At 49.9% G+C, this 57,671-nt stretch carries 54 protein-coding genes and 1 tRNA gene (1 of these 55 running past the window's edge); 23 read left to right on the top strand and 32 right to left on the bottom strand.

The features are described 5' to 3' along the window. The 9 genes from ACYZZ0_RS08090 to ACYZZ0_RS08050 form a co-directional block, all read left to right on the top strand. A tRNA-Met gene (locus ACYZZ0_RS08090) sits at positions 1–61 on the top strand (it extends 16 nt beyond the left edge of the window). 649 nt (positions 62–710) lie between these two features. Next, entirely contained in the window at positions 711–1,166 is a 456-nt protein-coding gene (gene rimP, locus ACYZZ0_RS08085) for a ribosome maturation factor RimP (RefSeq protein ID WP_461536096.1), read from the top strand. 75 nt (positions 1,167–1,241) lie between these two features. Then, a complete protein-coding gene (nusA, locus tag ACYZZ0_RS08080) occupies positions 1,242–2,753 on the top strand; it encodes a transcription termination factor NusA (RefSeq protein WP_461536095.1) in 1,512 nt (503 codons plus the stop codon). Positions 2,754–2,780: 27 nt separating this feature from the next. Beyond that, entirely contained in the window at positions 2,781–5,303 is a 2,523-nt protein-coding gene (gene infB, locus ACYZZ0_RS08075) for a translation initiation factor IF-2 (protein ID WP_461536094.1), read from the top strand. 182 nt (positions 5,304–5,485) lie between these two features. Next, a complete protein-coding gene (gene rbfA / locus ACYZZ0_RS08070) occupies positions 5,486–5,875 on the top strand; it encodes a 30S ribosome-binding factor RbfA (protein ID WP_461536093.1) in 390 nt (129 codons plus the stop codon). Positions 5,876–5,878: 3 nt separating this feature from the next. After that, the gene (truB, locus tag ACYZZ0_RS08065) at positions 5,879–6,820 is read left to right on the top strand and encodes a tRNA pseudouridine(55) synthase TruB (protein ID WP_461536092.1); all 942 of its coding nucleotides are present in this window, start codon (positions 5,879–5,881) and stop codon (positions 6,818–6,820) included. 223 nt (positions 6,821–7,043) lie between these two features. Beyond that, entirely contained in the window at positions 7,044–7,313 is a 270-nt protein-coding gene (rpsO, locus tag ACYZZ0_RS08060; RefSeq protein ID WP_461536091.1) for a 30S ribosomal protein S15, read from the top strand. A 586-nt stretch (positions 7,314–7,899) separates the two neighbouring features. Beyond that, positions 7,900–10,005 (top strand): polyribonucleotide nucleotidyltransferase, encoded by a 2,106-nt coding sequence (gene pnp / locus ACYZZ0_RS08055; protein WP_461536090.1) that lies wholly within the window; start codon positions 7,900–7,902, stop codon positions 10,003–10,005. Positions 10,006–10,193: 188 nt separating this feature from the next. Next, positions 10,194–10,538 (top strand): hypothetical protein, encoded by a 345-nt coding sequence (locus tag ACYZZ0_RS08050; RefSeq protein WP_461536089.1) that lies wholly within the window; start codon positions 10,194–10,196, stop codon positions 10,536–10,538. Between the two features lie 344 nt (positions 10,539–10,882). On the opposite strand, the gene rpoD is transcribed toward ACYZZ0_RS08050, so the two are convergent. From rpoD to rpsU, 3 genes are all read right to left on the bottom strand, one after another. Beyond that, positions 10,883–12,736 carry an RNA polymerase sigma factor RpoD gene (gene rpoD / locus ACYZZ0_RS08045; protein WP_461536088.1) on the bottom strand — a complete coding sequence of 618 codons (1,854 nt, stop codon included), beginning with the start codon at positions 12,734–12,736 and terminating at the stop codon, positions 10,883–10,885. A 376-nt stretch (positions 12,737–13,112) separates the two neighbouring features. After that, positions 13,113–15,020 (bottom strand): DNA primase, encoded by a 1,908-nt coding sequence (gene dnaG / locus ACYZZ0_RS08040; protein WP_461536087.1) that lies wholly within the window; start codon positions 15,018–15,020, stop codon positions 13,113–13,115. Positions 15,021–15,393: 373 nt separating this feature from the next. Continuing rightward, on the bottom strand, positions 15,394–15,609 hold the full coding sequence (gene rpsU / locus ACYZZ0_RS08035; protein ID WP_461536086.1) for a 30S ribosomal protein S21: 216 nt from the start codon (positions 15,607–15,609) through the stop codon (positions 15,394–15,396). Positions 15,610–15,972: 363 nt separating this feature from the next. On the opposite strand from rpsU, the gene tsaD reads away from it, so the two are divergent. From tsaD to ACYZZ0_RS08020, 3 genes are read left to right on the top strand one after another with little or no spacing between them, the layout of a single operon-like run. After that, a complete protein-coding gene (gene tsaD / locus ACYZZ0_RS08030) occupies positions 15,973–17,004 on the top strand; it encodes a tRNA (adenosine(37)-N6)-threonylcarbamoyltransferase complex transferase subunit TsaD (RefSeq protein WP_461536085.1) in 1,032 nt (343 codons plus the stop codon). A 20-nt stretch (positions 17,005–17,024) separates the two neighbouring features. Further along, positions 17,025–17,438 carry a dihydroneopterin aldolase gene (locus ACYZZ0_RS08025; protein ID WP_461536084.1) on the top strand — a complete coding sequence of 138 codons (414 nt, stop codon included), beginning with the start codon at positions 17,025–17,027 and terminating at the stop codon, positions 17,436–17,438. After that, a complete protein-coding gene (locus ACYZZ0_RS08020; protein WP_461536083.1) occupies positions 17,435–17,908 on the top strand; it encodes a 2-amino-4-hydroxy-6-hydroxymethyldihydropteridine diphosphokinase in 474 nt (157 codons plus the stop codon). The genes ACYZZ0_RS08025 and ACYZZ0_RS08020 overlap by 4 nt, the downstream gene beginning before the upstream one ends. A gap of 42 nt (positions 17,909–17,950) precedes the next feature. On the opposite strand, the gene ACYZZ0_RS08015 is transcribed toward ACYZZ0_RS08020, so the two are convergent. The 6 genes from ACYZZ0_RS08015 to ACYZZ0_RS07990 all read right to left on the bottom strand — a co-directional run bounded on the left by ACYZZ0_RS08015 (position 17,951) and on the right by ACYZZ0_RS07990 (position 23,791). Continuing rightward, complete coding sequence (locus ACYZZ0_RS08015) at positions 17,951–19,096, bottom strand: polynucleotide adenylyltransferase (RefSeq protein ID WP_461536082.1); 1,146 nt, start codon at positions 19,094–19,096, stop codon at positions 17,951–17,953. 62 nt (positions 19,097–19,158) lie between these two features. Further along, positions 19,159–20,859, bottom strand: coding sequence for a type IV-A pilus assembly ATPase PilB (gene pilB / locus ACYZZ0_RS08010; RefSeq protein WP_461536081.1), 1,701 nt, complete (start codon positions 20,857–20,859; stop codon positions 19,159–19,161). A gap of 197 nt (positions 20,860–21,056) precedes the next feature. Next, the gene (locus tag ACYZZ0_RS08005; protein ID WP_461536080.1) at positions 21,057–22,103 is read right to left on the bottom strand and encodes a PTS transporter subunit IIC; all 1,047 of its coding nucleotides are present in this window, start codon (positions 22,101–22,103) and stop codon (positions 21,057–21,059) included. A 182-nt stretch (positions 22,104–22,285) separates the two neighbouring features. Beyond that, positions 22,286–22,816 carry a putative ATP-dependent zinc protease gene (locus ACYZZ0_RS08000; protein ID WP_461536079.1) on the bottom strand — a complete coding sequence of 177 codons (531 nt, stop codon included), beginning with the start codon at positions 22,814–22,816 and terminating at the stop codon, positions 22,286–22,288. Between the two features lie 119 nt (positions 22,817–22,935). Further along, entirely contained in the window at positions 22,936–23,325 is a 390-nt protein-coding gene (locus ACYZZ0_RS07995) for a hypothetical protein (protein WP_461536078.1), read from the bottom strand. Then, a complete protein-coding gene (locus ACYZZ0_RS07990; RefSeq protein WP_461536077.1) occupies positions 23,306–23,791 on the bottom strand; it encodes a hypothetical protein in 486 nt (161 codons plus the stop codon). The genes ACYZZ0_RS07995 and ACYZZ0_RS07990 overlap by 20 nt, the downstream gene beginning before the upstream one ends. Before the next feature lie 166 nt (positions 23,792–23,957). Between ACYZZ0_RS07990 and ACYZZ0_RS07985 the strand changes: the two genes are divergently transcribed. Continuing rightward, the gene (locus tag ACYZZ0_RS07985; RefSeq protein WP_461536076.1) at positions 23,958–25,127 is read left to right on the top strand and encodes a cation:proton antiporter domain-containing protein; all 1,170 of its coding nucleotides are present in this window, start codon (positions 23,958–23,960) and stop codon (positions 25,125–25,127) included. 256 nt (positions 25,128–25,383) lie between these two features. Continuing rightward, complete coding sequence (locus ACYZZ0_RS07980; RefSeq protein WP_461536181.1) at positions 25,384–25,863, top strand: pilin; 480 nt, start codon at positions 25,384–25,386, stop codon at positions 25,861–25,863. 63 nt (positions 25,864–25,926) lie between these two features. Here ACYZZ0_RS07980 and ACYZZ0_RS07975 read toward each other — a convergent pair whose 3' ends face one another. The 6 genes from ACYZZ0_RS07975 to ACYZZ0_RS07950 form a co-directional block, all read right to left on the bottom strand. After that, entirely contained in the window at positions 25,927–26,214 is a 288-nt protein-coding gene (locus ACYZZ0_RS07975; RefSeq protein WP_461536075.1) for a ComEA family DNA-binding protein, read from the bottom strand. Positions 26,215–26,388: 174 nt separating this feature from the next. Next, the gene (gene galE / locus ACYZZ0_RS07970) at positions 26,389–27,405 is read right to left on the bottom strand and encodes a UDP-glucose 4-epimerase GalE (protein WP_461536074.1); all 1,017 of its coding nucleotides are present in this window, start codon (positions 27,403–27,405) and stop codon (positions 26,389–26,391) included. Beyond that, positions 27,405–28,280, bottom strand: a complete 876-nt coding sequence (gene nadC, locus ACYZZ0_RS07965) for a carboxylating nicotinate-nucleotide diphosphorylase (protein ID WP_461536073.1) — start codon at positions 28,278–28,280, stop codon at positions 27,405–27,407. Before nadC ends, galE begins: the two co-directional genes overlap by 1 nt. Positions 28,281–28,330: 50 nt before the next feature. Then, entirely contained in the window at positions 28,331–30,235 is a 1,905-nt protein-coding gene (locus ACYZZ0_RS07960) for a sensor histidine kinase (protein WP_461536072.1), read from the bottom strand. A 121-nt stretch (positions 30,236–30,356) separates the two neighbouring features. Then, complete coding sequence (locus tag ACYZZ0_RS07955) at positions 30,357–31,304, bottom strand: ketopantoate reductase family protein (protein ID WP_461536071.1); 948 nt, start codon at positions 31,302–31,304, stop codon at positions 30,357–30,359. Between the two features lie 77 nt (positions 31,305–31,381). Next, positions 31,382–33,178: an SGNH/GDSL hydrolase family protein gene (locus ACYZZ0_RS07950; protein WP_461536070.1), complete on the bottom strand. Its 1,797-nt coding sequence runs from the start codon at positions 33,176–33,178 to the stop codon at positions 31,382–31,384. Positions 33,179–33,369: 191 nt separating this feature from the next. Between ACYZZ0_RS07950 and ACYZZ0_RS07945 the strand changes: the two genes are divergently transcribed. Further along, entirely contained in the window at positions 33,370–33,579 is a 210-nt protein-coding gene (locus ACYZZ0_RS07945) for a dodecin (protein WP_461536069.1), read from the top strand. Positions 33,580–33,606: 27 nt separating this feature from the next. Then, positions 33,607–34,089, top strand: coding sequence for a YajQ family cyclic di-GMP-binding protein (locus ACYZZ0_RS07940; RefSeq protein WP_461536068.1), 483 nt, complete (start codon positions 33,607–33,609; stop codon positions 34,087–34,089). 48 nt (positions 34,090–34,137) lie between these two features. Here the strand turns inward: ACYZZ0_RS07940 and ACYZZ0_RS07935 are convergent, their stop codons facing one another. Together ACYZZ0_RS07935 and ACYZZ0_RS07930 are read right to left on the bottom strand one after the other, a co-directional pair. Then, on the bottom strand, positions 34,138–35,586 hold the full coding sequence (locus tag ACYZZ0_RS07935) for an AmpG family muropeptide MFS transporter (protein ID WP_461536067.1): 1,449 nt from the start codon (positions 35,584–35,586) through the stop codon (positions 34,138–34,140). A gap of 29 nt (positions 35,587–35,615) precedes the next feature. Next, a complete protein-coding gene (locus ACYZZ0_RS07930; protein WP_461536066.1) occupies positions 35,616–35,933 on the bottom strand; it encodes an MGMT family protein in 318 nt (105 codons plus the stop codon). A gap of 138 nt (positions 35,934–36,071) precedes the next feature. On the opposite strand from ACYZZ0_RS07930, the gene ACYZZ0_RS07925 reads away from it, so the two are divergent. After that, on the top strand, positions 36,072–37,067 hold the full coding sequence (locus ACYZZ0_RS07925; protein WP_461536065.1) for a DUF481 domain-containing protein: 996 nt from the start codon (positions 36,072–36,074) through the stop codon (positions 37,065–37,067). Positions 37,068–37,095: 28 nt separating this feature from the next. Here the strand turns inward: ACYZZ0_RS07925 and ACYZZ0_RS07920 are convergent, their stop codons facing one another. The 6 genes from ACYZZ0_RS07920 to lptM form a co-directional block, all read right to left on the bottom strand. Then, positions 37,096–37,809 carry an HAD family hydrolase gene (locus tag ACYZZ0_RS07920; protein ID WP_461536064.1) on the bottom strand — a complete coding sequence of 238 codons (714 nt, stop codon included), beginning with the start codon at positions 37,807–37,809 and terminating at the stop codon, positions 37,096–37,098. 12 nt (positions 37,810–37,821) lie between these two features. Beyond that, on the bottom strand, positions 37,822–38,751 hold the full coding sequence (gene xerC, locus ACYZZ0_RS07915) for a tyrosine recombinase XerC (RefSeq protein ID WP_461536063.1): 930 nt from the start codon (positions 38,749–38,751) through the stop codon (positions 37,822–37,824). Beyond that, positions 38,748–39,431: a DUF484 family protein gene (locus tag ACYZZ0_RS07910; protein WP_461536062.1), complete on the bottom strand. Its 684-nt coding sequence runs from the start codon at positions 39,429–39,431 to the stop codon at positions 38,748–38,750. The genes xerC and ACYZZ0_RS07910 overlap by 4 nt, the downstream gene beginning before the upstream one ends. Then, a complete protein-coding gene (gene dapF, locus ACYZZ0_RS07905) occupies positions 39,428–40,270 on the bottom strand; it encodes a diaminopimelate epimerase (protein WP_461536061.1) in 843 nt (280 codons plus the stop codon). Before dapF ends, ACYZZ0_RS07910 begins: the two co-directional genes overlap by 4 nt. 9 nt (positions 40,271–40,279) lie before the next feature. Continuing rightward, positions 40,280–41,536: a diaminopimelate decarboxylase gene (lysA, locus tag ACYZZ0_RS07900; RefSeq protein WP_461536060.1), complete on the bottom strand. Its 1,257-nt coding sequence runs from the start codon at positions 41,534–41,536 to the stop codon at positions 40,280–40,282. 99 nt (positions 41,537–41,635) lie between these two features. Beyond that, positions 41,636–41,773, bottom strand: coding sequence for an LPS translocon maturation chaperone LptM (lptM, locus tag ACYZZ0_RS07895; RefSeq protein ID WP_461536059.1), 138 nt, complete (start codon positions 41,771–41,773; stop codon positions 41,636–41,638). A 120-nt stretch (positions 41,774–41,893) separates the two neighbouring features. On the opposite strand from lptM, the gene cyaY reads away from it, so the two are divergent. Then, positions 41,894–42,223 (top strand): iron donor protein CyaY, encoded by a 330-nt coding sequence (cyaY, locus tag ACYZZ0_RS07890; RefSeq protein ID WP_461536058.1) that lies wholly within the window; start codon positions 41,894–41,896, stop codon positions 42,221–42,223. A gap of 388 nt (positions 42,224–42,611) precedes the next feature. Beyond that, the gene (locus tag ACYZZ0_RS07885) at positions 42,612–43,541 is read left to right on the top strand and encodes a radical SAM protein (protein ID WP_461536057.1); all 930 of its coding nucleotides are present in this window, start codon (positions 42,612–42,614) and stop codon (positions 43,539–43,541) included. 6 nt (positions 43,542–43,547) lie between these two features. Here the strand turns inward: ACYZZ0_RS07885 and ACYZZ0_RS07880 are convergent, their stop codons facing one another. Then, complete coding sequence (locus tag ACYZZ0_RS07880) at positions 43,548–44,846, bottom strand: MFS transporter (RefSeq protein ID WP_461536056.1); 1,299 nt, start codon at positions 44,844–44,846, stop codon at positions 43,548–43,550. A gap of 130 nt (positions 44,847–44,976) precedes the next feature. Further along, positions 44,977–46,803, bottom strand: a complete 1,827-nt coding sequence (locus tag ACYZZ0_RS07875) for a coiled-coil domain-containing protein (protein ID WP_461536055.1) — start codon at positions 46,801–46,803, stop codon at positions 44,977–44,979. A gap of 266 nt (positions 46,804–47,069) precedes the next feature. Between ACYZZ0_RS07875 and fnr the strand changes: the two genes are divergently transcribed. Both fnr and mltA read left to right on the top strand, forming a co-directional pair. Beyond that, positions 47,070–47,840: a fumarate/nitrate reduction transcriptional regulator Fnr gene (gene fnr / locus ACYZZ0_RS07870; protein ID WP_461536054.1), complete on the top strand. Its 771-nt coding sequence runs from the start codon at positions 47,070–47,072 to the stop codon at positions 47,838–47,840. Positions 47,841–47,932: 92 nt separating this feature from the next. Further along, on the top strand, positions 47,933–49,078 hold the full coding sequence (gene mltA / locus ACYZZ0_RS07865; protein WP_461536053.1) for a murein transglycosylase A: 1,146 nt from the start codon (positions 47,933–47,935) through the stop codon (positions 49,076–49,078). A 2-nt stretch (positions 49,079–49,080) separates the two neighbouring features. On the opposite strand, the gene ACYZZ0_RS07860 is transcribed toward mltA, so the two are convergent. Continuing rightward, positions 49,081–49,332 (bottom strand): hypothetical protein, encoded by a 252-nt coding sequence (locus tag ACYZZ0_RS07860; protein ID WP_461536052.1) that lies wholly within the window; start codon positions 49,330–49,332, stop codon positions 49,081–49,083. 326 nt (positions 49,333–49,658) lie between these two features. Between ACYZZ0_RS07860 and cspE the strand changes: the two genes are divergently transcribed. After that, positions 49,659–49,874: a transcription antiterminator/RNA stability regulator CspE gene (gene cspE, locus ACYZZ0_RS07855; protein WP_461536051.1), complete on the top strand. Its 216-nt coding sequence runs from the start codon at positions 49,659–49,661 to the stop codon at positions 49,872–49,874. Between the two features lie 90 nt (positions 49,875–49,964). On the opposite strand, the gene ACYZZ0_RS07850 is transcribed toward cspE, so the two are convergent. Continuing rightward, positions 49,965–50,750 carry a DeoR/GlpR family DNA-binding transcription regulator gene (locus ACYZZ0_RS07850; RefSeq protein WP_461536050.1) on the bottom strand — a complete coding sequence of 262 codons (786 nt, stop codon included), beginning with the start codon at positions 50,748–50,750 and terminating at the stop codon, positions 49,965–49,967. Between the two features lie 688 nt (positions 50,751–51,438). On the opposite strand from ACYZZ0_RS07850, the gene ACYZZ0_RS07845 reads away from it, so the two are divergent. Beyond that, positions 51,439–51,978, top strand: a complete 540-nt coding sequence (locus ACYZZ0_RS07845) for an adenine phosphoribosyltransferase (RefSeq protein ID WP_461536049.1) — start codon at positions 51,439–51,441, stop codon at positions 51,976–51,978. 43 nt (positions 51,979–52,021) lie between these two features. On the opposite strand, the gene ACYZZ0_RS07840 is transcribed toward ACYZZ0_RS07845, so the two are convergent. The 5 genes from ACYZZ0_RS07840 to ACYZZ0_RS07820 form a co-directional block, all read right to left on the bottom strand. Beyond that, positions 52,022–52,654 (bottom strand): MarC family protein, encoded by a 633-nt coding sequence (locus tag ACYZZ0_RS07840; protein ID WP_461536048.1) that lies wholly within the window; start codon positions 52,652–52,654, stop codon positions 52,022–52,024. 96 nt (positions 52,655–52,750) lie between these two features. Then, positions 52,751–53,404 carry an isoprenoid biosynthesis glyoxalase ElbB gene (elbB, locus tag ACYZZ0_RS07835; RefSeq protein ID WP_461536047.1) on the bottom strand — a complete coding sequence of 218 codons (654 nt, stop codon included), beginning with the start codon at positions 53,402–53,404 and terminating at the stop codon, positions 52,751–52,753. 75 nt (positions 53,405–53,479) lie between these two features. Continuing rightward, positions 53,480–54,187 (bottom strand): hypothetical protein, encoded by a 708-nt coding sequence (locus ACYZZ0_RS07830; RefSeq protein WP_461536046.1) that lies wholly within the window; start codon positions 54,185–54,187, stop codon positions 53,480–53,482. Between the two features lie 108 nt (positions 54,188–54,295). After that, positions 54,296–55,405, bottom strand: coding sequence for a hypothetical protein (locus ACYZZ0_RS07825; RefSeq protein WP_461536045.1), 1,110 nt, complete (start codon positions 55,403–55,405; stop codon positions 54,296–54,298). A gap of 110 nt (positions 55,406–55,515) precedes the next feature. Next, positions 55,516–57,633: an FAD-dependent oxidoreductase gene (locus ACYZZ0_RS07820; protein WP_461536044.1), complete on the bottom strand. Its 2,118-nt coding sequence runs from the start codon at positions 57,631–57,633 to the stop codon at positions 55,516–55,518. Positions 57,634–57,671: the final 38 nt, after the last annotated feature.

The following is a 57,671-nucleotide window of genomic DNA, read 5'->3' as shown; positions in this document are numbered from 1 at the left end:
CTGGTAGCTCGTCGGGCTCATAACCCGAAGGTCGTTGGTTCAAATCCAGCCCCCGCTACCAAAATTTTTTGAAAAGCCCCCCATGTGAGGGGCTTTTTGTTATGTGTTCAAAAAACTTTTCAGGGGGATCTGTTAAGCAGGTGTCCTGAAAAATATGAGAATGTATTCGGATCCGGCTATGGGGATGATGCTTTGGAATAATCAAAGTGTCGTGCATTGGAGTGGATCTGAACGTTGTATCCTTTGAGGAAAACAGCATGTTTCGTAACAACTGCCACAGAGCCAAAGAACTGTGACAGGGTTGGGAAGTGGCTTGAAGATGCAGGTGTATTCATGATGTGACGCATACCTGCATCGCTTGCCAGGCGTAACCTGTCAGCTTTTTACGGTGGATAACGGATGTGTTGCCGTTGAGTCCGAAGCTGGCCCGATCTGTAGCTGCAGATTGGCGGGTGTTCGCTGCTTCAGTCACGGATGTGACTGGAAGAAAAATGGGCTTTGAGCCCTTTTTTTGTTTTCGCCGGGTTAGTCCCGGCAGCTGGTGTTAAGGATATCTGGATGTTTCCGACACCGGTGTGATTTATGTTCGGCAAGTAGTATTCGACATATAGGTGTCGTCAGGTTGCTGGCCGACAGATTCCGGGCAGATAGTGCTTTGAAGGCCATCATGCCTTTGAAGAGTTTTGCATTTATTACGGAGTATCAGTCAGGTGGCGACAAGAGCCGAACAGTTAACCGAATTAGTACGGCCTGTTGTAGAGGGCCTGAGTTTTCAGCTGTGGGGGGTGGAGTACCTCTCACGCGGGCGTGACAGTGTGTTCCGGATCTTTATTGATAAAGAGGCCGGAATTCAGTTGGAGGACTGTGAAGCAGTCAGCCGTCAGGTCAGTGCCCTGCTGGATGTAGAAGATCCGATTGCCGGTGAATATAACCTTGAAGTGTCTTCTCCGGGGCTGGATCGTCCATTGTTTGAGCTGTCTCACTATGAACAATACCAAGGCGGTGTCGTAAGCCTGAAGCTGCGGGTAGCGTTCGAAGGACGGCGTAAATACAAGGGACTGTTAAAGGGTATCGAGGACCAGGACATCGTGCTGGAATGTGACGGGCATGAATACCTGTTTCCTTTCGATAGCATAGAAAAAGCTAATCTGGTTCCGTCCTTCTGAGTCTGACGGAGTTCCGCCAGAAACAGACCTGAAGTAACGGGTTGTGACAGGAATACGAATGACGCGAGGCAGAGAATGAGCAAAGACATATTACTGGTCGTTGACACCGTCTCCAATGAGAAGGGCGTGGCCCCCGAAGTCATTTTTGAGGCTATCGAAAGTGCTCTGGCTACAGCCACCAAGAAGCGCTTCGAGTATGAAGTTGACATTCGGGTCAGCATTGATCGTGAATCCGGTGACTACGACTCCTTCCGTCGCTGGACTGTGGTTGCTGATGAAGATTTTGAAATTCCCGGTGCTCACCTGACCCTGGACGAGGGTAAGGAAAAAGACGAAGCACTGGAGATTGGTGATATCTGGGAAGAGTCGATTGAATCCGTTGCCTTTGGCCGGATTGCAGCCCAGACCGCCAAACAGGTTATCGTGCAGAAGGTCCGTGAAGCGGAACGTCGCCAGATGGTCGACTCTTTCCGTCACAAGGAAGGCAAGCTGGTAACCGGTACCGTCAAGAAGACAACACGTGACGCAATTTTTGTGGATCTCGGTGCTGTTGACGGTATGACCAACAATGCCGAAGCAGTACTGCGTCGTGATCAGATGATCCCGCGTGAAGTGCTGCGTGTAGGTAGTCATTGTCGTGCGCTGCTGCAGGGTGTCAGCGAGGAAAATCGTGGTCCCCAGCTGATGCTGAGCCGTAGTACGCCCGACATGCTGGTCGAGCTGTTTAAAATCGAAGTGCCGGAAATCGCTGAAGAAGTGATTGAAATCCGCGGTGCTGCACGTGATCCGGGCCTGCGTGCCAAGATTGCGGTCAAGACCAATGACGGTCGTATCGACCCGGTTGGTGCTTGTGTTGGTATGCGTGGTGCACGAGTTCAGGCTGTATCCGGCGAACTCGGCGGTGAGCGTATCGATATCGTACTGTGGGATGACAATCCGGTTCAGTTCGTTATCAATGCCATGCAGCCTGCTGAAGTGGCTTCCATTGTTGTGGATGAAGATTCCAACAGCATGGATATCGCTGTTTCCGAGGATAACCTGGCGCAAGCTATCGGTCGTAGTGGACAAAATGTGCGTCTGGCCAGTGAACTGACCGGCTGGACCCTGAACGTCATGACCGAAGAGCAGGCGCGCGAAAAGCATGCCCAGGAAGCGGGCAAGATGGCCAACCTGTTCATCGAACACTTGGGTGTTGACGGCGATCTGGCAGCATTGCTGGTAGAAGAAGGCTTCACTTCGCTGGAAGAAGTAGCCTACGTTCCGCTGGAGGAAATGGCTGCGATCGACGGTCTGGACGAAGACACCGTTGGTGAGCTGCGCACGCGTGCCAAAGACCAGTTGCTGACTCAGGCAATTGCGGCTGAAGAGCGTCGTGAAGGCGAAAAGCCGGCAGACGACCTGCTGGAAATGGATGGCATGGACGAAGAGTTGGCCTGGGTTCTTGCAGGTCGCGGTGTCATCACCATGGAAGATCTGGCCGAGCAGTCTATCGATGAGCTGCTGGAAATTGAAGGTATGGATGCCGAGCGTGCAGGTGCATTGATTATGACCGCACGTGCCCCCTGGTTTGAAGAAAGCCAGCAGTAATCGGGACCACTTTAGAGGAGAGTGTGAATGGCAGAAGTAACGGTTGAACAGCTCGCGAAAGTGGTCGGCGCCCCAGTGGAGCGTTTGCTGCAGCAGATTAATGCAGCCGGTTTGTCCCAGACAAGCGGTAAAGAGTCTATTTCCGATGGTGAAAAGAGACAGCTGCTGGCGTTCCTGAAGAGCAGTCATGGGGTAGACGAACCGGCCGAGAGCGATCAGAGCCGCATCACCCTGAAGCGCAAGTCCGTCAGCACCCTGAAAGTTTCCAGTGCTGCCGGCAAGAGCAAGACAGTTAACGTGGAAGTGCGCAAGAAGCGCTCTATCCCGAAACAGCGTGAACTGGGCCCTGAAGCCGAGCAGGAAAAGCAGAAGATTGCTGAAGACGCTGCTCACATTGCTGAAGGCGATGCCAAGTGTCGTGCCGAGCTGGAAGCGCGTCGCTCAGCTGAAGAGGCTATCCGCGTTCGCGAAGCTGAAGAAGCACGCAAGATCGCAGAGAAAGAAGCTGCCAAGCGCAAGGCTGAAGAAGAAGTCCAGCGTAAGGCGATGGAAGAAGCCCGCCGCAAGCAGGCTGAAGAGCAGGCCAAGCGCAAGGAAAGCGGTGGTGGTGATGACCGCCGTGGCAACAACAAGCGTCGTGGCAAGAAGGCCGGCGGTCGTGATGATGATGATCGTGGTCGTGGCCGTGGTCGTGGTCGAGGTGGTCGTGATGACCGTCGCGGTCGCGGTGCACCGCGTCGTGGTCTGACTTCCGAAGCCCTGAGTCACGGTTTCGCCAAGCCGACTGCGCCAATTGTACGTGAAGTTTCCATTCCGGAAACCATCACTGTGGCTGAACTGGCCAGCAAGATGGCAATCAAGGCAGCTGACGTTATCAAGGTAATGTTCAAGCTGGGCTCCATGGCGACCATCAACCAGGTGATTGACCAGGATACAGCCACTATCGTGGTTGAGGAAATGGGTCACAAGGTCAAGCTGATCAAGGCGGATGCGATCGAGGATACCCTGGATCAAAGCTTTGAAGAGATTGCCGGCGATGAAATCGCACGTGCACCGGTTGTTACCGTTATGGGTCACGTTGACCACGGTAAGACCTCTCTGCTCGACTACATCCGTAAGGCCAAGGTACAGGCTGGCGAAGCTGGTGGTATTACCCAGCACATCGGTGCCTACCATGTAGAAACCGAGCGCGGCATGATTACCTTCCTGGATACTCCGGGACACGCAGCGTTTACCGCAATGCGTGCACGTGGTGCCAAGGCAACCGATATCGTCATCCTGGTTGTTGCAGCAGACGACGGCGTAATGCCGCAGACCGAGGAAGCTGTACAGCACGCTCGTGCTGCCGGTGTACCGCTGGTTATTGCTGTCAACAAGATGGACAAGGAAGATGCTGATCCGGATCGCGTCAAGAATGAACTGGCGGCCCGTGATGTTATTCCTGAAGACTGGGGCGGTGACGTCCAGTTTGTACCGGTATCTGCACACACTGGTATGGGTATCGACGACCTGCTGGAATCCGTACTGCTGCAAGCAGAAGTACTGGAACTGAAAGCGGTTGCAGAAGGTCCGGCACGTGGTGTTGTTATCGAATCCCGCCTGGACAAGGGCCGTGGTCCGGTTGCAACTGTACTGGTACAGAGTGGTCAGCTGAACCAGGGCGACAACGTACTGGTTGGTCAGCAGTATGGCCGTATCCGTGCCATGCTGGACGAGAATGGTCGTCCGGTTAAGGCGGCTGGTCCGTGTATCCCGGTTGAGATTCTGGGTCTGGACGGTACTCCGGATGCTGGTGACGAACTGATCTTCGTTAAGGACGAGCGCAAGGCCCGTGAAATTGCACTGTTCCGTCAGGGCAAGTTCCGTGAAGTCAAGCTGGCCCGTCAGCAGGCAGCCAAGCTGGAGAACCTGTTCAGCAGCATGGGCGAAGAAGAAGCCCGAGTACTCAACATTGTACTCAAGGCCGACGTTCGTGGTTCTCTGGAAGCACTGACCGCGGCTCTGGAAGAGCTGGGTAACGATGAAGTCCGGGTTAAGGTTATCTCCGGTGGCGTAGGTGGTATCACCGAAACCGACGCTAACCTGGCGCTGGCTTCCCAGGCTGTTATGGTCGGCTTTAACGTGCGTGCGGATGCAACTGCCCGTCGTATCGTTGAAAGCGAAGGTCTGGACCTGCGTTACTACAGCGTTATTTACGACATCATTGATGACGTGAAGCAGGCTCTGACCGGTATGCTCAAGGCCGAGTTCCGCGAAGAAATCGTGGGTGTTGCTGAAGTACGTGATGTCTTCCGTGCACCGAAGATTGGCGCGATTGCCGGTTGTATGGTTGTTGAAGGCACTGTATTCCGCAACGAGCGTATCCGCGTACTGCGTGACAACGTTGTTATCTACGAAGGCGAGCTGGAATCCCTGCGTCGCTACAAGGATGACGTTAACGAAGTCCGTAACGGCATGGAATGTGGTATCGGTGTGAAGAACTACAACGATGTACGTGTAGGCGACAAGATCGAAGTCTACAAGTCTGTTGAGGTTCAGCGCAGCCTGTAAGCATGCAAGACACTGGAAGTGCAGATTCAATAACAATCTGCCTTCCTTCTGGTTATAAGCCAGATGTCTGACATGACGAAACACCCTCTTGTGTCGCTATGGATGCAAGAGGGTGTTGTCGTATGTGGATACTCTTTCAGGCAGGCTGCAGGCAGGCTTGAAAGCAAGCTGTAGAGAAAATTATGGCAAAAGAATTTACTAGGTCCCGTCGTGTATCTGATCAGATCCAGCGTGAACTGGCGGGCATTATCCAGCTGGAAATGAAAGATCCCCGTTTGGGGATGGTGACTGTCAGCGGTGTTGATGTAACCCGTGACATGTCTTACGCCAAGGTGTTTGTGACCTTCCTGGGACTGGACACCCAGAAGGAAATTGATCAGGCACTGGAAATCCTGAATGAAGCATCCGGCTTCCTGCGTAGTCTGTTGGCCAAGGGCATTCGCATGCGCGCAACACCGCAGCTGCGCTTCCAGTATGATGCCAGTCTGCGTCGTGGTCGCGAACTTTCCTCCCTGATTGACCGGGCGATGGAAATTGAAGGTGACAAAAAACCGGCTGCTGACGAGGAGTAAGTCGTGGGCAGAAGACGTAACAGAGGCCGTGATGTTAACGGCATCCTGATCGTAGACAAGCTGCAGGGCGCCAGTTCCAATGATGTGCTGCAGCGGGTTAAGCGCCTGTTTGGTGCCGCCAAGGCCGGGCATACCGGTAGTCTGGATCCGCTGGCGACTGGCGTATTGCCGATTTGCTTGGGTGAAGGCACCAAGTTTTCCCAGTATCTGCTGGATTCTGACAAGTCTTACCGCACTACAGCCCGACTGGGCATTCGTACTGAAACCAGCGATGCTGAAGGCGAGATTGTTTCCGAGCGTCCGGTGCATGTTACCCGACAGGATCTGGAGCAGGTGCTGGAACAGTTTCGTGGGCCGATTGATCAGATCCCATCCATGTTCTCAGCCCTGAAATACAAGGGCGAGCCCCTGTATAAGTTGGCTCGTCAGGGTATTGAAGTCGAGCGCCCCGCGCGTCCGATTAATATCTATCGTCTCGACCTGCTGGACTTCATCGTTGACGGTGACTGTGTCGAAGCCATTCTGGAAGTGGACTGCAGTAAGGGCACTTATATCCGTACTTTGGTGGATGATATTGGTGAAGCGCTGGGCTGTGGTGCTCATGTGGCCCAGCTTCGTCGCCTCAAGGCCGGTCCTTATACCGAGCAGCAGCAATATACCCTGGAGCAACTGGAAGGAATCCGTGATAACGGTGGCCATGCGGCGCTGGATGAGCTTCTGCTGGCGGTAGACAGTGCTGTCAGCGACTGGCCATTGGTGCAGCTGGGTGAGTCCAGTACTCACTATATGCTGCATGGTCAGCCGATTCAGGTGCCCCAGATGCCTACCAGCGGTCAGGTGCGGATCTACGGTGAAGTTGATGGCCAGCGCTGTTTCCTGGGCATTGGCGAGATCGATGATGATGGCCGGGTGGCTCCCCGCCGCCTGATAAGGGTGAACGGCTAATCAGGGCGGCGCTGCGCCGACTGGAGAGAACGATCAGTTGGTGTTAGAATTGCTCTCTTGTTCTTCCCGGGCTTGAAGCCAGCAGGCTGAAAGCGCGGGGAAATTTGGGTTGGCTGTTGATATGCACGGTCATACCTGAACAAGTGTTCTGCCTGAGGTGGCTCTTCGAGAGAGGCTGAAGGCAGATCCGTTGTATAACGCATATTCTCTGGAGATTCAGAAAATGGCTTTGACTGCAGAAAAGAAAGCAGAAATCGTTAAAGAATTCGGCCGTGTTGAAAATGACACTGGCAGCCCTGAAGTTCAGGTTGCTCTGCTGACTGCTAACATTGAAGGCCTGCAGGGTCACTTCAAGAGCAACATCCACGATCACCACTCCCGTCGTGGTCTGATCCGCATGGTAAACCAGCGTCGTAACCTGCTGGACTACCTGAAGCGTAAGGACGTTGAGCGTTACCGCTCCCTGATCGCTCGTCTGGGTCTGCGTCGCTAAGCTGCAGATTGCATTGCGATCAGCGATACGCTGCACGGCGTATCTCAGCCTGCTCACTGCCTTTGATCATTTGATTAACAGGTAAAGCAGAAAAGCACCGTTATCAACGCCGGAAATTCTGGTTGTTTGGTAGCGGTGTTTTTATAATTTGTGTCTGATCAGTTATCTTCCGGATAACTGTGAGTCTGGAGAGTAGGGTCGCTTGTTGAAGCTGATTGGGCTCTTTTTCAGTCAGGTTCTGAAAATAAACGTTTCTGCTATTCCAGTTGAGGCTTTAAATCTGTTATTAGCATCTTCTGTTGATAACTTTTTAATAGCTTTGAAATAAATATTCGCCAGAAAGACGAGCCTTCGTCGTTAAAATCAAACGACGGGTGCCCGGGCATAAGCAAGCCGATAAGACTATTCCTGCAAGAGCAGGTATGTCGGTTTTCTTATGCTCTGGTACTTGACCGGTATCTGGTTCGTCTCTGGTGTTTTGTTGAATTTAATTCAGACCGCAACCAACAGGTTTTCAATGGATTATTCCAGTGAGTTGAAAACACGATGATTTGCGGTACTTTACATTTACCAGAAGGAAAACTGTGTGAACCCGGTAACTAAAACATTTCAATTCGGTGACCAGACTGTAACCCTGGAAACCGGAAAAATTGCACGTCAGGCTACTGGTGCTGTTATGTGCACCATGGGCGAGACTGCTGTACTGGCAACTGTTGTTGGTGCCAAGAGCGCTCGCGAAGGCCAGGACTTCTTCCCGCTGTCTGTACACTATCAGGAAAAGACTTACGCTGCCGGTAAAATCCCGGGTGGCTACAACAAGCGTGAAGGTCGTCCTTCCGAAAAGGAAACCCTGACTTCCCGTCTGATCGACCGTCCGATTCGTCCGCTTTTCCCGAAAGGCTTCATGAACGAAGTTCAGGTCGTGCTGACTGTTATGTCTGCCGACAAGAAGAATGATCCGGATATCGCTGCCATGATCGCCACTTCTGCGGCGCTGTCTATTTCCGGTATTCCGTTCAATGGTCCGATCGGTGCTGCACGTGTAGGCTTTATTGAAGAAGAAGGCTACATCCTGAACCCAAGCTTTGAAAAGCTGGCTGTGTCTGAGCTGGACATGGTTGTAGCAGGTACCTCTGAAGCAGTACTGATGGTTGAATCCGAAGCTCAGGAAATGGCTGAAGATGAAATGCTGGGTGCTGTACTGTTTGCTCACCAGTCCTACCAGGAAGTGATCAAAGCTGTAAGCGAGCTGGCTGCGGAAACCGGCAAGCCTCGCTGGGAGTGGGAAGCAGTTGCTGAAAATGAAGCGCTGATGAGCACCATTCGTGGCGAATACGAAGCCCGCATTACTGAAACTTACCGTATCGCTGAAAAGCAGGTACGTAACGACGCACTGGCTGCCCTGCGTGATGAAGCTGTTGAGAAGCTGGCGGGTGACGAAGAAGGTCAGCCGGAAGCTGCTGAAGTCAGCAAGCTGTTCTCCAAGCTGGAAAAGACCGTTGTTCGTCAGAACATCCTGAATGGTCAGCCGCGTATCGATGGTCGTGATACCAAGACTGTTCGTCCGATCGGTGTTGAAGTCGGTGTTCTGCCGAAGACTCACGGTTCTGCCCTGTTCACCCGTGGTGAAACCCAGGCTATCGTAACCACTACTCTGGGTACTGCACGTGATGCCCAGATGGTTGACTACCTGGAAGGTGAGCGTCGTGAGCCGTTCATGCTGCACTACAACTTCCCTCCTTACTCTGTAGGTGAGTGTGGTCGTATGATGGGCGCGGGTCGTCGTGAAATCGGTCACGGTCGTCTGGCTCGTCGTGGTGTTCAGGCCATGATGCCGACCGAAGAAGAATTCCCGTACAGCATTCGCGTAGTTTCTGAAATCACCGAATCCAATGGTTCCAGCTCCATGGCTTCTGTCTGTGGTTCCAGTCTGGCCATGATGGACGCCGGTGTACCGCTGAAGGCACCTGTTGCCGGTATCGCCATGGGTCTGATCAAGGAAGGCGACAAGCACGCCGTTCTGACTGACATTCTGGGTGATGAAGACCACCTGGGTGACATGGACTTTAAGGTGGCCGGTACCGCTGAAGGTGTTACTGCGCTGCAGATGGACATCAAGATCGAAGGTATTACCGACCAGATCATGGAAACTGCGCTGGAACAGGCGCGTGATGCCCGACTGCACATTCTGGATGAAATGAACAAGGTGATCAGCAGCTCCCGTACGGAACTGTCTGAAAACGCGCCGATGACCATTACCATGAAGATTGATCCGGACAAGATCCGTGACGTTATCGGTAAGGGTGGTGCTACCATTCGTTCCATCTGTGAAGACACCACTGCCAGCATCGACATCAACGATGACGGTACTGTGAAAATCTTCGGCGACAACAAGGATGTCTGCAAGGCTGCGGAAGATCGCGTCAAGACCATTACTGCAGAAGTTGAAGTCGGTCAGATCTACGAAGGCTCCGTTCAGCGTATCGTTGACTTCGGTGCGTTTGTACAGGTTCTGCCGGGTAAAGACGGTCTGGTTCACATTTCCCAGATTGCCAACGAGCGCGTTAACAGTGTCAGCGATTACCTGAAAGAAGGTGATGTTGTTAAGGTTGTGGTTCTGGATGTAGACGCCCGCGGCCGTATCAAGCTGAGCATGAAGGACGTTGCCCAGGAGCAACAGCAGCAGAGCTGATTAGTGAAAACTGATCGTTACTGATTAAAAACGGGAGCCAATTGGCTCCCGTTTTTTTGTTTTGTAAAAGGTCGTCGTAAGCGATGAGTTAACCTTGCTTTGAGCTATTTGGAGGGATCCTGCTTATAAAAAGCGGGTTCAGTTTCTTGAAGGTTGAGTTGAGTCGGAAGTCTAAGCCGATAAATGTTATGAATAGTGAATTTCTACGAAAAGTACTATTGGCTGGCTATAGTCTGATAGCGGCTCTATATTTCTATGGCTTTATAAATAAGGTTCTAGAAAATCCGACGGGTAACAGAACGCTTGGGGCTCTTCTTGTTTTTCTCTATATGGGGCTCATGAGTCTCGGCCTATATAAATATCCCAAGGCTTTTTTGTTGTTAAGTGCTGCCAATTTTATGATTGGCTTCCTGGCCATAATTTACTTAATTTATTTTGGTCTGCCAGCAATAAGTGCTGTGTTGATTGCTTTAACTGTGGTGTTTATGGCGGGTTTTTCGCTGTCTTTAATGTTATGGCGGGTTGAGAGGTAAAGGGTGTTCTGGACTGGAGTCGAGCAAAATAAGTGGACTTTTATTCTGTTGATAGCTTGTAGTTTGGGTTTGCTTATTGGTTTTTTGTCGGCAGCATTCTCGAATTTGATACTCGGTGGGTACTCAGCTGTTTTATGGCTTTTACTGATGTTGGGATGGCCGCGAAAAAGGTCGCTAACTTTATATAAGAATGCTCTTTTGGTTGGAGTATTCTCCTTACCTGTTGGCTGGGGCACATACGGCTATCTAACTTAATAAGAAGGGCTCAGAGCTGTGTAAGTTTGGCTTGGAGCATAAAAAAACCCGCCTGCTGGCGGGTTTTTTGGTTCAGATTCCGGACGGGATCAGGAAGGCTGATTGTCGTCCAAGAAGCTGCGCAGATGATCGGAGCGAGTCGGGTGGCGCAGCTTGCGCAGCGCCTTGGCTTCGATCTGACGAATACGCTCACGGGTAACGTCAAACTGCTTGCCGACTTCTTCCAGGGTGTGATCGGTATTCATGTTGATACCGAAACGCATCCGCAGGACTTTGGCTTCCCGTGCGGTCAGGCCGGACAGGACGTCGGTTGTGGCTTCCTTCAGACCCTCGATGGTAGCAGAGTCAATTGGAGAATCCTGGTTGCCATCTTCGATGAAGTCACCCAGATGGGAGTCTTCATCATCACCAATCGGCGTCTCCATGGAGATCGGCTCTTTGGCGATCTTCAACACCTTGCGGATCTTGTCTTCAGGCATTTCCATACGCTCGGCCAGCTCTTCAGGAGTTGGCTCGCGTCCCATTTCCTGCAGCATCTGGCGGGAAATACGGTTCAGTTTGTTGATCGTTTCGATCATGTGAACCGGAATCCGGATGGTGCGGGCCTGGTCAGCGATGGAGCGGGTGATTGCCTGACGGATCCACCATGTCGCATAGGTCGAGAACTTGTAGCCGCGACGATATTCAAACTTGTCGACAGCTTTCATCAGACCAATGTTGCCTTCCTGGATCAGGTCGAGGAACTGCAAGCCACGGTTGGTGTATTTCTTGGCGATAGAAATTACCAGACGCAGGTTGGCTTCAACCATCTCTTTCTTGGCGCGACGAGCACGGGCTTCACCGATCGACATACGACGGTTGATTTCCTTGATGTCATTCAGGGAAATGCAGAACTCGTCCTGTACTTCGATCAGCTTGCGCTGTGCACGCAGAATTTCCAGACGGCTGCGCTTCAGGCCGGCAGCATAATCCGGGAATTTTTCCGCCATCTGGTCAAGCCATTCGCGGTTAGTTTCACTACCCGGGAATTCTTTGATAAAAATCCGGCGAGGCATGCGAGCCTGACGCACACAAAGTTGCATCACTGCACGTTCATTCCTGCGAATTTGATCCAGCGCACTGCGGATGCGGAATACAAGAACATCGTATACCCGCGGTGCCAGCTTGATCGGCATGAAGTATTCAGCAACTTCTGCGAGCGCAGCCTGAATGTCAGGGTTCTTTCTGTCCGAGCAGGTTTGCAGTGCTGCAATTAACTTTTCGTTTGCTTCATGCAGAAGACCGAAGCGTTCTTTAGCTTCTTCCGGATCAGGGCCTGATGCACCTTCTTCTTCGTCGTCTTCTTCTGAAGCGGCACCGGCTTCAATGGCTTCCTTCAGTGCAGCCGCTTCGTCTTTTGCAGCGGCAGCAGCAGCGAGAGACTCGGGGGTGTCAGGGTCAATGTAACCACTGAACAGATCGCTCAGGCGACCTTCTTCTTCAACAATTCTGTTGTATTCACCCAGTACAATGTCAACGCTGCCGGGGAAACTCGACAGTGCGGACATAACACCACGAAGACCTTCTTCAATCCGCTTAGCGATCTTGATTTCGCCTTCACGGGTCAGAAGCTCAACAGTACCCATTTCACGCATGTACATACGAACGGGATCTGTCGTACGACCTGCTTCCTGTTCGACAGCAGCCAGCGCAGCGGCAGCTTCTTCGGCTGCAGCTTCGTCGGTATCCGCTTCATTCATGAGCAGGGTATCGGCATCCGGTGCGGTTTCATACACCGGGATACCCATGTCGTTTATCATGCGAATGATATCTTCTACCTGATCAGGATCTGAAATGTCCTCAGGCAGGTGGTCATTCACCTCGGCATAAGTCAGGTAACCCTGTTCCTTACCACGGGAGATGAGTTCCTTGAGTCTGGATTGTTGTTGCGAATTTGCGGACATATCAACCCTTTGAGAGCGAACAGCGGACGATAACCGTAAGCGGTCAAGTATAGCTTATGGGCAATATCGGATGCCATAAGTGTGGAGGGAAGTCGTATAGCGAAACAGCCATGAATGCGCGCTTTTTTTGCATTTTTCGATTCCGTCCAGAATTACACGGGTAATTTCAGGATAAATCGCCTTTGCGAAACAGCACAAACAGCTCAAATTGTTTTAATTCATCGCAACATGGCATCCGTTCCCTTCATCCGGCAAAAACCGAATGCAAGCCTAGTTTAGCAGCTTTCAACAGAAGTTCTAAGCCTTGATCAAGAAGTTTACGCTCTGTAGACAGAGTGCAAACAGGGCTTCAGGTCAAAAGAGCGCTAAAAAATGCTTATTTTTTGTTTTGTCGCAGCTGTTCCAGTAGTGCCTGATACTTTTGCTGCTGATCCGGAGACTTTAATCCCTGTCGATCATTTGCAATGCGGGCCAGTGTTCCCTTTCCGGCTTTGCTACCCAGACTTTTAACAATTCTTCCCACCGTATCCTGTAATTCCTGACTCGGAGCAGCAAACTTGAGTGGTTCTTCTCTTGCCAGTGCCAGCAAGCGATCACCCTGTGGTGTTCCGTACCATCGGCCAATCAAACCGGCACTGCTGATGTCCGGGCGATGCTGCAATGTTTGCAAAACATCCATTAATAACCGGGTATCAGGATGGCTGTCCTGTTCCATCAGGGACAGGTTATCCATATCTTCGACTTCTCTGAATAAAGCCGGGTTAGTTAACAGCAGTCGAATTGCTCGGCTGGCAGCACTTTGTAATTTCGGTTTGGGTGGTGTCGGTGCGTCAAAAAAAGGTTTTTCTCTACCGAAACCGCCGGAAAAATTACGTTTACGCTGACCATATGACTTTTTTCTGGCGTTGTTGTTATAGCCGGAAGTCTGGGTTGCAGCGTAAACCTGATTGTCTGCCGGAGTCTGTTGAGTTGTCTGATCCGCAGCAAAAAGCTGGGTGACCTGTTCCGACTCCAGCCCGGTTTGTTCTGCCAGCCTGTTCAGTACCAACTGTTTCAGTACACCTGCCGGCATCAACTGCAGATAAGGCTGGGCAACTTTTGCCAGTCGGGCCCGGCCATCCATGGTTTGCATATCAATATCTTCAGCCAGATGGCGGAAGAAATAATTATCGAAGGTCAGGGCTTCACTGCGAATACGCTGACTGAATGCATCCGGTCCTTCCTGTCTGACCATGCTGTCAGGGTCTTCACCCTGTGGTAGAAACAGAAATCGTACTTGTGATCCGTCGTTTATGACCGGCAGCGTTGATTCCAGTGCTCGCCATGCGGCACGGCGACCCGCTTTATCACCGTCAAAACAGAACACCACTTCCCGGGTCTGCTTGAACAGTTTTTCCATATGTTCTTTGGTGGTGGCGGTACCGAGTGTTGCGACAGCATAGCTGATGCCATATTGGGCCAGCGCAACCACATCCATGTAGCCTTCCACGACTAATAGTCGCGGCAGATCACGATTAGCCTGTTTGGCCTCATAAAGGCCATATAGTTCCCGGCCCTTGTGAAATATGTCGGTTTCCGGGGAGTTCAGATATTTTGGTGTTCCGTTTCCCAGTACCCGGCCACCGAAACCGATAACCCGACCGCGGGTATCCCGAATGGGAAACATGACTCGTTCCCGAAAGCGGTCATAAATTTTGTCGCCATCCTCGCTTTTGATCAGCATGCCGGTATCAAGCATCTGCTGTTTTTTCTCGGCAGATGAACCGAATTTTTGCAGCTGGTTATCCCAGCCGGAAGGCGCATAGCCGATACCAAAACGTTCAATGGTTGCCTGGTCCAGCCCCCGTTGGCGCATATAGTGCTGAACCCGGTTCGATTCCGGATGAGATTGCAGTTGCTGATGGAACCAGCGGTTAATCTCCTCCATTACGTCAAACAGGGTGGCTTGTTGTTTGCGCTTCTGGATAGTTGCCTTGCTGGTATTTTCGTGCGGTACATCCAGCCCCAATGTGCCAGCCAGGCTTTCTATGGTGGCCGGAAAATCCAGGTGCTCGAAGTTCATGACAAAGCTGACAGCATTGCCACTGGCGCCGCAGCCAAAACAGTAATAGAACTGTTTGTCCGGGCTGACGCTGAAAGAAGGGGATTTTTCTTTATGGAATGGACACAGCCCTTGATAGTTACGACCGGCTTTGCGCAGTTGTATGCGGTTACTGATCACCTCGACGATATCAAGGCGTGCAAGTACATCATCGATGAAATTCTGCGGGATCAGTCCGGCCATGGTCTTGCTGTATCTGGAATAGGGAATTAATCATACCTTACCACAAGCGCTCCGGGCAGAAAGTAGCCGGGGGAAAGCTGCCTGCAGAAAGAGAAAGGCAAGGAGGTTCGGACTGTAACATTTGTCCGGAGATAAAAATAAAAAAAGCGCAGTTTGACATCCGTAAAACGGAATCAAACATGCGCTTTTTTCATCTATTCACCACACTCAGCTTATAAGCTGGTACAAGACACTCAGACGGCTTGGTCCCTGTCGCGCATAGCCTGCATTAATGGCACTGGTAACACGCTGACGGATTGTCGTTGTACCGAACCTGAATTCAGTAAATAGCAAGCCTGCGTATGAGTAGGCTCTGCGTTCTGTAACTAATAAATTAGTACAGACGCTGCATACGGCGCTGTTCGCGCTGCAGCTTCTTCAGGTGACGCTTAACGGCAGCGGCAGCCTTACGCTTGCGAACGGCAGTCGGCTTCTCGTAGTTTTCACGACGACGAACTTCAGCCAGGATACCAGCTTTTTCACAGGAGCGCTTGAAGCGACGCAGAGCAATGTCAAACGGTTCGTTTTCTTTAACTTTTACAGCAGGCATGCAGGAATCACCTTCCTTTTAAATAATCTGCAATTAATCGAGTGGGGACAGCCAGATTCAACCTGTTGGCAGAGAGACAGGGTCGCAGCTGCGGGTGCCGACAGCCAGCTTTCACAAGCTTTTTGTCAGTCAAGTCAAATAGTAGTCGCCCAATAGTAAAGGCGCGAATTGTAAAGCCTAATCAAGGGGAATGCAAAAAGCACGCACTATTTGTCTGAGCCCCTTGTGTACCGTGCTCTGCCGCGATACTGCCGGCTCTCAACAGGGTGGTTTTTGCGGAAGGTCGCGGCAACAAACGTATCTCCCCCGTGCCGGCTGGGGTATGATGCGGGCCATTCCATCTTGATATATCTGAAAGACCCAATGATCGTCCTCGGAATCGAAACCTCCTGCGATGAGACAGGTATCGCACTCTATGACAGCGAGCGAGGCCTGCTGGCAGATGCTCTCTACAGTCAGATTGATATGCACCGCGAATATGGCGGTGTGGTACCGGAACTAGCGTCTCGTGACCATGTTCAGCGGGTACTGCCACTGGTCAAACAAGTGATGTCCGAGGCCGGTATCGAGCGAAGTGGTATTGATGCCGTGGCCTATACCCGCGGACCGGGCCTGATCGGTGCGCTGCTGGTAGGAACGGCTATCGCGCGTTCCGTGGGCTTTGTGCTGGGAGTGCCGGTGCTGGGTGTGCATCATATGGAAGGTCACCTGCTAGCTCCTCTATTAGAAGAAGAGCCTCCTGAATTTCCTTTCCTGGCGCTGCTGGTTTCCGGCGGACATACCCAACTGGTCGATGTGGCAGCACTGGGAAGCTATACCCTGCTGGGTGAGTCCATCGATGATGCTGCTGGTGAAGCCTTTGATAAAGCAGCGGCCATGCTGGGGCTGGATTATCCTGGTGGCCCCAATATTGCCCGACTGGCACAACAAGGGCGTGAAGGCATCTATAAATTCCCGCGGCCGATGACGGATCGTCCGGGTCTGGATTTCAGCTTCAGTGGCCTGAAAACCTTTACCCTCAACACCGTGGCCGCTGCTGATGCGGATGGTGGTATTACCGAGCAGGACAAGGCGGATATTGCCCGGGCATTTGAGGAAGCGGCTGTTGATACGCTGGCAATCAAATGTCGCCGTGCCCTGCGCCAGACCGGACGCAAGCGACTGGTTATTGCCGGTGGCGTCAGTGCCAACCAGCGATTGAGACAGAAGCTGGATGAGGTCGTAACAAAGGAAGGTGCTTCCTTATTCTATGCCCGCCCGGAATTCTGTACTGATAATGGTGCCATGATTGCCTTTGCTGGCTGTCGCCGCCTGCAGGCAGGACAGCGTGACGAAGAAGGGATGAACCCTATGCCGCGCTGGCCGCTGGAAGATCTGAAACCGGTTGAACTCTGATAAAAGGTGGAGAATTAAAAATGTCTGTTATTGAAAACTCATCTTCCAGAGTCACCGACCGGGTCACAATCGAGGGTCTGTATGTAGAAGCTATCATCGGCTTCTACCACTGGGAGCATGAAGAAGCTCAACCTCTGGTGCTGGATATCACCATGGGCACAAATTTTGATGCGGTGTTCGAGTCGGATGCACTGGAACATGCACTGGATTACCATGCGATCAGTCGACGGGTGAAAAAGTACTGTCAGGAATCCAAGGTGCATCTGCTGGAGTATCTGGCAGGCGGGATTCTCAAACTGCTGTTTACCCATTATCCGGTGACCGATGTTGAACTGAAAATTCGCAAACCGCATGCGCTGAGAGATGCAGTGCCTTCTGTAACCTGCTACCGTACCCGGAAACAAATGGGCATAGAGCAGATTTCCGATTCGTGAAGTATCGATATAGCCTCGGGCTGGGTAGCAATGCCAGCCCGAAACAAAATATGACCGCCATGATCAATGCCTTGCGGCAACGTTTTGGACGGATTTATCTCAGTCGTATCTGCTGGACCAGCCCGGTCGGCGATCTCCCCGCTTCAACTTCCTCTTCTCACTATTTGAATGCTGTCGTTCAGTTTGAATCTGAACTGAAACCGGCAGAACTCAAACGCTGGACCAAAGAAACTGAACGACAACTGGGACGTTTTCCCGGACGATCTGATATCACGGCTGATATTGATATGCTGCAGATCGAAGCGGAGGATGGTTTGCTCTATGCTGATGAGCTGGATTGTGATCCCTGGTTTGAGCCGCTGCTCAATGAACTGCAGTCGAACGTCGATGGACAAAAATTTGCGGCGGAAACAGAAAGCCTGTTGCTGGAAGATAATTGCAGCGTCGGGATTGAACCCGTCTGGTTGTGATGTGTAAATGATGCCGGACTCTTTAAATCCGGCATCATGATCTTATATGTTGGAAACTAGCTGCTGAATAGCTGCGATTCTGGCCTTGCGAATTTGCTCTCCCAGTTCCTTCCCTTTAAAGCCCTGAGAAATCAGCTCTTGTGCTGTAACCTGTTTGACTGCACCAACTGCATCCAATAATTGTTTGTTACGTAGCATGCTGCTTTCGTTATCACTGGCCAGATATTCAAAAACCTGGAGCAAGCTTTCAAACCGTTCCGGGCGACGGATTGCATCCGCTTTTTCCAGTAGTAGAAAGAATGACTCTGCATTGTCTGGACTCAATTCATCCAGCCCGGACCATGTATGCCAGTGTCCCGCAGTCAGTTCTGCCAGCTGCAGATATAACTGTGGTGACTTCAGCTGACGACAGCATTCGGTTACTTCTTTCTTACTGGCTTTACTGTTGTCCGCGTCAGGTGAGCAGAGCAGTGCAAAGCGGACTTCTCCAGAGCTGCCAGCCTGAGCGGCCTTGTCCAGTTTATTCAGTAATTCGGGTGCTTGCTGAATCCGGCGAGCAATAAAGGGCATCAGTTTTTCCAGAGCGCCGACTTGCTGCAATACGCGGAAGTAAACGGAAGGTGTGACTTCGCCCAATGCTCGCTCGGTTTCCTGCCAGACTCGCTCGGCAACCAGCCAGTCTACTTCACCGGACCGGGTCATGCGTTGCATCAGCTCCATTGTTTCATCGGCAACCGTAAAACCCAGATGGCTGAAGCGAGCTGTAAAACGAGCTACTCGCAATACTCTTAAAGGGTCTTCTTCAAATGCTGCCGAGACATGGCGTAACTTGCGATCTTTCAGGTCCTGCTGGCCGTTGAACGGATCAAAGAGAGTGCCGTCATCGCTTTGAGCGATAGCATTGATTGTCAGATCCCGGCGGCAGAGGTCATCCTCCAGAGAAACATCCGGTGCAGTATAAAAGGTAAAGCCGCCATAGCCATGACCGGACTTTCGTTCGGTCCGGGCCAGTGCATATTCTTCGCTGGTTTCGGGGTGGAGAAAAACCGGAAAGTCCTGGCCCACCGGTTTGAAGCCCTGTTTTCGCAGCTGATCCGGGGTAGCTCCGACCACAACCCAGTCCCGGTCTTTGACCGGAACACCCAGTAACTGGTCACGAACGGCACCGCCGACGAGATAAATTTCCATAGATGAACTGACTTAGATAGATGTCGGTTTAAAGCCGCATCATATCCTAAGTCTCCAGACATTTAATCCTGTGTCACCCGGTTAACCTCCTCTAGTGAGGTTACACCAGCTAAAGCCTTCAGAATGCCGGATTGGCGCAGGCTATTAAAGCCTTCTTTCTCTGCTTGGGCTGCGATCTCAAGTGAGTTGCCTTCAGACATAATGATCTGCTGCATACCTTGGGTGATGGAAACCACTTCATAGATACCCACCCGGCCCTTGAAGCCCTTGTTACATTCCCGGCAGCCCTGAGGAGCGTAAAGTTCGGCGCTCTGAGCCTGTTCCTCTGTGAAGCCTTCTTCGAGCAGGGTTTCCACCGGAATCTCGACTTTTTCCTTGCAGGCGTTACATAACCGGCGAGCCAGTCGCTGGGCAATAATCAATGAAATCGAGGTGGCAATATTGAATGCCGGTACCCCCATATTCATCAGTCGGGTCAGGGTTTCTGCGGCGGAGTTGGTGTGCAGGGTCGACATCACCATATGACCGGTCTGGGCCGCCTTGATAGCAATATTGGCGGTTTCCAGATCCCGAATCTCACCCACCATGATGATATCCGGATCCTGACGCAGGAAGGCACGCAGAGCCTGGGCAAAGTCCAGTCCCTGCTTGGGGTTAACGTTAACCTGGTTGATACCTTCCAGGTTAATTTCCACCGGGTCTTCCGCTGTGGATATATTGCGCTCGACGGTGTTGAGAATGTTCAGGCCGGTATAGAGCGAGACGGTTTTACCGGAGCCGGTCGGGCCGGTTACCAGAATCATGCCCTGGGGCTGGTGAAGAGCCTCAAGGTACATTTCCTTCTGGTGCTCTTCATAACCAAGGGCATCAATACCCATCTTGGCACTGGAAGGATCCAGAATACGCAGTACGATTTTCTCACCCCAGAGGGTTGGCAAAGTGTTCACACGAAAATCAATGGCTTTGCTTTTGGACAGCTTCAGTTTGATTCGACCATCCTGCGGTTTGCGGCGCTCGGAAATATCGAGCCCGGCCATAATTTTCAAGCGGGATGAAAGCTTTGGGGACAGACCGATGGGTGGTCGAGCAGCTTCCTCAAGTACACCATCGGTACGGAAACGGATCCGGTAACTGCGTTCGTAAGGCTCAAAGTGAAGGTCAGAAGCACCTTTCTTGATGGCGGACAGCAGCATCTTGTTGACGAAGCGTACTACCGGCGCATCATTAGCCTCATCAGAAGATGCCGATGCATCGGCTGCATCACTAGCATCGACGGTATCCAGATTATCCAGCTCATCGTTATCCAGTCCGGCCAGCGCCTGGTCAGCTCCGTCCAGCAGCAGGTCAATCAGGCGTGCCAGCTTGTTTTCTTCAACCAGGACAATATCGATCTGTAGTCCGGTGTTGAAGCGGATTTCATCAATACCGGACATGGCGGCCGGATCGGAAGCAGCTAGAAAAAGTTTGTTGCCACGCTGTAGCAGGGGAAGCAGGTGGTGCTTGCGAATAAGTTTCTCATCCACAATTTCGCGGGGCAGCTGATCCGGATCGAAAGAATCCAGATCCAGTAGTGGCATGCCGAATTCATCGGAACAAACTTCGGCCAGTTTACGGGCATCAATGGCCCCGTTTTCTACCAGCTGGGAGACGAAAGCGACCTTGTGCCGGGCAGCATCGGCCGCAATATCCTTGGCTGTATTCTCATCAATCAGCTTGTCGAGAACCAGGCGACGGGCCAAACCGGTCAGTTTGATTTCTGGCATATGAGCACCGCTGTTTTGTGTTATGGCCGGCACAATGGGCTCTGAAGCAATGGCTTCTGACAAAACAACGGTCAGCTTGATGAGTCAGCAGGACAGGAAATTGCGCCGATAAATCTACATTAAAAAAAACTGGGGAAGCTGTCGAGTGGAGAAGTCGGGCCCTGTGAGTAACAACTCGCTCCAGGGCCCTTTAAAAATCAGGAAAGCTTCAGCTTCATATCACCGATATGGATCAGGCCCATGCGACGCATCACCCCGGCAACCCCTAGACAAAGCAGGGCAGGCAGAACAATATGCATCAGGATAATGATGCCTGTTAGCCAAAGGGTATTTTCGGTAGAAGGCAGCATGGCGGCAAAGGTTTCCAGCTGTCCAACCAGGCCTGATGTGCCCATACCGGCGCCCAGTGGTGTGTTTTCCAATTTGAAGACCACCGTGGCGAACGGACCAAGGATTGCTGAAGTCAAAATTGGCGGAACCCAGATCAGAGGATTCCGGATAATATTGGGCATCTGGATCATCGAGGTGCCGATACCCTGGGCAACAACACCACCCCAGCCATTTTCCCTGAAACTCATCACCGCAAAGCCGACCATCTGGGTGGCACAACCTACTGTGGCTGCACCGGCTGCCAGCCCGTCGAGACTCAGCATAATGGCAATGGCCGCACTACTGATAGGGAGGGTCAGACAGACACCCATAATGACTGCCAACAAACTGCCCATAAGCAGTGGCTGCAAATGGGTAGAGTAGCTGATGAACTCTCCCAGACTGTCCATCAGTCCACCAATCCAGGGGCCGACCAATTGTGCTGTCAGTACTCCAGTCAGCAGTGTTGTTGCTGGTGTTACCAGAATATCAACCGGCGTTTCTCCGGCAATCAGCTTGCCGAATTCGGTACCAATAACGGCTGCTACAAAAGCACCAACCGGGCCGCCAGCTGCGGCACCGGCTGCACCGCAGACTGTTGAAGCAAATAAAACTAATGGTGGTGCTTTCAAGGCACTGGCGACGGCAACAGCAATGGCCGGTCCGGTCATGCTGCGAGCTATGGGCCAGAGTGTTTCACTCAGAAAGGCAATATCAAACTGTCGGCCCAGTGTTGCCAGTATCGAGCCGGTTAACAGACTGGCAAACAGGCCCAGTGCCATATAGCCCATGGCATCAATGAAATAGACCTTCAGTGACGGTGTAACGGATTTTCGGGTTAAGTATGCAGAGATAGCAGGAAAGGCTGCAGCCATAGGGTCTTCCTGTGCAAGCTGAAAGCAGTGTTGTATTGATAGGTTTATTGTTTGGGATCAACGGGCATGAACGGGATTAAAAAATCGGGGGAGTCGTTCTTATATTTGATCTTGGCGCATGTTAGCTGATGCCTGAGTCACAGGTAAAGCAGTGTTAATTGCGGTGAAGCGACGTGAATCCACTACATGGGTGCTTCAGTAGAGCGTGGTAGCTTTCGTGTCACTCTCTGTTGACGGCCTGAGTCGACAAGTGCACGTCCGGCCAGAAAGTTACGACCAATAACAACTGGCAGTAGTCGGTCATCCCTTTCGGCAAGGATGGTATCAATATCTGCAGTAAGTGGGCCTATTTTCACCCTAAGAGTGACAACAGGTTTTTTCTCCAGCATACCGGCACTCGTTAGCATGGAGGTGTAGCGCTTGACCGGGAGTTCGTAGGAAGTCGTACGACGCTGATGCCTGACGACAATGGTGAATCGAATGCGCTTGCCGCGGGAACCTTGTATTAACTGGTAATCTTCAACATCCAGCACCGAAAGTCCTGCCCCCGTATCCATTAAGGCGGGTAGCCTTATACCGAGATGTGGCAATGTGGCAGACTCCACCTTACCGACGATCACTGAATGATTTGAAGATGTTTGCATCTGATCGGATGATGTACAGCCTGTCAGTAGAGCAATGATGATAGTCGGCAGGTAACGGATACGGGGCACGGCAGTCTCTGGGTAATCACGAATTCAAGAGCATAACCGGTTATCACTGGAGACATAATTGTTGCTATACCCTCATACTTTGCGTGCAACAGGCAAGGTCAGGTGAGTTGGATACGAACTCAGGGGCCCAGCTTCCATACAGTAATAGGCAGTTTGAAATGATCAATCACCACATTCATTTCATTCCAGTAAACCTCATCTCCAGGCTTTTTTAGTACCAGTACGATACCGGCCTGCCGTCCCGTGCTACGAGCATAACCAAGGGATTGGCCAATAGCCTCGGGCCATTTGCGAGCGAACTCAACTTCGATGGCATGGGTGTCTGTCAGGCAGTCGATACGTCGATGGTCTTCCAGTAATACTTCTGACTTTCCGCCTTTTCCATCGCACCAGACGGATTGATACCACTGCTCCCGTGGTCCGGCTGACACCGACACGGCAATCAGGCTTGCCAGTAAAGGCAAGCTTGTTACAGGAGGGAAAAGGTTATCAGTTCTGAACCAGTGCATTGTCCATTTTCTGTGCGCCGCCTTGGTCATCAGCTTCCTGTTGATGACCAAGGCGGACTTGTCGGAGGATCAGGCGTGGCGGAAATAAACCGCGGAAGCTGAGTATTTCATAGGTGGCTGCGCTGAGATAACGGACTTCGTAATACAGGTTAATGGTTGGAGTGCCCCGGGTCGGAATCTCTTCCAGCTCGGCATCCCAGCCGATGTAATGATGATTTTGATAAGGGCCTGTGGTGTCATTCAGCAGCTGGTGCCAGTTAGGGGTCAGTTCTGCAGATTGCAGTAGATAGTGCTGATCATGCATTACCAGCAATCGTTCTTCACTGATGGTGTCCTGCTGATAAAACTCGTCTGCGAGGCGAGTGTAGTAGCGCTGTAGTTCAGAAAATGCAATCAGCAGCAGAAGTATCAGGCACAGTATTCCAGCAACAATAAACAGTGGGCCAGTCAGTGCGCGATAGTGCATGATCTTGTTTCTGTTTCAGGCATGAAAGGGGTTATCGGCAGCACTCTTTTCGACATGAACAGTATAACTTTGCCTTAAATAACTGCATGACAACACAGTTTCATTTGTTCTTTATCTATATTTGGCTACATCCATCCTGATCAGATCTCAGGTGTTAGTTGTGCATGTGCTGTTCGAAAATCTGATACTGGAAATGGCCATTATTATGGGCGGGGCTTCAGTATTGGGGGCATTGTTTGTCTGGTTAAAGCAACCCATTATTCTGGCTTATATAGCTCTGGGGCTGGTGGCAGGGCCTTTTGGTACAGGACTTATTGTTGATCCAGGGCATATTGAGGCCATTTCGCATATGGGCATTATTTTGTTGATGTTCTTGCTCGGACTGCATCTGCATCCCAAAAATTTGCTCAAACAACTGAAGCATACGGCTCTGGTAACACTGCTTGTCATCACTTTAACGGGTGCAGGAATTCTGGTGCTGTTATACGGAATGTTCAGGCTGCCGTTTATTGAAGCCCTGGTGGCGGGTATAGCGCTTTCCTTTTCCAGTACTGTTATCAGTCTCAAGCTGATTCCAACAACAACCCTTCACCATCGCCGCACCGGCGAAGTCCTGATCAGTATTCTGTTACTGGAAGATATTCTCGCGATCCTGACGATTCTGCTGCTTTACAGTAAGGAGCCAGGACTCTCTCTGGATATATGGCTGTTACCTTTTAAAACCCTGCTGTTCGCTGCAGTTGTCTGGCTCGCTGTTCGGTATGTTGTACTGCCGGTGATGGCAAAATTTGATGTGATTCCTGAGTATATCTTTCTGGTTTCGCTGGGTGGCTGTTTTTCTGCAGCAGCCGGAGCGGATATGCTTGGGCTTTCCCATGAAATTGGTGCTTTTATTGCCGGGGTTGCGGTTGCAACATCACCGATATCTCTGGTTATTGCGGAAGGGCTGAAGCCGTTAAGGGAGTTCTTTCTAATACTGTTTTTCTTTTCTATAGGGGCCCAGTTTGACCTTCTGGTAACTGCCCGGTTCTGGCCTGAAGTTTTGCTATGTGCATTGATTGTACTGATCCTCAAACCGTTACTTTTCCGTTTTTTACTACAAGGCATATCCGGGGAGCCAAAAGGGAATGCGGCTGAAATGGGTTTGCGACTGGGGCAAAGCAGTGAATTCGCCTTATTACTGGCTTATGGTGCGTTGTCTGCTGAAAAAATAGCGAATGAAACCGCTCTGTTAATTGAAAGTATTGCTATCGTGACTTTTATTATTTCAACGTACATTGTTGTCTGGCGGCTACCGACGCCAATATCGCCCAGTAGTGATTTGAGAAGTGACTAAATAGAGCAGTTGATGTGTCGTTTTTCGTAAAACAACAATGTTAATTAATTTCGTTTCTTTTATAGAGGATGAAAAAGTATTCAATATTGCGATTAATTATTTCTTTTTATAATTGATTTAGGCCTTCAAATACTCATTCGGAGTTAAAAGCATCGAATCAAAGGTGTTTTTAATTTCTGGCATATTCATTGCTCTTAATTAATGTCTAGCAAGGATATTAACTTCCACATGGATGAGGGAGGCTGTTATGTCAGGAATGACGCAGCAGAAGGGTTTTACCCTGATTGAATTGATGATCGTTGTAGCGATTATCGGCATCCTGGCAGCAGTAGCCGTTCCGGCTTATCAGGATTACACCAAGCGAAGCAAGATGGCCGAGGTTATCTCTTTTGGTGCTTCAGCTAAAACTGCAGTAACCGAATGTCTGATCTCAGCATCGTCAGTGGGTGATTGTGATACCAATGCCGAAGTCGGCTTGGGTGTGGCCGCAACACTGGCTTCTCAGTATGTTGAATCAGTCACCGTGGGTGGTGATGGCAAGATTCAGGTGGCTATTCGGGGTACCGGTGATACGGTGCTGGATGCAGCCAATGTGATCTTCACGCCGGAAGACAGTTCGGGTGGTGCAGATATTATCAACAGTCCGGTGATTAACTGGCGTTGTGGCACCGATACCGCAGGGATTTACAAGTATCTGCCCCAGAACTGCCGTCGAGCTGCGACCTTCACACCTTGATGGGTAACAGCAGGCATTAAAAAAGGCGCTTCAAGCGCCTTTTTTAATGTAAAGAAGAAAGTATTACTGAACAATAATTCTTCTTTCATTCCACTCAACAGTTCTTTCGCCAATACCTTTAACCTTCTGCAGGTCTTCGGCAGAGTCAAAATTACCGTTTTCTTCACGGTACTTCACGATAGCTTCAGCTTTCTTCATGCTGACGCCTTTCAAACCCTTATCCATTTCTTCAGCAGTCGCTGTATTGATATTGATCATGTCCTGGTCAATTCTTTCTTCAGGATCAATAGCAAAAGCGAGTGATGAACTCAGGATCAGGCCGGCAAAAATGCCAATCAGTTTACTTTTCATATAGAAACATCCTTGTTTCGGGTTAATTCAGGTCTTATCGGCAGGGCTGATTAAATAATCAGTAATGCTTAAAAAATATTACAGACCAGCAATAATAAACTGGCAAGTCAGATAAAAATAAAGCGGCCTTAATAGGCCGCTTTATTAATGAAGAATATTAAAAGCAAGTTTTTATCAATTATGGCCATAACCATTTGGATTATTGGATTGCCAGCGCCAGGCATCGCGAACCATATCGTCCAGCGTGCGTTCTGCCTGCCAGTTCAGCTCGGTACGGGCTTTTTCCGGGTTGGCATAACAGGCGGCAATATCGCCGGAGCGACGATCAACAATCTTGTAAGGCACTTGCTGCTCAGTTTCGCTGCGGAAAGCTTCAACCATCTCCAGCACGCTATAACCATTACCAACGCCCAGGTTCCAGGGATGTACGCCTTTATGGCCTTGCAGTCTCTCGATAGCCCGAACATGACCAATAGACAGATCTACAACGTGAATATAGTCACGCACACCGGTGCCATCCTTGGTTGGATAGTCACCACCAAAGACGCTCAGTTGTTGCAGTTTGCCGATAGCAACCTGAGTGATATAGGGCATCAGGTTATTCGGAATATCGTTAGGGTCTTCACCGATCATACCGGATTCATGGGCGCCAACCGGGTTGAAATAGCGCAGCAGGGCAATGCTCCACTCCTCATCAGAAGCAAACAGATCGCGCAAGATATCTTCAATAATCAGCTTCGAGCGGCCGTAAGGGTTGGTCGCTGACAGTGGGAAATCTTCGGTAATCGGCAAACTGGCCGGATCACCATATACGGTGGCAGAAGAGCTGAATACCAGACGCTTTACACCGGCATCCCGCATGGCCATGCAGAGATTAACAGTGCCATAAACATTATTGTCGTAGTATTCCAGCGGCATCTGGCAGGATTCACCGACAGCCTTCAGTCCGGCAAAATGAACTACCGAGTTGAAGTCATTATCTGCAAACAGCTTGTCCAGCAGGGCGCGATCGCGAATGTCGCCTTTAACAAAGGTCAGGGTCTTGCCGGTCAGCTCCTGAACCCGGCGCAGGGACTCTTCCGAGCTGTTGCTGAGATTGTCCAGTACGGTGACCTTATAACCTGCTTGCAGCAGCTCAAGGCAGGTGTGGCTGCCGATATAGCCGGCACCGCCGGTGACCAGAATGTCCATTAGTTAAAATTCCCTGTAAAGCGCATTGAAAGATCGATAGCCCGGCAATCTTTTGTCAGGGCTCCTATTGAAATATAGTCAACACCGGTTTCCGCGATGGGTCTGAGTGTTTTCGAGGTAATGCCCCCGGAAGCTTCCAGTTTGGCCCGGCCTTCATTGATGGCAACGGCACGGCTCAGGTCTTCAAGGCTGAAATTATCCAGCATGATGATATCGGCTTGAGCCTGAAAGGCCTGCTGCAGTTCTTCCAGGGATTCCACCTCAACTTCAACGGGCTTGCCGGGTGCAATTTCGTGTGCCGTTTGAATCGCTTCACTGATGCCGCCACAGGCTGAAATATGGTTTTCCTTGATCAGGAACGCATCGAACAGACCAATCCGGTGATTGTGACAGCCGCCAGTGCGCACGGCATATTTCTGCGCCAGTCGTAAGCCGGGAATGGTTTTGCGGGTATCCAGCAGTTTGACGCCCGTTCCTTCTACTTTGGCGGCATACTGGCGGCAAAGGGTGGCCGTACCTGACAGGCTCTGAAGAAAGTTAAGGGCAGCACGCTCACCGGTCAGCAGAGAACGGGCGGAGCCGGACAGTGTAAACAGCACGGTTTCTGCTTCCACATACTGGCCTTCCTCTACCTGCCATTCCACCTGAACAGCAGGGTCCAGCTGGCGAAAAACCTCATCCACCCATGGGCGGCCACAAACAACGGTGGCTTCGCGGCAAATAATACGGGCAGAGGCTGTGGTTTCAGCAGGAATCAGGCGCGCGGTAATATCGCCATCGCCAACGTCTTCCCGCAGAGCAGTGCTGACGTTTTGTGCAACAGCTTGCTGCAGGGCTGGATCGTCGGAAAACAGCATATTGGTCTTGTTAGGCATGGGTCTCAAACTGACGACGGCAACTGGAGCGATGATTCTAATAGTTCACGCTACAGCCGTGAAGGGGCTGCCGTGGTACCCATCGGTAATTTAAGCGTAAAACAGCTGCCCTGGCCTGACTGACTGCTGACAAACATTGAGCCTTTGTGGTTATTGGTGATGATAAAGTAAGACACAGAAAGCCCCAACCCGGTACCCATGCCAACATCCTTGGTGGTATAGAAGGGTTCAAAGATCCGCTTTTTGATATCTTCGCTCATACCGGCACCATTATCCTCAACGGAAATCATCACCCGCTCGCCAATTTTGCGAGTCGTAATGGTGATCAGCCCCTGATAGGCAATATCTGTTTCTGTGCCGGATCTTTGCTGAATGGCCTGGGCGGCATTTTTTAACAGGTTAAGCAGCACCTGCTGAATTTCGGCCTGGATGCAGTAGATGGGAGGCAGAGTAGTATCAAGATCACACGTAATTTTTAGCTGGTGGAAGTCCAGCTCGGGACGCAGCTCAAAATCTGTGCTGGCAATCTCAATCGTGCGCTCTACCAGTTCTGTCAGATTGCAGGGCTGCAAGCGTCGGTCACTGCTGCGGCTGAACTGCAGCATATTGGAGACAATGCTGGAGGCGCGTATACCGGCATCCTGAATATTACCAATGAAGCGAGTGATACCTCGCTGCTGCAGGTATTGATTTACAGTTTGCAGGTCCAGCTCGAGAGCATCAGCAACCTCGCGGTTGGCTTCGAGATCAAGAGACAGTCGACGTTGAACGGTTTGAATACCCTGAATAATGGCACCCAGAGGATTATTGATTTCATGGGCCATACCTGCAGCCAGACCACCAACCGACATCATCTTTTCTGACTGCACCATAATCTCTTCCATCTTCAGCCGTCGGGTCACATCGTCAATACGAATAACAACATCATCACCGGCCGGGCCGCTCATGGGATAAATGGTAATGTCGAGATAAGTGGCGTTACCCTGAAGTGTTGCCGCAACTTTCTGTTCCTGATGAATGGCATGATCGGAAAAGGCTTCGGCAATTGCCGGCATACAGGGCTCGATAAAGGTCAGCATATCCTGCAGCGGTTTTTGCAGCGCCTGATGACGGGGCGTATTGGTCATTGCTGCCGCTTCGCGATTCCAACGGGTGATGTTGTAGTCCTTATCGACAGCAACAATAGCTGATGGCATGGAATCGATAATGGCATTCAGATAGGCCTTGATAGAGGTTAATTGCCGGTCACGTGCCTGGATATGATCCAGCATATGGTTAAAAGAGCGGCAGAGATCACCCAGCTCATCTTCACTGGATATTTTGGCACGCTGGGCATAACAGCCTTCTTTTGGAATTCGGCGGGCGGTCTTGATCAGATGTTGAACCGGGCGAGTAATATTACGCCGGGTTAATTGCATCGAAAGCAACACCAAGCCGATAAAGCAACCAAACAGCAGCAGGGTTGCCAGAATCATCCGTTGATAGAATACCGGTGGCAGTGTTGAAACTGCACTGATGTAAAGGTGCCACGGCTGAGTACCTGACAACATGTTTACCGGTTCCAATAAGGCGTCATTTAATGGTTGTTGCTGTCTGGCATGGGTTAAACGATCTGGCACAGCATCTTCAGATGAGTGACTGAAACCGGCATAAAGTGAGCCATCTGGCCGATATAAACCGATAACAGCAACCAGCGGATAACGGGTTGCTGCTCGCAGTGTTTCCTTCGCTGAATCCGGGTTCTCCATCAGCGCACGTGTTACGGCGGGTGTCGTTAACAGGTTATGAATGGCCTGCAGGTTGGAAGGCAGGTATACATCTCTGGAGAGTGCTGTTGCAGCAGTAACAAGTAATGTACCGGCAAACAGTGCCAGCAGTAAAACGACACTGGTAAGAATAAACCCCAGTTTTCGGCTGACAGACAGCCGTGACCAGAAACGCTGTAACTGCACCATTGCTATCTTTTGATTCTCTGTAGACGGTTGTTCTTTGAAAACGACTGTTCTTTAAAAACTATCGTTCCAGCCTACAGTGAATAAACAAGGCAAACAATTGTGGCAGTAAGTCCGGTAAGCTTTAGTAAGCTTCGTTCAGGGTTCTCATTAAGGCCTTGTGTGCAGAAACATCCAGACCATATTTTGTGGCCTCTTTAATAAGTACACCATTAATCCAGGCCAGTTCGGTTGGTCGGTTATTGGTGGCATCCTGGTAACTGGATGAATAGTTATTGCCCGTTGCTGCTGCAACCTGAGTGACCAGCGATAGCAAGGGCTGTTCAGGCAAATACCCTGCTGCTTGTAATACCTGTGCGGTTTCCCTGCAGAGTGCTTGCAGGTGCTGCTCCCGCTCACCTCCATCTAACAATTCACCGTTGCGACAGCGATATAGAACAGTCAGACCGTTGACGCAGCTGTTTATCGCCAACTTGAGCCAGAGTTTGTGTTCTATGTTATCAACCGGCTCAAGGCTCAAAGCCGGCGCTTGTAGTGAACGGTAAAATTCATCATTGATGGCTTCTGCTGCAGCTGTCATCGGGCCTATAAATGTTTGGCCATAGCCGGCATGTTGAACATTCAAAGGAGACTTAAGCCAGGCACCATCGGTAATACTGGCAGCCCAGATCGGATTTTCAGGAAATGCTTGTGCTACCTGATGTTGGGTGCCCATACCGTTTTGGAGTAGCAGAATTCGGGTAGTGTTTTTGATCCATGGCTTGAGCGTATCAAGCACAGATTCAACACCACCGGCTTTGGTGGCAATTATCAGGTTATTGATAACTTGTTCGGGGCTATCAATAACCTTCACTTCAATAGTGTTATGACTCGGGACTTGATCTGGTGATGTGTAGGATACAAGGTTCGACTTAGAATACTGGTTCAAACGTTCAGATTGTACCAGAAGCGTGCAACTGTGACCTTTTTCTCTAAGCCGGGCTGCCCAAAGGCAGCCCATGGCTCCGGCTCCGGCAACATGCCATATTTTTTGTTGCTCAGAACTAATACTTTTATTATCAGAAAATACCATTCAAAATTCTGTCATATGTGATTAGACCTCAAAAATTATATTGAAGTAATAACCGGCTTCAATTCTTTTCTGAAAGCTTACTGCGCCACTACAGCTCCACGGCGAATAGCACATTCAGCTTTTGCTGTTTCTGGGGGGAATTTATCGGGATTACAACTTAAGCCATGTTCCTGGCTGGCTTTTGTACACATGATACGTGCTAACTTGTCGTGTCCTTCTCCACTGAGATGGACAGTGTCTGCAAACAGGGCAACCTTACCTGGGTCTACCTCGTCTGATTCTCCGGCCTGCATAATCCAATAATCAGCATAAGCTTTATTTTCCAGTAGTCGCACCATTACCCAGTTGTTTTGAGCTTTTGCTTCATCCAATTTTCCTGCCCTGATGCGGTCTAGCTCTGCCTGTTCCTGAGCTGTTGCGCCAGGATTATCCTTGGTTTGCTTGTCTACCCCTGGGATAGCGACTTTTAATAGGGGGTGTAAAGGATCGAATTCAGCAGAACGGCGCAGTTCATCAAATATTTGCTGGGCATCGATAGTGACCAGGCAAGGCTTGCTCTCGTCCAGACCATTGCACTCATACTTGTGTTCGGCTCGGAGCAAGTTGAGTCGTATCGTCAGGCTGGTATTAAATATCTGGATCTTATCCTTGATTGACAGACCTTCATCTTGCATTGCAGGTGATTGATAGCGTGGAGTGACAGAGATATCGGGGAGCAGAACTACAACAATCGTCTGAGCTCCAGCTATCATAAGATCTTCCACCTCATAAGATAGTTCTCTAGCGACTTGGTCAGGATCATTCCAGTTATTCAGGAAATCATTTGCGCCATGGAAGACGATATATAAATTTTCGCTACTCAGGTAATGCTCACCTTCTTTTGGTGTACGCTTGTGTAAATCCGTGAATCGAAGTCGTTCCTCACTAAGGTAGCAGTTCACGATTTGTTCCAGACAAGGTGGAACAAGACTTCCCTGAAACATCATTGTTACCAGCTCAGTCGGACCGTCAGCTGTTGCCAGCAGGTCATCGATCTGATCTATTTTATTTGAAGTACTAAGAACCCAGCTGCCAGCCATTGACATGTTCCGGAGTTTTACCGGAGTGGCTGGGTCTCCAGGTATTGCCATCATTCTAACTAGAGCCTGGGGCCACATAAGGTCATACTCACGACCTGCTGTCCACTTTCCTCGTTCATAGAAGGAGCTGGGAATGTCTGGAATCATACCCGCAAATTTTTCAGAAATACTGAGGACAACTTCCTCGGTGACTTCCAAAGTTGCTTGTGCAAAATTTGCATTTGCAAGACCTCGAATCACTTTAATTTTATGGTTAAGTGATAAAAGCTCTCTTCTGTGTTCATCGTCATCGCTTTCAGCGGCGTGTTCTGCAAGCTTTTTACTCAGTGTTTCTAACGGGCCAAGTATCAAATCGTTACCAAAGTCATGGACATGTTCAAAGGCATCTAGGGCAGCGATTAGCACTTTTGTTAAAAATTGAACCCCACCTTCTTGAATCAGACTTTTTAGTTTTAATAGAAAGTGTGTTTCTTCGGCTCTTTCAGCAGCCATTTCCCGATGATAGCGTTGGAGCCCGGCTTTTAAATTATCGACAGTCATTCTGGCACTGAGTAATTGTCCTAGGTCCAGTGGCCGTTGCTTGACTCCTTTTACATCGACTTCATCTCCCCGGAGTGTCCGTAATAAATTGTACGTGGAGAGTGCTGTATCACTGTCATGGAAATCATCACCATTACTGTCACTCAGACTATCACTGAAAACAACAACCTCCTTTATGACTCGCTCGGCCGACACCGAGAGAGGAAAAAGACAAATACACAATAGCAGGCATATGGTTTTGAGACGTTTCATCATGGTAATCCTGTCAGGGCAGGTGGCACGGATCATGACGGAAAAGCCTAGATGAATAATTTCCCGGCAACAGAACCTTTCATTCCTTGCAGCGGGTTATCTGTTCTAATGTGAAATATCGTCAATGTGCCGTAGTGCAGTGATTTCGCCTTCTATACTTGAAAGTATTACTAACCAGAGACAGGTATCCGGCGATGGGCGCACATGTATATAAAAAAATAGAACTGGTAGGAAGCTCGACTACAGGCACCGACGATGCGATTCGTAATGCCATCGCCAAAGCCGGTGAGTCGGTTAAAAACATGGACTGGTATGAAGTTGTTGAGAATCGCGGGCATATTGCGGATGGGAAAATAGCGCACTATCAGGTTACACTGAAGGTTGGCTTCAGGATTGAAAGCTGAAGTGAAAGGAACAACACAGGAAAGACAATGCCATCATTTGATATTGTGTCCGAAGTGGACATGCACGAACTGGATAATGCTGTTGATCAGGCTAACCGCGAACTGACAACCCGCTATGACTTCCGGGGTGTAGAGGCGTCCTTCGAAAAGAAGGAAACCCAGATCATGATGACTGCCGATCAGGAATTCCAGCTGACCCAGATGCTGGATATGCTTTGCCAGAAAATGGTCAAGCGCGGTATTGATATCAAGTGTATGGATACCAAGGATCATTACGCTTCCGGCAAGCAGGTAAAGCAGGAAGTGCAGGTGCGTCAGGGGCTGGACAAGGATCTGGCTAAGAAAATCACCAAACAGGTGAAGGAAAGCAAGATCAAGGTTCAGGCCCAGATCCAGGGCGAACAGGTGCGTATTACCGGCAAGAAGCGTGATGACCTGCAGCAGGTTATTGCCCTGCTGAAGGAAGCTGATCTGGATATGCCACTGCAGTTCAACAACTTCCGCGACTGATTCTGCTATCAGGTCTAATCTGATCCGGCGTTAAAAAAGAGGCGTAATTTACGCCTCTTTTTTATTGAGTGCCTTATCGAAAACAGGTTCTTTAACCTCTGTATAACGCATGGATAACAGGATCAGGAATATGACCGGTATACCAATCAGGGCACAGCCGGTAAAGAAGGTTTCATAGCCCCAGGCGTCAACGGTGACACCGGAGAAGCCGGCAATAAACTTGGGAAACAGCAACATCACCGAGCTGAAAAGTGCATACTGGGTTGCTGAATACTGAACACTGGTCAGCCCGGACAAATATGCGACAAAGGCTGCAGTGGCAACACCTGCACTCAGGTTGTCTGCGATAATAACCGCAATCAGCCCCGGCAGGTTATGACCGGTTACCGCCAGCCATGAGAACAACAAGTTGGTGGCGGCAGTCAGAATGGCACCAGCAAGAAGAATCCGCATTACCCCGAAACGCATAATCAGCGTGCCGCTCATGGTGGCTCCCAGCAGCGTGACAATTACCCCGAAAACCTTGGTAACAAAGGCAATTTCTTCCTTGGTGTAACCCATATCCACATAGAACGGGTTGGCCATAATGCCCTGAACAATATCGGAGATTCGATAGGTGCTGATCAGCAACAGAATTAACAGTGCCTGCCAGCGATAGCGTACGACAAAGTCAATGAACGGGCAGAACACAGCGCCATAAAACCAGTTGGCTATTCGGCATAAGGGACGGGGCAACCAGGCATGTTCATCAAGCCATTGCATCGACTTTTGTTCCAGCTCTGAATTGCGGGCCGGTACTTCGGGCTCACGAATACAAAGGGTGGTTATCATGCCTACAGCGACCAGTCCGGCCATTACCAGATAAGCCTGACGCCAGGCCATGATTTCATAGCCTTCGCCTACCGCAAACCAGGCAGCAAGTGCCAGCGTGCCGGCTCCGGATACAATCATGGCGATGCGGTATCCGATCATATAAGTAGCAGCTAGCACAGCTTGTAGGCGTTCATCAGCGATTTCGATACGGTAAGCGTCGATCACAATATCCTGCGTTGCTGAACTGAATGCCACCAGAACCGCAAACAGCGCCATATGCCAGAGATCCTGCTCGGGATTACTGAAAGCCATTCCGGCAAGAGACAATGCAATCGCAAACTGCGCCAGTAATAACCATGCACGCCGTCGCCCAAGTAAGCGGCTAAGGATAGGTAATGGCAATCTGTCGATCAGTGGTGCCCAGACCCATTTGAAACCAAATGCCAGACCAACCCAGCTGAAAAAGCCGATGGTACTGCGGCTGATATCTGCTTCACGAAGCCAGAAGGAAAGGCTGGCAAAAACCAGCATAAAGGGTAGGCCAGCGGAGAAACCCAAAAAGAACAGACTGATGGCTTTGGGCTGGGTATAGGCTTTCAGTGCTTCACGCCAGCTGGTCTTTTCATTGGGGGCAGGTTGAAGAGGATCCTGAGACTGAGTGCTATCTTTTGGTGTTGTATCCATACCGGATCCTGCTCCGACAATTTATAAATTCAGATATCCCCTGACCAGCGCCACTGGCTCAGGCTGATTCTGTCATCATTAAACTCAATGCCTTCTGTTTCAAGTTTTTCTTTTTGCCGGGCAAAGCGCGGGCTGTCGACCGGAAAGGAAATTCTGCCCTGGCTGTTGATAACACGATGCCATGGCAGTCCACTGCCTTTGGGGAGCTGGCTCAGAATCTGGCCAACAGCTCGCGCCTGTCCCGGTAATCCAGCGAGTTTGGCAATCTGGCCGTATGTAGCAACCTGTCCACAGGGAATCTGGCTGACTACCAGCCAGATTCGCTCACGCATGTTATCAATTCGCAAATGCAAACCTCATTAAAAGCACGTCATCTGCCTCGGGTTTTGAAGTGTTGTTTTTTCGGGGCAGGGTATAAAGAAAAGTACAGTGTAAAAGGTTTTGGGAAAAGGTCGCTATGCGTAGAGTTGCGAAAGCTGCTTTTTATGTTGGTTGCTGGTGTCACAGCTACGGCCGGTGCTGATACCGTCTGGCTAAGGGATGGCAGTGTCATGTCCGGTACTGTTATCAGCCTTGAAGATCGAGTGCTGCAACTGGATACGGAGTATGCCGGCCGGGTCAAACTGAAGTGGGGGCATGTGAAGGCATTGTCCACAACACATCCGTTATGGCTGCGAATGCAGGACAGTCGGCGGGAGTGCAAGGTCACGCTATTGAGTGATGGCTCTGACCTGTGGCTTATGACTGGCAGGGATGAACTGAAACCGCTGGATCGCAGGCAAATTGCATGGCTGGGGGATGCGCCGGTATTGGGTCCGGATAGCTGGGCGTTCAATGGTTTTGCCCGGCTTTATCTGGACCTTGATCGTGGAACAGACAGCTCTGATACCCTGAATACCAAGGGTCATATTGAACTGAACAGGAAGCCGTACCGCAATACCGTGTCCTGGAGTAGCAAGCGGCGGGAAAAGAACAATGCCATTCAAGATGACAAATGGCTGCTCAAGTATGACTACAACTATCTGGTATCAGACAGTTGGTACGGGATTGGAAATACTTCGATAGAACATAACTCGGATAAGGATCTGAAAAGGCGTACAACAATCGGTGGAGGTTTTGGCCGCCAGTTTATTCATGTACCTGATTATTCGTTGCGGTTGGAATTGGGACTGTCCCAGCTGTGGGAAGTTTTTGAGTTCAAGAATAAAGAGAATCGCAATTCATCTCAGGCGTTTCACTGGGCACTTAAATCATGGAAGCCACTGTTTGAAGAATTTGAGTTCAGTCATGACCAGGACTTCTTTAAACGGTTCGGTGGCAATAAAGGCTGGCTGTTGCAAACAGAGACCGGCCTGAAATGGCGTTTTTCAAACCACTTCAGTTTTAATGTAACGGTTGATTATGACTATGATACTGCCCCGCCTTCAGGCAATTCCAATGAAGAGAAAAGCCTGAATTTTGGAGTAGGGTATGAGTGGTAAGAGTGGTAAGAGTGGTAAGAGTGGTGAGTTAGTCAGTTTTTACTTCAAGCTGATGTAATGCACTCAACAACTCGCTGATGCGGCTGATTATGGCATCAGGCTGTCGGTTACCCAGCCATGGCTGGTTTTCAGGGTTATACCAAATGGTCCTTAAGCCGATTTTTTGTGCGGCCGTTACATCATTAACCGGACAGTCACCGATATGCACCGTCTCTTTAATATCAACGCCGGCATGCTGTAAGGCCAGTTTGTAGATATCTGGATCCGGCTTTTTGACACCCAGGTCTTCAGCATTGAAAGCATGACTGAACAGGCAGCTGATTGATAGCTGGCGTAAATCGATATTACCGTTAGTAATCGCAATCAGCTGATATTTTTCTGCCAGCTGGTCGAGTGTTTCTTCTACGCCTTCAAAGTAAGTTACTGCATGTCGTTTATTCAGGAATGAATTAAAGGCGCCTTCTGCCAGAGTGACAGACTCTTCCCGAGAATAACCTGACTCTTCCAATGCAAGTCGAAGAGACTCACGTCGCAGTTCACTGATCTGGCTGGCAAGATCCGGACGACTTTGCAGCAGCTGAAATTTGTGGGCAGTCAGCTTTTCCAGATCAAACCGGGCTGTGAGCTTTGGTGCATTACTTTGCAGCCATAGCATCATGCTGTCTTCAGCATTTTGAATAACTGGCTTGTTGTCCCACAGGGTATCGTCAAGATCAAAGGATAGCGCGCGAATCGTGGTCATGAGTAATGTCTGTCAGCTGTCTTTTTTAGCACGGGGATGTGCCTTGTCATAAACGTCGGCCAGGTGCTGGAAGTCCAGGTGGGTGTATATCTGGGTTGTGGAGATATCACTGTGTCCCAGCAACTCCTGCACTGCGCGTAAATCGCCGCTGGATTCCAGCAGATGGCTGGCAAAGGAGTGACGCAGCATATGTGGGTGCAGGGAAACGGTACTGCCCTTGATAATGGCAATCTGCTTCATGCGGTTCTGAACCTGGCGCGGGCTGATTCGGTTGCCGCGCTGACTGACAAATACCGCGGTTTCTTCTGCTTTTGCCCAGAGCATTCTGATTTTCAGCCATCGCTGCAATGCATCGCGGGCTTTGGAACCTACAGGTAATAGTCGCTGCTTTCGCCCCTTACCGGTGACAATGACCTCGGAAAAGTCCTCGGCAAAATCTTTCAGGTTAAGGCTGACCAATTCGGATAATCGCAGGCCGCAGGAATAGGTCAGCTCCAGCATGGTCAGATCCCGAATCTCGATGTCTGAATCAGCGCCACTGTCCAACAACTGGCTGGCCTGATCAGTATCCATTACTCGGGGAAGCTTGCGTGCTGCTTTAGGTAACTGAATATCGGCGGCAGGATTTACAGCAGCTGGCAAGTCCCTGTTCAGCCAGTCAAACAGTTGACGAATTGCTGAAAGGTGACGTTTGAGACTTCGGGGCTGCAACCCTTCAGCATGAAGTGAAGCAAACCAGTCTTTCAGTTGCCGGGATGTCAGCTGATTCCAGTGATAAACGGGTGGTTCGCTTTGCTGCAGATATCCTGCAAGGCGAGCAATATCGTGGCGGTATGCCTTGACCGTATTGGGTGAAAGATTGCGCCCGGACTGCAGGTACTGCAGAAAGTGTTCACTCTCGAGCGTCAGGTTATTGCCAGTTTGTACCGGTCGGTCTGTCATTCAACTGAGGGCTTTAACTGCTTGTCGAGTAATACGCCCACCGCTTCGGCAATATAATCCAGAAACAGTGTACCAAACCCGTCCTGGAACCGATCCGGATTGCGACTGCCCAGTGCAATCAATCCCTTTATTCGACTGCTTTCCAGCGGTGCAATTGCAGCAGAGCCAAGCGTACTCTGGTCGCCAAACAGAACCGCCCGCTCAGCGTTCGACAGCTTGCCACAGATGGCGCTGCCTGCTTCCAGCATGGGTGCCAGTGTTTCCCGCTCAGCATCACTCAGTACCGGAAGGCCACAGTCCAGGCCTTCTTCTAATAACAGCAATCGACACTGATCCAGCTCGAAATCGCGCAGCAAACATTCGACCAGTGCATCCTGCAACTGCATCAAATCTTCTGCGGCCAGTAGCGCCAGCATCAGCCGGCGGGTTTTACCAAACAAACGGTCATTGTCCCGGGCAATCCGCATCAGGCGATCAAGCTTGCTGTCAGATTCCCGGATCTTTTCCCGTTGCAGCGTCATTTGACGCTCGACCAGAGAAATGGCCGAGCCGCGTTTATGAGGGATTCGAAGCCTGAGCAACAACTCGTCACGACCGGCAAAAAAGTCCGGATGGCGGCGGAGATATGCTTCAACGGCGTCAGCGGTGAGTAGTTCCGTGGTTTGCTGTATACCTGTCACAGTCTGATCTGCCCTTCAAATACACGGGTTGCACTGCCGGTCATCATTACCGGATGGCCTTCACCGGCCCAGCGGATTTTCAACGATCCACCGGGGAGATGCACCAGCACCTCTTCTTCGAGCCAGCCCCGTAAACGACCCGCGACAACAGCACCACAGGCACCGGAACCACAGGCGAGGGTTTCTCCAACACCCCGCTCATAAACCCGAAGGTTGATCTCTGCAGGATTCAGTACCTGCATGAAGCCTATGTTACAGCGGTTCGGAAAAACCGCATGACGTTCCAGCAATGGCCCCAGGGTTTCCACCTCGGCCTGCAGAGTATCTTCTACCCTGAGTACACCGTGTGGATTGCCCATGGAAACAGCCATCAACTGCTGATCTGTTCCCTTGCCGTCTACAACGCACTCTACGTTGTAGAAGGACTGACGTTTGTCAGCCAGCATTGGAATAGTCTCAGGTTCCAGTCTCGGCACGCCCATGTCAACTGTTACGTCGCCATCTTCCTCAATCTGCAGCTCGATAATCCCGGCTTTGGTCTCTACCTTGATCCGGTCCCGGAAGATCAGCTTCTTGTCTTTGACGAAGCGGGCGAAGCAGCGGGCGCCGTTGCCGCACTGCTCGACTTCTGTACCGTCGGCATTAAATATACGGTAGCAAAAATCCACATCCGGATCCGAAGGTGGCTCAACCATTAACAGCTGGTCAAAGCCAATACCGGTATGACGATCAGCCAGCCGCCGGATTTTTTCCGGCGGCAGCTGAATATATTGGGTAACCATGTCGACGACCATGAAGTCGTTACCCAGACCATGCATTTTGGTAAAGCGAACAAGCATTCCCTGACCTCAGTCCAGTACCGGCAGTGGTGTTTCAAGCGCCAGCTGGTCTTCCAGTGTTTCCCGACGGCGGGCAACATGCACACTGGATCCGTCGACCAGAATTTCTGCCGGCCGGTTGCGAGTGTTGAAGTTTGAGCTCATCACAAAACCGTAGGCTCCGGCGGTCTTCACTGCCAGTAGATCACCGGTTTTCAGGTTCAGTTCACGTCCCTTGCCGAGAAAGTCTGATGTTTCACAAACCGGTCCCACAATATCATAGCGGGCCTGGATGCCGTCATTGTGCGGCTTTACTAGCACAATATCGTGCCAGGAGCCGTAGAGTGCCGGGCGGATCAGGTCATTCATCGCGGCATCAACAATGGCAAAGTGGTGCTCTTCATTGTCCTTGAGGAAATCTACCCGGGTCAGCAGGATGCCGGCATTGGCCACGATGGAACGGCCCGGTTCGAACACCAGCTCCATATCACGACCTTCCATACGCTGGCGGATAACAGAAACATATTCATCAACTGTTGGCGGAACCTCATCTTTATAGGTCACCCCGAGGCCTCCACCCAGATCCAGGTGCTGGATATGAATGCCTTCCGCTGCCAGTTTGTCTACCAGACCCAGCAGACGCTCCAGTGCATCAACAAAAGGTGAGATTTCGGTCAGCTGGGAACCGATATGGCAATCAATACCGGTCACTTCAATATGGGACAGTCGAGCAGCGTCCTGATAGACCGGCAGTGCCTTGTTGATATCAATACCGAACTTGTTGTCTTTCAGGCCGGTGGAGATATAAGGATGGGTCTTGGCATCCACGTCCGGGTTGACCCGAACTGAAATGCGGGCCTTGATATTACAGGCTTCAGCAACATGCTGGATGCGGTGCAACTCGTTTTCAGACTCAACGTTGAAGCAGTAAATGCCAACCTGCAGTGCCCGTTCGATCTCGGCTTCGGTTTTGCCCACACCGGAGAAAACTACACGGGACGGGTCACCACCGGCTCTCAATACCCGCTCCAGCTCGCCACCGGATACGATATCGAAGCCTGCACCCAGTCGGGCCAGTACATTCAGCACGGCCAGATTGTCGTTGGCTTTGACGGCATAGCAGACTTTATGCGGGGTTCCCTTCAGTGCCTGCTCCCAGGCTTTATAATTCTGTTCCAGCTGAGCCCGGGAGTAGATGTACAGTGGTGTGCCATGAGTTTCGGCGAGCTGCTGTACGGCAACGGCTTCAGCAAAAAATTCTCCGCTCTGGTATGAAAACGACCCCATGATAATCCCGCATGCAATATTTAATGTTATAGGTTGAGAATGAAGGCGCGAAACAGAACAGCCGGGCTGCTCTATAACACTGTCAGGCCGTGCACTGCATCAGGGCAGTACAGGCTGGGTTTGTTCGGTGAAGGATGCTTTTTTCTGGTCAGGCAGATACAGCGGACCTTTCTGGCCGCAGCCAGCGAGCATCATTGTGGCCACCAACAGGGCGGCGCAGGCAGTTACCTTGCGCATTGTAAGATTTTCCTTGTTTTCGAAACCCGGATTGCAGACAGTATACCCGCCTTAAGCCGGGTTGCGAACAAGCCCGGGCGGAGAGGCTGTTGTTTATTTCTGGATAGGGCTGTTGCAAAAATGATGAACGAAAGTCAGTTCAATCAACAACTGGATGACCTGATGCTGGCAATTGAGGATGCCATCGAAGATGCCGAGCTGGATATTGATACTGAAAATGCCGCCGGCATTTTGACACTGACGTTTGAGAACGACAGTAAAGTGATTCTGAGTCGTCAAACGCCGGTGACTCAGCTGTGGCTGGCAGCCCGTAGCGGCGGCTTCCATTTTGATTATGACGATGCGTCAGAGAGCTGGGTTTGCGACAGTTCCGGTGATGAATTCCTTGAGGTACTCAATCGCTGTTGCAGTGAGCAGGCGGAAGAAGAGATCGAATTGGTACTCGACTAGGAAGCGTTCTCAATCAAACATATGACCAGCCGCTCATGGTTTACGTCAGGCAAGGCGCGAACTGTGCGGTGTGGTTATTCCACATGAACAGTGAGCAACGCGGTTCTGGCGTAAACCATGAGTGGCCCTTCGGGTTCATCACGCAGGCTCTCATGCCGCGTTGAACGTCTCGAACATGGAACCACCATGCCCTTCACCGTTCGCCTTGCCTGAGAGCCTGCGTGATGAACTGGTCATATGTTTGATTGAGAACGCTCCCTAGCTTTTGGTAAATAAGTACGACTTGAATCCACGGCCGCTGTAACGCCGTATAAAACATCAGGTTGTAGTTTTATTGATTTTGAGTATTGATCGAGTGTGTTGACTTTAAAAGTCACAAGGAACTGTCATGGACGTTATTTGCCGGCAACCGGCTCGAAGTGAGGCCTGGTATCAGACACCTGCGGGTGATCCGCGAGGCTATATTCAGCCGCACATGCTGCGTGAACTGTGGTTTATGACCGGGACGGCATGCAACTTGTCCTGTCCGTTTTGTCTTGAGGGCTCAAAGCCGGCTGATGACCGTCTGGGATTGGTTAAACTGCAGGATGTTGAACCGTTTATTCATGAGGCGGTGGATCTGGGGGTTGAGCAATTTTCGTTCACTGGTGGCGAGCCTTTTGTTGCCAAGGATATGGTCAAAATCCTGCAGCTGGCATCTGATCATCGTCCCTGCCTCGTGCTGACCAATGGTACCGAACCGGTTCTGAAGCGTTTGAAGCAGATTGAAACCCTGCAAAACAGTAAGCATCCGATATCATTCCGTATCAGTATCGACTGGCCTGATCAGGAAAAACATGATGCTGGAAGGGGAGAAGGAAGTTTTGATCAGGCGCTGCAGGGCATCAGCGCACTGCATAAACTGGGCTTCCCTGTTTCTGTTGCCCGGCAGATGGCAGCGGATGAAGATACGCCTGCTGTAGAAGCCGAGTATCGTGAACTGTTCCGGCGATATCATATCCCGACCGACATGCGACTGGTGGCCTTTCCTGACTTCCATCCGCCGGGTAGTCACATCACCACACCTCATATCAGTGAAGACTGTATGACCAGTTATCACACCGCCGAAAGTCGTGGTCACTTTATGTGCGCTTTCAGCAAAATGGTGGTGAAGAGTGAAGGCAAAATGCGGGTCTATGCCTGCACGCTGGTGGATGATGATCCTGAGTATGATCTGGGCGGAACCCTGCGGGAAAGTATGGAAGCCCGGGTCAGTATGAAACATCATCGCTGTTTCAGCTGTTTTTCTCTCGGTTCTTCATGCAGTGAAATTGGTTGATTTTTTTCACGTGGGCGATAGGCGGGATTGTTTCTGGTTGAGAGGAAAAGGAATTTTCAGTCGGTCGTATATCTTGAGGGTAACGACTCCCAGTATTCCGCAACCAAGCAGTAGGTAGCCTGCTGCCCATGAGTAGCCAAGCAGGCTTGGTAAAAGTGTTGCCAATACGGGTGTAAAGCCCCCGATAGCAAAGCCAAGGTTATAGCTGACAGCAATACCCGAGTAACGAACTGCAGTCGGGAATAGTGTTGTTGTCAGCGTAATCAGGGTGGCTGCATTCAGGGCAACCTGCAGGCTGCTGATAATCAGAATTGTTGCTGTCAGCTGAGGTTGCTCGAACAGCAGCCAGACCAGTGGCAAGCCGAGAAGCAGCTCACTGCTTACAGTCACTTTCAGTACTTTGCGAATATCTATTTTGTCCAGCCAGATACCCACCGGAATAACACTGACTGCAGCAATAAACATGGCCAGACCGCCAACCGCCGCCAGATTCTTTTCAGGGTGAATCGCCTGTAAGTACGACGGAAAGAAAATAATAAACAGCACCAGCGTAATGCTGTGAATGGCAATGCAAAAAATGCCGCAGAGTACATTCAGGGGATATTTTGCGAACAGGGTCTTGATCGGTATCCGTGAATATTCCTGTTTCTTTTGGAGCTGTCGAAATGCGGCTGTTTCCTGAAAATTCTTGCGAATGATATAGCCGACAATGCCCAATATCCCACCCAGAATAAAAGGAATACGCCAGCCTCCGGCAAACATGCCTTCCGACTGAAGCAGATAAAGTAGCAGTGCATGAACCAGATGGCCGACAACAAACCCCAGGCTCATACCGCACATAGCTGCAGCAGTGACTGTCGCCCGGCGCTGTGGGGTTGATTCGCTAAGGTAAGTAAATGCACCGCCAACTTCGCCTCCCATGGATATGCCTTGCAGTAAACGAAGCAGAATCAGGATGGCTGGTGCCCAAATACCAATCTGATCGTAAACAGGCAGGCAACCCATCAAAAAGGTAGCGCTGGCCATCAGCAGAATGGTCCAGGTAAAAGGTTTCTTTCTACCGCTGTGATCGCCCTGATGACCAAACAGTGCACCGCCCAAAGGGCGAGACAGGTAGCCGACAGAAAAAATGATAAAAGTCATCAACAGGCTATTCGTCATTTCTTCTGCAGGAAAAAACAGCTGACTGATGTAGGGAGACATTAGGGCATAGATCAGAAAATCGTAAGTTTCGAGCAGCCCTCCAAGACTAACAATGACAACATACTTCCAGCTCTTGTGCTTAATTTTCTTATGCTCTTGCATGGTGATATTGGTAGTAGCTAGGCACTGAATCTGAGATTCATCTGATTAGATAGGCTTATCAGAATATAGGCAGCAACTTTTACTTTTGCTGAATACCTACATTCCAATAAAAGTTCTAAATATTGCTGAATTATTGGGTTGGAGTTCCTGATCTTGATGAATTATTTGCTTGTTGTGGGGAGGTTTGAGCAACTGGAAAGGAGAAAGGAATGCTGGGTGGCATTTGGAGTATATTTGCAGGCAATTGTTGAAACCCTGATAAAGCGGAAGAAGGGATTATTACAGCATTCCTGGATGAGCTTGACTGGAGCCACATCATACCAGGAGCGGGAAATGTCAGACGGCTAGCATTACTTGACTGATTTGCGCTGGCAGCCATAACTGCAAACTGTTGAGGTGGTGGCAAGGCAGTTGGGGGTGTTGTAGTTGTATGAGTCGTGCTCGTTGGCATGCTTAGTGCCATAGACGACTCCATAGTAGCTGGTATTGGTATAAAGGGTGAGCTAGGTGTAGGCCTCGGAAGAGTCAGATGATGTGCAGGTGGTGTTGGCTGTGAAAGCGGAGTCAATACAGGAAGAGGAACCCCGCTTTTTTCTGAGCTGCTTTTGCCTAAGTTGCACAAGGTGTCTCTTAGAGTTGAAAGTTCAGCCGTTACTTTTTCAAGGTGACGCTGAGTTTCTGCGTGATGTAGTTTTTCCTGATTTAGCTCGGACTCTTGAGACATCAAGCGTGTAAGTTCTGCTCTGAAACCAGTTTTCTCTTCCTCGAACTCTTGTTTCTCTCGAAGAAGTTCAGCTTCTTTTCGATCGTGCTCTTTTTGCTTTTCTTTAAAGCTTTGTTTTTCCTTGCTAAAGGATAATTGATCTTTTTTTAGCTGAGATAGTTGCTGCTCAAAATCGAGACATTGCTGGTCTAAAACTCCCTTGAACTCTTCTAGCGACTTATGTATCGCGTCCCGGCGTATTGAAAATGGACTTACGGAGGTATTGGCAGAAGGTGTTCTTGAGCTTCTTGTCGATGAACTGGTATTTCCTGTATCTTTTTTTCCCCTGCGTTGCTTTTTGGATTGCTGTGGGCATGTTTGTTGGTGAGTGCGTTGATCAGACTCTGGATAAGAATTACCGCACTTCAAGCATGTAAGTTGTTTTTCTTTTTTGGCTTTTTTACTTGTACTGGGTGATGAAACTTCTGAATCCAGTACAATAGGCGTTGTATTGGTCTCACTTGACCTGAAGTCTATAACAACAGGCACTGCTTCCATCTCAGTGCATGTTGCTCTACATATGGAGCAATATATTGTTTTACTATGGCTTTCACTTGCATCGGTATATTCCTGATCATCTTCTGAGTCTTCTAAAAGAACTGTTACCCTGCGCTTTCTGCGACGTGTTGTATCAAATGAAGGACGCTCAGGGGCATGATCCTTACTCATAATAACGGCTGGTAGAATAAAATCCCGGGTGTCTTTAGCAGGCCATTTAAATGGGTTTTCTTTTGCCAGTGACGGAAACAAAAACGCTACATATGTGACAACATCACACCAAGCTGAAGATAGGGCTATGTCATCAGAGATCTCTAAATTGTAGCGAACTTTGTTTATACCTCTGACTGGTCCATTCCAGCGATCACTCCAGTCTATTTTCTGGGGAGATACCGTAACTGATTTCTCCATTTTTCCATTGAGATCTTGCAGAACCCTGAGACCGCTGTCAGCAGGAGTGAATTGTTCTATCCATATTGCTTTCGGTGTCCTTTTTTTAGAAAGATAAATCTTTCCTGACAGAGTGGAAGGAGGGCTCTGACTCTGCTCTGTAATCAGAAAATTGTATCCAGCTGTTTCGATAGATTCCTCTCGATCGACCTCAACTGTGTACAGCGTTACAGCAGAAACTCTTGCTGGCAGAGTGATAAATAATACGCACAGCAGAACAATATATTGATATATACACATCCACATGATTGTTCTTCATATTTTATGGAAGTCGGATTAAGAATAGCTGAACTGTTCGCGGATATTAGGCTTTAACACAAAACTGATCCTTTAGCGGTAATAGGGTTAAGACTGTTTTTTTGTAACTTGCGATCCAGATCAAGAGACTGATGTATCCTTTATGGCAACCTGAAACCGGCACCGGTGTATCTTTGATTTCCTTCTGTCGGCACTCTTGATAAAATCCCTTCCCATAAAAATATCACCGACAATAGAAGAATCTATAAACACACATGCTGGAAGTGATCTGCTCTCACCGCTCTCAAATGAGCTGCCAGGAATGCCGGATGGGCAAGATCTGCCTGCCCATCGCACTGGAACAAAATGATATCGCCAAGCTGGATGAGGTGGTTAAAAGAAACCGGGTGCTACACAAGGGCGAGCATGTGTTTCACATGGGCGATCCTTTTACTTCTGTTTTCGCGGTGCGCTCCGGTTGTGTCAAAACTTACCAGGTCATGGATAATGGGGATGAACAGGTTAACGGTTTCTATTTCCCGGGGGAGGTAATGGGACTGGATGGCCTGAGTAACCAGACTTATGCCAGTTCTGCTGTTGCGCTGGAAGTTACATCGGTATGTGAAATTCCATTCGCCAAATTCCGGCAGCTGACGCAACAGTTGCCGGAACTGCAGATGCACTTTATGCAGCTGATGAGTCAGGAAATTACCGCTGAGCAACAGCTGATTACCCTGTTGAGTAAAAAGACAGCGGAGCAGCGTGTCGCAACACTCCTGTTAACTATCTCCGAGCGTAATGCCAACCGTAATATGTCGGCTTCCCGTTTCCGGCTTTCCATGTCCCGTATTGATATTGGTAACTATCTGGGGCTTACAGTAGAAACCGTTAGTCGTATGCTGAGTCGCTTTGTTAAAAGCAAGGTGATCACCATCGAGCGCAAGGAAATCCAGATTCTGGACCAGGAAGCACTGCTACAGGCCGCCAGTCTGGATCATCTGCCAAATGGTTTGAGCCACCGGGCGATTAGTCGCTGCATGTGCTGATCAGCCTATTGTATATCCATGGTTTTCCTGGAGCGGTATCATGAAAAAGATTCACTGATACCGCTTGGCTAAATACAGGGATGAGCTAAATAATGGGCACGATTGGAGCTGTCAGAAAATTATCTTTGCTGCTGATGCTGTTTTTGTCCGGGTGTGGTGTACTGAAACAAACCACACCGGAGCCTGAATCAGTGGAAGAGTATGTACCCGCCAGCTTCGCCATGATGCAAGGCTGGAGCGAGCAGGAAGCAGCAGCTCTGGCTCCGGTTCTGTTAGCCAGCTGCCAGAAATTTGCCCGAAAGTCAGGTGCTATGGAGCCTGCCCTGTTTGGTACTTACGAACAGTGGACTGCCTTGTGTGGGCAATTAAGTCAGGTAAGCGACGGCGGTTACCGACAGTTCTTCGAAACACATTTCAGTGTTTATCAGTTATCCCCTCAGGAACCCGGGCTTTTCACAGGCTATTACCTGCCGGTTATACCTGCCAGCAGAGAAAAAACTGACGCCTTTCCAACGCCACTGCTTGGTGTGCCGGATGATCTTGTACAGCTGAGTCTGCAGAATTTTAACCCTGATTTAAAAGGTCGCCTTTACGGCAAGGTTCGTAACGGCTGGCTGGTTCCCTATGAAGACCGTGAAGGCATTAATCGTCGCGAACAGCAAGGTGACTATGACGACACTGTTGTAGCCTGGCTGGAAGATCCGGTTGAACGCATCTTTCTGCATATTCAGGGCTCGGGCATTCTCCACTTTGAAGACGGGGAATATATGCATGTCAGAATCGCTGCCAGAAACGGGCACAAATACTTTGCCATTGGCCGCTATATGAAACAGCAGGGTATGCTGGAACAGGTTTCAATGCAAAGCATCAAACAGTGGCTGAAAGATCATCCTGAACGACAGGATGAAGTGCTGTTTACCAATCCGGACTTTATCTTTTTCAGACAGATTGATCGAGGGCCTCTGGGAGCTCAGGGAGTCGTCCTGACTCCGGGCCGTTCTGCTGCTGTTGATAATGACCGGATACCGCTGGGTGTTCCACTGTGGCTGGATACTGAGGTAACAACAACAGGCCAGCCGTTCCAACATGCCATGGTTGCCCAGGATGTAGGTTCTGCAATCAAGGGCCCGGTACGGGCCGATATTTATTTTGGTATGGGAGAGCACGGCGCCTCATTGGCCGGATATCAGAATGCCGGCGGCAAACTGTTTGTCATGGTGCCGGCTGGGGCGAAGTAAACTTAGCTAATATCCGATGCTACTGTTGTCACCGCAGTTACTGGCCGAGACTGATAAGGTCCGACTTTGATACGGGAGCCGTCATCAACAATCAGGACCAGTACAAATAAAGAAATCAAACCGATAATCAGCCCCTTGACCAGTGCGGTCGAGGGATCCTGTCCTCGCTTTTGGGCACTGCGAACTAAAAGCAGGGGCGGAACAATCAGGCATATCAGTGCCAGCACTACCAGCTTTGTCAGATAAACAATCAATCTACTTTCTCTTTGGAATAGTTACTGAATCTTTCAAAGGCTATCGCATTTTGACCGTTGTCTGAACAGTCAGAAGGCGGCATGGCTGCACGGTTACATTTTTAGCAGCTTGTGAATTTGTACAATCTTTTAAAGTTGCCTAAGGTTAAATCACCTTACGTGCTGTTAAGTCTGGTTATAACGATTTATCTGATTTTAATTTTAAGCAGTTAAAAATTAAGAGTTAAAAGTTATAGGTTATAGATAACAGCCCCCCTATTAACCCTTATCAACTTTATAAACGTTTTATACGTCCGTTGAAGTACAAACGAAATTCTGGAGATGTTATGGCCAGGTTGACCGGCACCGTGAAATGGTTCAATGAAGAGAAAGGCTTTGGCTTTATTGCCCAGGACGATGGCGGAGCAGATGTTTTTGTTCACTTCCGAGCCATCGTGGGTGAAGGGTTCAGAAGTTTGACAGAAGGGCAGGCTGTTACTTTTGAAGTTGAACAGGGGCAAAAAGGGCTGCAGGCTGTAAATGTCAGCCCGGTAACCACCTGATATGTAGTTTGAATGGCAAGTTTCAGAAACAAAAAAAGAGCGCTGGGTATTTTATTCAGCGCTCTTTTTTATTTGGCTAAATTGTAAAAATTAACCGATAGGCTTGTCTGTCAGAGGCGGAGCCTGGTAAAGGCTGACATTGGCAGACTTCATCGCTTCTACGTCTGTTTCACTCAGGTTCTGGTCAGTAATGATCAGATCCGGCTCGCTCAGATTCATAATCTTGTGGAATGAATACTGACCGTACTTTTTACTGTCTGCCAGAACGACAGTGGTATTGGCGCGGCGGTGCATTTTGCGCTTTTGCAGGCTGCGGCTTTCTGTCGGAGAGGTAATACCCCGGTGCAGATCCCAGGATGTGCAGCCAATAAAGGAAATATCAACATGGATGCTGTCCAGGAAACGATCGGCACTGCCGCCCAGGCAGGACATGGTGGCATCATCAACGGAACCACCGGCAATAAAGACTTTGATATTGCTGAAGCGACTCAGAAACAGGGCCTGTGCCAGATCTGGAGTAACGACCTGAATCCGGTGCTGAGTCAGGTTACGGGCAACCTGCATGCAGGTGGTACCGGCATCCAGCAGAATGGAGTGACCATCCTGAACCAGTGATGCGGCATAGGCACCAATGGCAGCCTTTTCGTCAGGGCTGCTGGATTCCCGCTGTTCGGTATGAGGCTGGTTCTGAATAAACTGGCTGATGGTTGCGCCGCCATGAGTCCGGCGGATAGTGCCATCGGCTTCCATCTTCTTCAGGTCGCGACGAATCGTCATGCTGGATACATCCAGCCACTCAGCAAGGGCTTCAACATTGCCGTATTCGTGTTGGCGTAAATAACTCAGGATGCGCTCGCGCCTTTCTAAAGCTAGCACTTTAATACCCCTTGCAGGATTCAGTCATTGGAAATCTGTAAATAACAGCCTGCTTGTTATACAGGGCAAGTCGATATGGCTGTTACGGGTGAAAAATCGTCTCTCAAGAGTATATCAATCTATCGGTTTTGCAGGGATATGTACTGTTGCTGCAAAACGGCGGCTTTGAATTTCTTGTCGGTAGTCATTTGTATCTCCTTAATTGTTGTACCTGAAGTATTCGCTTTAAAAATTGACTTGAGTCAATTGAGTGTTCTGGTGTTGGTAGAAACCGCAGGTCAGTAAAAGGTTGAAAGCAACTCGAATATGAGCTGCTATTCTGAAGCCGTTATTGTTTCGCTGGTATTGGGTGGGTAGTGATAGTCGCGGAAAGCAGGTGCGGATATTTTCCTTGGCTACTATAAAACCTTGCTCGTTTAATTATTGATTCAGTGATTCTGGCTGAAGATAACTGCATTTGACGTTGAATGCTGTCTGGTGCATGGTAAGCGTCGCTTGTTTTAAGGTGTTTTCCAGACTGGAACACTCGTGTGAGTAATTTCTGATCAATTTGTCTGCAGCCCAGATTTAATCAATCTTTCAGCTGTGGAGAATGCCGTTTATCACAGACTTATCCACAGTTTCTGTGGATATTTTATTTGTTATCAACAGTTGGTTTCCTGCCTGAAAAGTACGACACAGGTAATATATGACGATTGAAAGCTACTTGAAAAGCGTAATTCGCACTGTTCCGGATTGGCCGAGTGAAGGCGTGCAGTTTCGTGACGTGACTCCCGTCTTTACTAACCCAGAAGCCTTCCGACGTGTAATTGACGCGTTTGAGCAGCGTTACAAGGACAGTGGTATCACCTCTATTGGTGCAATGGATGCCCGCGGTTTTCTGCTGGGGTCAACACTGGCCTATAAGCTTGAACTGCCGTTGGTACTGTTTCGCAAGAAAGGCAAACTGCCAGGCAAGACCCTGAGTCAGAAATATGCACTAGAATATGGTGAAGCAGAGCTGGAAGTACACGAAGGTGATATCAACAGTGACGATAAAGTGCTGCTGATTGATGACCTGATTGCAACCGGTGGTACGTTGCTGGCAGCCCATTCTCTGGTCAGCCGTGTTGGTGCGGAAGTAATCGAAGCCGCTGCGATTATTGATCTGCCGGATCTAAAAGGCAGCGAAAAACTCACCGCTGCAGGTATCAAGTGCCACGCTCTGTGTGAGTACGCCGGGCTGTAACCTGGCCTGAGTACTGTTGCTCACTGGTTAGTCTTAGTCAAAACTAAATAACCAGTGGGCGCAGTGTGACGTCAAAGATATTGCTGATCCCTTCTACGACTGTTTCAACTGCGAGAGCAGAGAGCATCAGTCCCATGACCCGCACAAGAATAGCCGTTCCATTCTCCCCCAACAGGTTGTACAGCGATCTTGCAACCCGAAGCATTGTGTAAGCGATAAGCAGCACCATCAGTAATAAGCCACAGACCATAAGCTGATCCAGGTAATCGTGATGGTAGTTGTCGGTTAATACAACAATAGCTGTGATAGCACCGGGGCTCGCCAGAGACGGTATAGCAAGCGGGAAAACAGCAATATCATGTCCACTTTCCTTATGCCCTTCTGCTTCCTCAATGTCCGGTTTGAAAACCATTTGTAATCCGAATAGAAACAGAATCAAACCTCCGGCAATCTGAAAGGCTCCCAGTCTGATACCCATGGTTTTCAGCAGGATTTGCCCGACTAACAGAAAACCCAGCAGTATTACGAAGCTGTAGAAGGTTGAACGTCGAGCAATATGTTTTTGTTCGTAGGCGGAGTATCTCGTAGTAAGTGACAGGAATAGCGGCACACTGCCGATGGGATCAATGACTGCAAATAAAAGAAAAAAGTCGTGCAATAATTCCTGATGGGACATGAATAACCCGCACTGCTTTCAGGGAATGAAAAACCAATAATAGTTGAAGCGTTAACTGGCTATAGTGGTTTCACAGTGCAGGTTTACGAGCGATTTTTAACTCAGATCGAGAATCTTATCGACCATTTTGAACAGGCCTTCAGCGGCTTCGCTGATTCGGGTTGCCAGCATATAAGCTGGGGTTGTTACCAGTTTTCGAGCTTCATCGACCACGATTTCATTGACCGGACATTCAACATGGGTTGCACCGGTTTCCTCAATGGCACTGGCTGTATCCGGGTCGTTGCCAATGGTGCAACGTGCGTTATTGCCAAATAATATACCTGTCATAGCGGGTGCAATGCAGGCAAGACCAACCGGCTTTTGTTGATCAATAAATGCCTGAACAGCCTGGATGACACTTGATTCTACGGTCAGCTCAGAATCTTTGAAGGCAAAGTCACACAGGTTTTTTGCAGCGCCGAATCCGCCTGGCAGAATAATGCCGTCAAAATCACCAGCATCGAGCTTTGATAAAGGTTCGATTTCTCCCCGGGCAATCCGGGCTGATTCAATCAACACATTGCGCTTTTCCGGCATTTCTTCACCGGTTATATGATTAACGACATGGTGTTGCGAAATATCAGGGGCAAAACACTGATACGTTGCGCCTTGCTGATCCAGCCGTAGCAGTGTGAGAACAGACTCATGAATTTCTGCGCCGTCGAATACGCCACAGCCGGAAAGGACAACTGCAATTTTTTTACTCATGGCAGACCTTTTCGTAAGGAGGATAGAATTCAGGCGATATTATGACAGGTCAGAGTGGGAGCAGAACAGAATGAATTAACCCCGACGAAGGTCATCAAGCCGGCGTTGTAACTCATCAATCTCTGCAGCATCTTTGATTTTAAGAATATCTTCTGCGGATGAGGGGCCGACAAGCGTCCTCAACAGCTTTGATGTGAGTTGATCTGATACTTTGGGGTTGGTTGCCATTTGCTTCAGCTTGTAGACGAGCATGGACTGTAGCCTCCGAACTTCTTGTCTATCCAGCCCTTTTCCGAAGCGCTCGTTAAGAGTTTGTTTGAACTCAATCGCTACCTTGGGTGTTTTGATTTCTTTGCAGATGCCCATCAAGTCATTAAAGAGATCGTTCTTCCCGAGTTTGTCGGAAGGTGATAAGCCTGCGGGACCTGCTGCTCGAGCTTCGTTCTGACGTTTTAGCTCCAACATGGCCCTGGGTGGCTCTTTAGGTAATGGGGAGCTTGGTCGTCTTTTTCCTGCCTGTGCGGGTGGCTTCAGTTTGGAGGTAACTTGTTTGCCCGGGATGCCTCTTATTTTTCGCGGTTTTCTTGCAGAAGGATATCGAGCACTTTTGGATGTTTTTTTGAAATGCTGGCGGGCAAATCTGGGAGAGTATGAAACCTTGCGTCCATTATGTTTTTTGGATCCGTGCTTTAGTTCTTCGTGGAAGGCTTTGATATCGGATGCATCATTGTGGAGGTTGGTGATATCGCTGAGAATCCCACTTGTGATAGGACCTAAAACCATTGCCGCATCCCTGATAAAGTATTTTTCCTATCTATTCAGTATAAGGTGCCTGCCATAGCACTATAGCTAAGTATCGAAATAAAAATGATTTTTATATAGCGATTGGAATTATCCCGGGAAACCACTGGGTGGCTTGGGAAGCATGGATATTTGTTTTGCCATCACCTCATCCATTAGCTGTTCCCTCTGTGACTCGGAGATAAAGGGGTTTCTGGCTATCTGCTGTTTGACTGTTTCCAGCTGAGATGAATTCCGGGCTTTGGTTATCAACGTCTTCAACTGAGTGAAATTTCTACGAGCAGTATCCTGCAGTGCAGCAGCGGAAGAATTTGTAGACTGTGTTTGCTTTTTCTTGCCTGCACCGGTTGTTCTGACGTCCTTTAAAGTCGGATCCTTTTTATTCAGCGCTTTCTGTTGTCTGTTTAGCGCTGCATTCTCTCTTGCTTCCTGTCTTTGTTTTGCCTGAGCTTCTCTTTTTACTGCTTTTTCAGCATCCCGCTTTGCCTGTCTGATATCTTTTTTATCCTGCTTACGTGCACCCTCGATAGACTTTTCCGCCTTTCTAGCCTTGCTCCGGGCTTTTCCAAGCTTTTTTCCGACATCAGTTTCAAGGGCTGACAGTTTGTCATGCTCTCGATGATAGGCTTTAGCTGCTTTTTTTACGTTCCTGTCATCAACTCCTTCGGTGGACTCAGAGACTTCCCTGTCCTGTGGCATTTCAATAGTTTTATAACGGACAATGTCCTGATGCAGCTGTTCGTAATGGGCGACTTTAAGCTTGGCCAGATCGGCCTTGTGCTGGGCTTTGCCTGCTTTCCCACCCAGAGCGACCTTTTGTTTACCAACAGCTTTACTTCTCTTGTCTGAACCACGCTCAAGATTGCTTTGGTCTTTTTTAAATGCGCGAACGTCTTTCTTAAGCTTGCCTGCTTTTTTCTGAATACCTTTCTTGAGCTGTTGGGTATCGACAGCTTCCTTAACAAATCCATGCCCTTCTGTGGGCTCAACACTGCTGTATTCCGATAGTTCCTTTGACGGAAAACCTGATTCACGGGGCTGTAGCGTTAATAAAGGTGTTGTTTCCTCAGAAGACAGGGCCTGAACATTGAATCGACCGAGTTTGCCAGAAGACGGCTGTGTGGTGAGCTCTTCAGAGGAAGAAGGGTATAGAGACTGAATCGATCCAGAACGGACCGAGGGATCGAAATCACCGGCCATGAGATGTAGCCGGCCTGATTAGAAACAGAGAGCAGGGCATGAAACAGGCTCTTCCTTGAGATATCTACAAGTTTAGCCTGTTTCGCTACTGCCCTCTGTTTCAGCTCAAATCAGCGCATCCAGCCGTGGAAGCGTTCGACCCATTTCAGCAGGTTTTGCGGGGCGTTGGCCTTCTTCCATTCCCCGGCAGCGAACTTGTTGGCTTCGCTGAGAGTCGGGTAGATATGGATGGTACCAAGGATCTTGTTCATACCCAGTCCGTGCTTCATGGCGCTGACATACTCGGCAATCAGCTCACCGGCATGGTAGCCGACGATGGTGACACCCAGAATCTTGTCACTGCCCGGGCGGGTCAGCACCTTAACAAAGCCGTGATCTTCCTCATCGGCAATGGCGCGATCCAGATCATCAATGCCGTAGCGGGTTACTTCGTATTCGATCCCCTGTTCCTGAGCTTCCTGCTCGTTCAGGCCCACTCGTGCTACTTCTGGATCAGTAAAAGTACACCAGGGAATAACAGAGTAATCAGCCTTGAACTTCTTGAATTTGCCAAACAGAGCATTCACTGAGGCATACCAGGCCTGGTGGGATGCGGTATGAGTAAACTGGTAAGGTCCGGCTACGTCACCACAGGCAAAGATATTGGGCATGGTGGTGCGCAGGTAATCATCAACCTTGATGGTGCCGTTGGGGTTGGTTTCAATACCCAGTGCTTCCAGTCCGATATTTTCGGTATTAGGGCGACGACCCGCTGCAATCAGCACCGCATCAAAGGGCAAGGTAACGATTTCACCGTTCTGATCGGCTTCCAGCCACTGCTTTTCTCCATCATTATGGAAAGCAACAGGGTTAGCTTCCAGGCAAAGCTGAATGCCCTCGGCTTTAAACCGGTTCATTACGGCTTCAGATACGTCAGGGTCTTCCCGGTGCAGCAGGCGCTGGCCTCGGTCCAGCTGGGTAACCTGGCAGCCGAGACGGGAGAAAGACTGAGCCAGTTCGGAACCAATCGGCCCACCGCCAATAACCAGCAGCTTTTCAGGACGTTCGCGCAGTTCCCAGATGGTATCGGAGTTGTAGGCTTTAACCTGATCCAGCCCCGGAATATCCGGCATTACCGGGCGGCCTCCGGTCGCAATAATAACATTGCGGGCTGTAATGGTTTTGCCATCAACATCGACTTCCCACGGGCTCTTCAGCTTGGCAGTACCCTGCAGACATTCAGCGCCCAGGCCGGTGAAGCGTTCAACAGAATCATGAGGCTCAACCTTGGCAATGACTTTTTGAATCCGTTCCATCACCTTGCGAAAGTTGATATCAGCGCTGGCATTGTCCAGACCAAATGCATCGGCGCGGCGAATATATTCACTGATGCGGGCTGAGCGAATCAGGGCTTTGCTGGGGACACAGCCGGTGTTGAGGCAGTCACCACCCATTTTATGCTTTTCGATCAGCGCAACTTTGGCTTTTACTGCTCGAGCAATGTAAGCACTCACTAGCCCACCGGATCCTGCACCAATAACCGCCAGGTTATAATCGAATTTTGCCGGCTTATTGAAGCCTTTCATGGCCCGGCGAGCCTGAATAGCACCCATTGCAGCTTTGGCAATCCACGGGAAAAGGCCCAGCAATACAAAGGAGAGCAGCAGGGTCGGGGACAGAATACCGCTGAGAGACAAATCGGTAATTTCACCCAGCTCGGCACCGGCGTTCACATACACAAAGGTTCCGGGCAGCATCGCCAGCTGGCTGATGCCATAAAAGGTAACCGCCCGCATCGGGGTCAGGCCCATGGCCAGGTTAATAACAAAGAACGGAACCGCAGGGATCAGGCGCAGGGTTGCCAGATAAAAGCTGCCATCGCGCTCCACGCCTTCATTTATGGTTTTGAGATAACCACCGAATTTGCGCTGAACAAAGTCTTTCAACAGTGTACGGGAAATCAGGAAAGCCAGAGTTGCACCTATGGTGCTGGCAAAGGAGATGACCAGCAGGCCGGTCCAGAGGCCGAAAATGGCACCGCCAACCAGCGTCAGCACTGCGGCGCCGGGCAGTGACAATGCAGTAACAGCGACATAAATCGCAAAGAAGATGCCCAGCGTCATGCCGGGGTTATCCTGATACAGCGTCTGGAAAAAACTGAATGTCAGGTACTGTTGAAGGTCTAATGTGAAAAACAGCCCCAGGGCAACAACAATGCCTGTGAGCAGTAACAGCCTGGTTCGATTCATCCGCCGGAGTCCCCTGCAAAACGGTCTTAGAAAACTTT

The organism is Spongorhabdus nitratireducens (genome assembly GCA_947387575.1).
GTDB lineage: Bacteria > Pseudomonadota > Gammaproteobacteria > Pseudomonadales > Endozoicomonadaceae > CANDOC01.
Note: the sequence above shows the minus strand (reverse complement) of the source record. Positions and strands in the feature narration are given on the sequence as shown.

Excerpts from the sequence above, each read along its gene's own strand:
- ACYZZ0_RS08025 (WP_461536084.1), top strand. The coding sequence starts at position 17,025 with ATGTCTGTTATTGAAAACTCATCTTCCAGAGTCACCGACCGGGTCACA.
- elbB (WP_461536047.1), bottom strand. The coding sequence starts at position 53,404 with ATGAGTAAAAAAATTGCAGTTGTCCTTTCCGGCTGTGGCGTATTCGAC.
- lptM (WP_461536059.1), bottom strand. The coding sequence starts at position 41,773 with ATGCGCAAGGTAACTGCCTGCGCCGCCCTGTTGGTGGCCACAATGATG.
- nadC (WP_461536073.1), bottom strand. The coding sequence starts at position 28,280 with ATGCCTAACAAGACCAATATGCTGTTTTCCGACGATCCAGCCCTGCAG.
- ACYZZ0_RS07935 (WP_461536067.1), bottom strand. The coding sequence starts at position 35,586 with ATGGATACAACACCAAAAGATAGCACTCAGTCTCAGGATCCTCTTCAA.
- ACYZZ0_RS08050 (WP_461536089.1), top strand. The coding sequence starts at position 10,194 with ATGAATAGTGAATTTCTACGAAAAGTACTATTGGCTGGCTATAGTCTG.
- ACYZZ0_RS07875 (WP_461536055.1), bottom strand. The coding sequence starts at position 46,803 with ATGTGGATGTGTATATATCAATATATTGTTCTGCTGTGCGTATTATTT.
- ACYZZ0_RS07825 (WP_461536045.1), bottom strand. The coding sequence starts at position 55,405 with ATGGCCGGTGATTTCGATCCCTCGGTCCGTTCTGGATCGATTCAGTCT.
- dapF (WP_461536061.1), bottom strand. The coding sequence starts at position 40,270 with ATGCTTGTTCGCTTTACCAAAATGCATGGTCTGGGTAACGACTTCATG.
- cyaY (WP_461536058.1), top strand. The coding sequence starts at position 41,894 with ATGATGAACGAAAGTCAGTTCAATCAACAACTGGATGACCTGATGCTG.
- ACYZZ0_RS07955 (WP_461536071.1), bottom strand. The coding sequence starts at position 31,304 with ATGGTATTTTCTGATAATAAAAGTATTAGTTCTGAGCAACAAAAAATA.
- tsaD (WP_461536085.1), top strand. The coding sequence starts at position 15,973 with ATGATCGTCCTCGGAATCGAAACCTCCTGCGATGAGACAGGTATCGCA.
- fnr (WP_461536054.1), top strand. The coding sequence starts at position 47,070 with ATGCTGGAAGTGATCTGCTCTCACCGCTCTCAAATGAGCTGCCAGGAA.
- ACYZZ0_RS07840 (WP_461536048.1), bottom strand. The coding sequence starts at position 52,654 with ATGTCCCATCAGGAATTATTGCACGACTTTTTTCTTTTATTTGCAGTC.
- ACYZZ0_RS08005 (WP_461536080.1), bottom strand. The coding sequence starts at position 22,103 with ATGGCTGCAGCCTTTCCTGCTATCTCTGCATACTTAACCCGAAAATCC.
- ACYZZ0_RS07980 (WP_461536181.1), top strand. The coding sequence starts at position 25,384 with ATGACGCAGCAGAAGGGTTTTACCCTGATTGAATTGATGATCGTTGTA.
- ACYZZ0_RS08015 (WP_461536082.1), bottom strand. The coding sequence starts at position 19,096 with ATGGAAATTTATCTCGTCGGCGGTGCCGTTCGTGACCAGTTACTGGGT.
- dnaG (WP_461536087.1), bottom strand. The coding sequence starts at position 15,020 with ATGGCCGGACTGATCCCGCAGAATTTCATCGATGATGTACTTGCACGC.
- ACYZZ0_RS07845 (WP_461536049.1), top strand. The coding sequence starts at position 51,439 with ATGACGATTGAAAGCTACTTGAAAAGCGTAATTCGCACTGTTCCGGAT.
- ACYZZ0_RS07920 (WP_461536064.1), bottom strand. The coding sequence starts at position 37,809 with ATGACCACGATTCGCGCGCTATCCTTTGATCTTGACGATACCCTGTGG.
- rpsU (WP_461536086.1), bottom strand. The coding sequence starts at position 15,609 with ATGCCTGCTGTAAAAGTTAAAGAAAACGAACCGTTTGACATTGCTCTG.
- ACYZZ0_RS07880 (WP_461536056.1), bottom strand. The coding sequence starts at position 44,846 with ATGCAAGAGCATAAGAAAATTAAGCACAAGAGCTGGAAGTATGTTGTC.
- rpsO (WP_461536091.1), top strand. The coding sequence starts at position 7,044 with ATGGCTTTGACTGCAGAAAAGAAAGCAGAAATCGTTAAAGAATTCGGC.
- lysA (WP_461536060.1), bottom strand. The coding sequence starts at position 41,536 with ATGGGGTCGTTTTCATACCAGAGCGGAGAATTTTTTGCTGAAGCCGTT.
- rpoD (WP_461536088.1), bottom strand. The coding sequence starts at position 12,736 with ATGTCCGCAAATTCGCAACAACAATCCAGACTCAAGGAACTCATCTCC.
- ACYZZ0_RS07885 (WP_461536057.1), top strand. The coding sequence starts at position 42,612 with ATGGACGTTATTTGCCGGCAACCGGCTCGAAGTGAGGCCTGGTATCAG.
- xerC (WP_461536063.1), bottom strand. The coding sequence starts at position 38,751 with ATGACAGACCGACCGGTACAAACTGGCAATAACCTGACGCTCGAGAGT.
- ACYZZ0_RS07960 (WP_461536072.1), bottom strand. The coding sequence starts at position 30,235 with ATGGTGCAGTTACAGCGTTTCTGGTCACGGCTGTCTGTCAGCCGAAAA.
- ACYZZ0_RS07995 (WP_461536078.1), bottom strand. The coding sequence starts at position 23,325 with ATGCACTGGTTCAGAACTGATAACCTTTTCCCTCCTGTAACAAGCTTG.
- ACYZZ0_RS07925 (WP_461536065.1), top strand. The coding sequence starts at position 36,072 with ATGTTGGTTGCTGGTGTCACAGCTACGGCCGGTGCTGATACCGTCTGG.
- cspE (WP_461536051.1), top strand. The coding sequence starts at position 49,659 with ATGGCCAGGTTGACCGGCACCGTGAAATGGTTCAATGAAGAGAAAGGC.
- ACYZZ0_RS07990 (WP_461536077.1), bottom strand. The coding sequence starts at position 23,791 with ATGCACTATCGCGCACTGACTGGCCCACTGTTTATTGTTGCTGGAATA.
- infB (WP_461536094.1), top strand. The coding sequence starts at position 2,781 with ATGGCAGAAGTAACGGTTGAACAGCTCGCGAAAGTGGTCGGCGCCCCA.
- rbfA (WP_461536093.1), top strand. The coding sequence starts at position 5,486 with ATGGCAAAAGAATTTACTAGGTCCCGTCGTGTATCTGATCAGATCCAG.
- ACYZZ0_RS07975 (WP_461536075.1), bottom strand. The coding sequence starts at position 26,214 with ATGAAAAGTAAACTGATTGGCATTTTTGCCGGCCTGATCCTGAGTTCA.
- nusA (WP_461536095.1), top strand. The coding sequence starts at position 1,242 with ATGAGCAAAGACATATTACTGGTCGTTGACACCGTCTCCAATGAGAAG.
- ACYZZ0_RS07820 (WP_461536044.1), bottom strand. The coding sequence starts at position 57,633 with ATGAATCGAACCAGGCTGTTACTGCTCACAGGCATTGTTGTTGCCCTG.
- ACYZZ0_RS07940 (WP_461536068.1), top strand. The coding sequence starts at position 33,607 with ATGCCATCATTTGATATTGTGTCCGAAGTGGACATGCACGAACTGGAT.
- pilB (WP_461536081.1), bottom strand. The coding sequence starts at position 20,859 with ATGCCAGAAATCAAACTGACCGGTTTGGCCCGTCGCCTGGTTCTCGAC.
- ACYZZ0_RS07950 (WP_461536070.1), bottom strand. The coding sequence starts at position 33,178 with ATGATGAAACGTCTCAAAACCATATGCCTGCTATTGTGTATTTGTCTT.
- mltA (WP_461536053.1), top strand. The coding sequence starts at position 47,933 with ATGGGCACGATTGGAGCTGTCAGAAAATTATCTTTGCTGCTGATGCTG.
- galE (WP_461536074.1), bottom strand. The coding sequence starts at position 27,405 with ATGGACATTCTGGTCACCGGCGGTGCCGGCTATATCGGCAGCCACACC.
- ACYZZ0_RS07830 (WP_461536046.1), bottom strand. The coding sequence starts at position 54,187 with ATGGTTTTAGGTCCTATCACAAGTGGGATTCTCAGCGATATCACCAAC.
- ACYZZ0_RS07945 (WP_461536069.1), top strand. The coding sequence starts at position 33,370 with ATGGGCGCACATGTATATAAAAAAATAGAACTGGTAGGAAGCTCGACT.